Genomic DNA, 57671 nt, shown 5'->3' on the forward strand with positions numbered 1-57671 from the left:
CGACAGTGCTCACCGGCCGGCGGCTCGGTAATCAGCCTCCCGCTCGAGAACCAAGATCCCCGTCAAGGACACGCTGATCGACTCCCATTAGGCGGCGTGGTCGCTGAGCGTGGCCCACAGGACGTTGATGCGTCGGCGGGCCAGGGCGGAGACGGCCAGGGTGGGGTTTTGCCTTTGGTCCTGTTGCGGTCGTAGTGAGTCCGGGAGCGGAGTCGGCGCCGATTGGCCTGACCCCGGCTGTTCGAGCCGGAGATCTGTACCCGTGTCGTAGGTCCAGGGCTGTGAGAGTTGAGGGCAGAGTGATCATCAGGAGGTGACACGCCCCGTATGTATCCGGCGACGGCGCGACGTATCGGCGAGCACGAAGGCATCGAAGTGGGGTCGTCTTGGTTGCCCGCCGAGCCGTAGCGGCTACGCAGGTTTTCAGCAGGTTCTGGCTGAACACCACTACGGAACCCTTGAGCTACATGGTGATGGCGAGTGCGCACAAGACGACCGCGGGTAGATCTCGACAGAACAGCGAAACCCTCTGCACTTCACCGACTCACCGCATCTCGCTGACTGACGGCGATTTTGGCGTCCAGCGTTCCGATTGTGGCGGCGCTCCGCTGCGCGCAAGCTACTGCCTTCGCTGACGCTTCCGGCCCGAGAAACTCGCGAACTCGTCTGCGGCCGCTCCACGGTCGGTCGCTGGAGGACTTCCGTGCTCGGACCATCGCGCTGTCGCGTCTCTTGCCGACCGGGATATTCGGTCCCACAGGGAAAATACGGCGCGGCGACCACTCTCCGAACGACCCTGCCGATCGGACGAGAACGTAGCCGACAACGTCCCGCTCGATTCGCATTCGTCGCCCGCGTGCGCGAACGCGGTGTCCCGTCCGAACATGCCCCCATACGAGATCGGTGCGCCGAACACTCACTGGCGCAATGTGACTGACGCGAAGTTGATCCAGCGGCTGGTATAGTCGGATGGGTGTCGGCTTCAGCTGCTGTGCGCGTCGTAGCTTCCGCAATGACAACGTTTTTGGTTCTGAGCGGTTGCGGGGGTGAGCCGTCACGAGGCGACTCGGCGCGAGCCGATTCGTCCTGGCCGCCGAACGCTGGGCGCGGGTCATGTGCGGTCAGCAAACAGTCGGATGTGCCAGCGACGATGCGCGACGGCACGATCCTGCGGGCTGACGTCTATCGGCCGCAGATATCCGACTCGGTGCCGGTCATCTTGATGCGGACACAATACGGCAAGTCGGCCGCCCAAGTGCAGCCCGCTCGTTACCAAACACCAGACTGGTTTGCATCGCACTGCTATCTCGTTGTGGTTCAGGATGTTCGGGGCCAAGGTTCATCCGACGGCACCTTTAGCGAGTTCACTCACGATCGCGATGACGGATACGATTCGGTGGAGTGGGCTGCCACGCTGCGTGGTTCAGATGGAAGAGTCGGCATGTATGGCTCGTCATATGTGGGCGCAACGCAGTGGTTGGCGGCGACGGCCGCTCCACCGCACTTAGCGGCAATCGTCCCGGCCAATACTGCCTCCGACTATTACGACGGCTGGACATACGAAGGCGGTGAGTTTCGATTGGCCTTCGTGGAGCCCTGGGCGATCGAAACGATCGCCACCACCGCGGCGGCCAATCGCAAGGACGGCGCGGCGGCGCAGCAGCTCAAGGCTGCGGCCGCTGATCCGACGCGTTGGATCAATTTTCGCCCGTTCGATCAGTTGCCGCCGCTGCGACCTGACAGTCCCGCCGTCGCGCCGTGGTATTTCGACTGGATTCGGCATTCGGCCCGCGATGACTACTGGACGCAGGTGAGCATCAGGGAATGGTACGAATCGGTGAAAGTCCCGGTGTTGGATATCGAGGGTTGGTACGATGCTTTCCTCGCCGGAGGCACTGAGAACTTCGCCGGGATGGTCAGCAGAGGCGCCACGCCGGAAGCGCGCAGCAACCAGCGCCTCGTGATCGGACCGTGGGACCACATCAACTGGGGCCGGCGGAATTCCCAACCCGCTCCGCTGCTGAAATCGATCGGAGTGCAGGCCGACAGCCCGATCAACGAGTTGATGGTTGGCTGGTTCGATCATTTCCTCAAAGACGTAGACAACGGCGTTGCAGGCCAACCTCGAGTGGACTATTTCCTGATGGGCGCAAACGTTTGGAAGTCGGCTGGCAATTGGCCTCTGCCCCAAACCCATTGGACCAAGTACTATCTGTCGGGTAACGGCCAGATGCCGGACCGCGCAGGGGTACTCGGCGGCACGCCACCAGGCGTGGAGCAGCCGGATACCTTTGTCTACCAACCCGATTATCCTGCGCCGAGCCTCGGCGGGCACTCGTGCTGCTCCGCGCAGGCCGGCCCACAGGGCCCCTACGATCAGACACCGGTCGAACAACGTTCTGATGTGTTGATGTACACCACCGCCCCGTTGCCAACTGACACCGAAGTGACCGGGCCTGTATCGGTGAATCTCTGGGCGCAATCGTCTGTTCCGGATACCGATTTCACGGCAAAGCTGGACGTCGTGCGACCAGACGGAGAAGTGCTGAACCTCAACAACGGCATCATCCGGGCGGCATTTCGGGACTCACTGTCCACGCCACAGGCCATTGTCCCCGGCCAGCCGTATGACTACCGGATCAGCATCTGGCCGACGAGTTACCTTTTCGCCGCGGGAGACGAGATTCGTCTCGAAATCTCAAGCAGTGACTACCCTCAGTTCGCACCCAACCCCAACACCGGCGTACCGTTTGGCCGAGGCAACGCTGTGCAGCCAGCAACCCAAACCATCCTGCACGACACGGCGCATCCCTCAAGTGTGGAACTGCCGGTGATCCCCACAGGCGACGCCGGCACGGATCAATTCCCGATGCCCGCGAAAGCCAGCAGGTGAAGTTCACGAAGCCGCGCTCGCCGGCGGCCAGGTCGATCGACAAGCCCCCGACATCCGCTCGATCAGTCGGGCGCTGGCCACCCGCGCAGCACACTCGTCGGAATCTCATCCTCGCGCACCCGCTGCAGACGAGTCTGTTTGCCGGGCCGTGTAACTCGCGCTGACTGCGTTCTGTCGTGGAACTATGTCCATCCCGCAACGATCGGATCCGACAGCGGACTCTTAGCCTTGGTCTAGCCCCGGTCTAGCCCAAGGCTTAGCCGAGGTCCTCGACGGCGAGCAAACCGGTGGCGGAGCGCCACGAACGCGTCAACGGAGGCTGCCAGTCGCCAAATCCGTTGTCACAAACGCCAACCGGGAGGGGCCTTCTAGATCGCTCTCGTTTGTCGTGACACGGTTGTTGGCCAATCGCAGCCGTGCCAGCGTGTCGCCGAACTGTTGTAGCGCGCCGCGGGAGGCCGCCGATTCGAGCCGATCCGCCAGCTCGGCTTCGAAGATTCGGGCCGCGGTGTTGAGCAGGCGCCGGCCCCCAGGAGGGAGCTCGATGATCGACGAACGCCCGTCGTGGGAGTTGGGGCGGCGCCGGCAATGTCCGCGGGCTTCGATCCGATCGACGAGCTTGCTTGTCCCCCAACGGTGATGACCAGTTCCTGGGCGATGTCGTTGATCCGGCAAGCCCCCCGGCGGGCGATCACCTGCATCGATAGGCCAGATGTCTGCGCCGAATCGGGCGGAGTCGATCCAGGCGCGACACCTCCGCGGGCTCGAAACCGCGGGTGTCTCCCGGATCAGGATCCGGGGGACGGCAGTCATGTCTGGGGTGGCTGCATCGCTGGTGTCTCGCAAAGTCTCGCGGACGACGTCGACCCGCCCATACCCCGTCGCATGGGTCTCACCCGTCTGCAGCCACTGTTGACGTGTTGACCGGTCCGGTCTCGGGAACTGCAGGCGTGCGGGCGGAGTCCAGCCGCCCACGGTAGGCTAGTGCGGCCGACGAGAAAGGACGACCGTGACCGCTCACGATCTTGCCGAACTGTGGGAGGCGCACTGCCGCTTCGAGTTCGAGACGCGCGATGTGGACGCCACCATGGCCACCATGGTGGCCGAACCGTACGTCAACCACGTGCCGACGATGACCGGTGGCGTCGGCTTCGAGAACCTACGCGACTTCTATGCCAACCACTTCATCGGCGTGAACCCGCCCGACCTCGAACTCGTGCCCGTCAGCCGGACGGTAGGGCACAGCTCGTTGGTGGACGAGTTCGTGGTCCGCTTCACGCATACGACTCGAATGGACTATATGCTGCCGGGAATCGAGCCCACGGGGCGCGCAGTGGAGATCGCCTCCGTGGCCGTCATTCAGTTCGAGGGAGACAAGCTGGTTCACGAGCACATCTACTGGGATCAGGCCAGCGTGCTCGTCCAACTCGGCCTGCTCGACGCCGGTCGGCTTCCGATCGCCGGGGTCGAGACCGCCCGCAAGGTCCTCGACGCCTCTCTGCCCAGCAACACCCTCATGGCGAACCACTGACACCCGCTTCGCCTTGCGCCACATCGTCCCCACCGAAGCCAACGCCTCGAGCACGGCGGCGAAGTACTGGCGACCCCCAACAGGGCCCCCGAGCATCTTGACGATGAAGGTTTCGGCGGCGGCCAAGCGGCGGTCGGTGGTGCCTGTGAGCGGAAGGCAATGCTGGATGCTCCCGCAATTGCGCGACACTTCCACCGACGTACGAGGGGCGATCTCGCTTTGACCCGCAGTCGTGGATGTCGTCGCGCTCGTCAGCGAGCCTAACCCGCAACGACATCGCCGCTCGGCCGCCGGCTGTCCACCCACAGGCCAAAGCCACCCCACGCAGGTACGGCAGAACGCCATCGGACCCTGGCAGAATTTCTGCACGAGCACCCCCTCGACGACTCTTAAGCTCAGGGCATGACTGCTCGTCGCGACGGCGTCGACGACAAGTTCGACGAGATGCGCCGCGCGTGGATCGCCGCCCATCAGGGGTGGTCGACCATCCAGCGCCGGCGCGCCGAAGTCCTGGGCCGCAGCGTCCGGGGACGTCAGCGGGCGGTGGCCACCCCCCGCTGACCGACCCGCATGACGACACGGTGATCCCGCCGCTGTGGCTGCGCATGGCGAAGTCCGCCGCCGTCCACGTGGAATTGCTCGTCGTGACGGCGTCTGTAGTGGTCGCCCCGCTGGGGTGGCTGGGTGGCCGGATGCTGAAACACGCTCTGGTTTCGGCTGGTCTCTGGACGTTGCGGGCGTACCCGATCGCGGCGCTGTTGTGGGCAGGCGGTCTGCTCGGCGGTGTCGTCCTTGTGTTCTACGATCCCGCGCCAACCTTGGGTCAGGTCGTGCTCATGCCTTGGCTGTGTGTGCAGGTGGCGGCGGTTCCCGCCTCGCAGGGGTGTACGGCATCGCCGAGGGATGGCTGGCGGTGCCGCGACCCGCGCCATCCCCTGGGGCGTGACCAACCGCATGGCCAGCATCAACATTGAGTTGCAGGGCACACGCAATCCCGGCGAGCACCTGGTCCGACGCCTGACGCTCTCTGCCTTGCTCGAGCCGCAGGTAGTACTCCGCACTGATGCAGGCAGCACCGCCACTTCCTCGGGGCGAAGTCCGCGGACGCGCCGACGGTCTCCCACGTACAGACCCGCGTCCGTAGGTCGCACGAGATCGCGCCGGGTGCGAAGAAACACGCCCAACGCATTCGGATTCTGTTCCACCACCGCAACGTAGTTCCGAAATTGCAACAGAGGGTAGGAGCACTGCTCCTATGAGTGAGTCCCGCCGGTGAGACTCGACTGAAGGGACGCGAGCTTTGCGGCGTATTCGGTCCCCGGCTCGGCGTGATAGACGAGCAAATGTTGTCCATCAGAGTCGGGCATGTCAAACCTACTGCGCCACAAATGAAATTCTCCCACTACGGGGTGCCTCATGTGGTTGGGGCCTGCCGATGTCAGGATCCCGTCCGGGATATCCCGTGTGCCAGGTTGCTCAGACCGGTCTCTCCAGCGTGCCAGCTAGTGCAGGTGTGCCTCAACGACCATGATGCACCGACGATCACCAGCGTCATCAACGGTCGGCGGCGCCCTCTATTTTTCCGCGCCGCCAATGCTCACCGGCTCCCACTCTGCGATCTCGGCCAACTGCTTAGTCAACGCACTGCGTATCCCCTGTACCGCGTCGCGGCCGACCGCCAGACGCAGGGGAGGTTTGGGATGTGTGGCAGCCGTCATCACAGCGTCCACTACCAGCGTCGGATCACCCAAGGCGCTTTCGGGCAGAGCCAAGAGCTCGGACAGGAAGGTTCCGACCGTGTTCGCGTACAGCTTGTTCGGCTCGACCATCGGCACAGATGCCCTGAACTCTGTACGAAATATTCCTGGCTGTATCGTTGTCACACTGACGCCGAGTGGCTCCAGCTCCACTGCAAGCGCAGCGGAAATCGCTTCCACCGCAGCCTTGGTGGCCGAATACAGCGCGGCTCCCGGCCACACCACCTGGCCGAGGTACGACGAGATTTGGATGACTCTGCCGTGGGATGCCTGCAACGCGGGTAAGGCGGCCTGCAGAATAGTGAGTCCTGCGAAGAAGTTCGTCTCGAATATGCTCCTTGCCGCTGCGTCATCCGTCTGCTCAACCGGAGCCATCAACCCGTATCCGGCGTTGTTCACCAAAACGTTTAAGCCGTCTGCGTGATCCACGGCGGACTTGACGATCTGGCCTGCCTCCTTGTCGGTGATATCGAGCACCACGGGAGTGATCCGTCCAGGTGCCTTCGCCGCCAAGTCGCCCAGTGGGCCCGATCGCCGTGCCACCGCGATGACGTGATCTCCGGCCGATGCGACTCGTTCGGCAAGCAATCGGCCGAATCCCGAGGACGCTCCTGTGATAAGCCAAGTCCTTGACATCGTCATCCTTTCCTGTAGGCGTTACCGCGTCGCACGAAGAAGCCGAAACATGCTGCTGCTTCAAGGGCCGCGCGACCATGGCTGTGTTCCTTTTCGGGTCACGACAAGCGGTGCAGCGGCACGCCTCCACTCGTCCTGACTATGGTTGCGGCAGTGCCGGATCCGAGCCAGGCCGCAGTTGTACTAGGAGTCGCAGGGCCCCCATTTTCAGCATCCGCCGTCCCTGAATTGCGCGGCGTTCATGCAGATCCGCTGTTGTTACCGACACCACACCCGGGGGTTCGCCATCGACGCCGCATCTGTGCTCGACGACTTGGCACGGCGTCTCGGGCCAGCGAGTCTGTGTCGTCATGTCGCGGATCCCAGTTTGACAGGGCGCTTGAGCCACCCCCCGGAGATGATGGCCTCGGTCCTTCGGACAGCTTGCTGGCTGCCCGCGGTGAAACGGATAGCGCTGCAGGAGCTTGGAGAAGACGATCTCGCCTTCCACGCGCGCGAGCGGAGCGCCCAGGCAGAAGTGGATGCCGTGGATGAAAGCGAGGTGCGGGTTGGCGCCCTTGCACGCAGAACAACTGCCGGGGCTTAAGAATCAGGCCGATTTTCGACCGGATTATCCGGACCGCGGGCACCCTATGGATCCACGGGGACCACCGCAACTTGATTCGTCGATCGCTGGTGATGTTCTGCGAGACCGGCTTGGTGAGCGACGCCGTTGGGTCCCATCCGCAATACGACGTATACGCCGATCAGTTCCTCGATCACGCCAGCAACAATCTCTACAATGCCCACTACGACCGGCCAGCCTGCCTTTCGCTTCTCGGCGATGCCGCAGTACTGACCGTTCTCAACGCGGTGCCCTGGGCTCTACGCCGAAGAGCTAACCGCATGCGGCGCCGACGTGATCGGCTTTGACCAGAGCCCAAGGATGGCTGAGCTATCCCAGCAACGAGTTTCCTCAGGACGTTTCGCCCTCACGATCACGCCAATCCCCTTGACTGGCTGCTCCGACCGCGTCACCAATCGTGGTGGTTGAGCCAGGCGAGGATGCGATCGGCGGTCTCGCGCCAGCGGGGTTCGAGAACGATGTTGTGGGAACGGCCGGCCAAAAACAGATAGTCAGATCCGAAGTGCGCAGCGCTTCGTCGCACTGCTTCGGCTAGCACGACGACGTCGTGCTCCGCCGCGACCATCAGCGAGGGTCCACCGATGCGGATGCGGTCCACACTGGTTTCTGCCAAGGTCGCTTGCTTCATCGCCGTCGGCGACTCCCTGGTCAACAGAGCGTGGTAACACCGGGCGTCCTCCTCGGTGCAACCACCCAAGAACACGTCCCGGGCGAGGTCGAAGGGCGGTGGCTCCACGGGTGCGTCGAGGTCGAAGTGGATCTGCGCATCGATGACACCTACTTCGGCGCAGATCGAGGGAGCCAGTAGCACCTGGGCCAAAGTCGCATGCTGTTCGGCGTATTTCTGGACGACCGTTGCGCCCATGCTGTGGGCGATCATGACGGGGGTCTGTCCGACGTGAGCGACGACGATCTCGAGTTCTTCCACAGTGTCGGCCTGCGTGCGCGCGGCGAACGCGCGGTCAGGCAAATCGCGAGATCCGGTGTGGCCGAACCAACTGAATGAGTAACAGTGCCTACCGGTCGCGGCGAAATAAGGCAGCCACCTGTCCCAGACCCAGCTACCGTGCGCACCGCCGTGGACGAACACGATGGGGGCACCTGTGGGCTGCGCCGGGGATGCGGCGTGCTCGATATATACGCCGTCGAACGTGCCGGATTGCGTTGCCGTCAAGGCACTAGAGTCCTCTCATGCACACTGTCTCAGTTAAGGATTGCGATTTCAGGCAATCAAACGATGGCGGCCGAGCGGACTCGAAGAGGATGGCTTGGGCCGACATTTGTGCTGTGTCGAAGTACAACCTATGTGATAGCAACCGAGCCGCGCCATGCGGCTGACGGTCGACGCGAACGTCAGCTAAAGCCAGCGGTCACCGGCTGCTTTGATTCCTTCCCACGTTGGACCGACGCAATGGCAGCAATCTTGCACGCCGTGTCCAGCAGGATTGCTACTGCCAGAAAGTGCCGATGCCCGGCTTCGGTAGCGGCGCGTAACGCTCCCGAAGCCTACCCTGAGCGGTGAATCTTGTCCTCAACGAAAGCGGGAAACGCTGTGGCGCTCAGCGAAATTGCTTCGAGCTACGACTTCATCATCTGTGGATCCCGGCTCTTCGGGTTCAGCGGTGGCGCGACGCCTCGCCGAAAACCCCGACGTCAGCGTCCTGTTACTGGAGGCCGGCGGTTCTGACGACGTGCCGACGGTCATGGACCCCGCGCAATGGCCACTCAACCTGGGCAGCGAGCGGGACTGGGGCTTCCTGGCCCAGCAACCAATCCCCTGCCGGGGGAGGAGCGCTGTCTGGCGGTGGCCGGGGAAGCGGGTGACGCGGCTGTCCAGATAGCGCTCGAGGACTTCGACCAGCGCCGCTTCGATCGGGACCCGGCGATCTTTGCCGCCCTTGCCGTGCACGTGGATGACAGCACCGTCGTCGCCGCGGCTGCGAGTCTGTCTTAGCTTAGCGGGCTTGGGCCGGCCGACTAGCGGAATCGGGTTGGCCACGATCAGCTCTGAGGTGTACAGGAAGGTGCACAGGACGTTCCACGTCGACCAGCACCGTTGAATCGTTGCGGCATCATGGGTTTCGGCGTATCGCGCGAGCGCCTTGCGCATGGAGTCGGTCGTGATGTCACTCAACGATATTGCCGACGCGTCGCTGGTGTCGGCGCCGGTGATCAGGGTGGCGATCGTGTCGAAGTCCTGGCGGTAGGCCTTCATGGAGTGCGGCGACGGTTTACGGGTGCCGCGGTCGGCCAAGAAGGCAGCGAACCACTCTGGTCGAGAAACCGCGGCGGAGTCGGTCTTCTCACCGGCGTCCACCGTGCGGTCGGTGTTTCGTGATAACCGCAGTCATCCATGAACCGGCAAGTCGCGTCGCCCATACGCGCCGGTTCGACGTATTTTTGACTGTCTTGGACGCGGCGCCTAGAAGGGCCAATGTGGCGGCGGCGACGGGGTGGATCGATACCGTGGAATCCTGGCGCTCCCAACCCCAACCACCGGCGTCACTGATCGGTCTCTCCGCGCCCCTAGCACCGCATACGTCAGCGGCGATTGCTCTCGGTGCGACAACAAGCCGGAATTCATACGCGTCTCAAAGAGGCCGCACCCCTTGGCCATGTCTCGCGCGGTTGGCGCCGGCCAGCGTTGGTTGCGATCCAGTCGATCGCCGCTGCCACATCGGAATCAGCCCAGACTTTCTCGATGTGCACCGACTCACCTTGCATCCAGCAGGCATGCACGGAGACTTCGAGGCCGTGAGACATGTCCACACCGAACGCATCTGGGCGGGCGAAGTTGTCGGTCCGATGCCGAACAGAGCCAGGACTACCAAACCGTCGAGACCGTGTTGGCCCGCTACGGACACGCCATCGTCGCCGGATGGTTGACCCGTCGCACGATTGAGGCCAGATGCCGGGAGAAGAGGCTCCGTCATGTTCCGAGTCTCGAAGAGGTCGATCTGGGCATCAGCGACGTCGATGAGATCGCCGACGAGACGGTGGCTGAGGCACTGTCCTACTTCCGCGATCGTGTCCTGATCCCCAGCAAGTGGAACCCTCGCCGGGGAGCGTCGCTGCGGACATTCTTCGTCGGCCAGTGTCTGATCCGGTTCGTCGCTGTTATGAATCGTTGGCTCACCGAGCAAGGCCGCGACGTCCTCGGAGATGACACCGCTATTCGCGCGCACTCGCAGGCGGCGCTTACCGATGTTGAGAAACGACGTTATACACACTGGGGGCAGAACGTGCCCTACAACAGGTGACCCGAGAGGATGCCCGAGTCGCGCTGACAATGCAGTCGGGTGGATACAGCGTGCGGGAGATCGCCGCAAGACTGGGCAGGACCGAGAAGGCGGTGGAAAACATGATCGCCCACGCCAAGAAACAAATTCGCCACAAGATTGCAGGAAAGGGGGGCGGCCCAGCACTACTGAGACGCCAGCGGCGGCATCGAAGGCCAATTTGGCCCCGTGCGATGGCAGCTTCGTCTCGCCGAGTACCGCATGCTCAGCGGTGACCGCGGCGGCGCCGCAACGTTGCTCAACGAGATCCAGGCCGCCACCGCCGCACGCGGCCAGTACGCCAACAACGTCTGGGCCAGAATCCACTTGGCGGAGCTAGAAGCGGGTGCACGGCTGTCACAAGACTTCCCCGGCGTTGTTCGACGAAGCCGTAAGCGCGACGATGACGCGAGCATGCCGCTACATCATCGCTGGCGGCCAACACGTCAGATGACGAAACATGGTGGACCTCAACCACCTAAGCGGCACCAGCCATCCAAAACGTTCAGTGTCCGTTCAACCAGACAGGAAGCAAGCCATATGACGATCACCACAATCGAAGAGGCGTCCTCGACGTTGGCTGCCTACATCCCGCAAACACCGATGAAGGAGAACTACGCCCTCGACCGGATGCAATCCGTGGTGCAGTGCCTAGGCAACCCCCAAGAGGCGTACCCGAGCATCCACGTCGCAGGCACGTCCGGAAAGACGTCAGTGGCCTACTTCGTGACCGGGCTGTTGCAAGAGGCGGGTTTCAGGACAGGACTGACGATCTCGCCGTTCGTAGAGTCCATCACCGAGCGGGTGCAGATCGGCGGCCCAGTGCCGGAGCAGATGTTCGTCGACTACCTCAACGACTTCCTCCCACGCGTGCGAGCCAGTGGTCTGCAGCCCAGCTACTTCGAGATGCTCGTGGCGTTCGCGTTCGACGTGTTCCGTGCGGAGAACGTCGATTACGCGGTCATAGAAACCGGTCTAGGTGGCCTGCTCGACGGCACGAACGTGATTTCGCGTCCGGACAAGATCGCCGTGATCACCGACATCGGACTCGATCACACCGAAATCCTCGGGGAGACAGTCGAAGATATCGCCGCGCAAAAGGCTGGCATCGTCCAGCCGGGAAACATGGTGATCATCCAGGGCGGACAGGACCCGGCTGTGCTGTCGGTGCTACGGAGTACCGCGCAGGCGCGCCGCGCTTCGCAGATCGTTGTGACCAGCGATCCGCACACCGGCACGAGGTCGCGCGACGACGTGCCACTGTTTCAGCACCGCAACTGGAGCCTGGCGCAAGCAGTGGTCAACCACGTCGCCGCACGAGACGGGTTGCCGCAGATCGACCGCGACCGCCCTCCGCCGATCGCTTTCATGCCCCCGGGGCGGATGGAGGTGCTCGTGCTCAACGAGCAGTACGTCATTCTCGATGGTGCGCACAATCCGCAGAAACTCTCGGCGCTTGCCGAGTCGTTGGCCGGTCTCGGTGTCAAGCAGATACCCGTGCTGGCCGCCCTGGGCCGGTCCACCGAGGCGAAGGTGTCGTCGTGCCTGGATGTCATCGCCACCTTCGCGTCGACCTTGGTGATCACCGACTTCTCCGCGAAGCAAGATCTCGGGCGCCTATCATGGCCGGCAGACGAGCTAATCGACATTGCCCGCCAACGAGACATCGAGAACGTCTCGGCGCAGTCAGACAGCCACCGCGCCCTCCAATGGCTACTCAACCGCGGCGAATCCAGCTTGCTCATTACGGGCTCTTTGTACCTTGTCGCTGAATTGCGCGGTGCGTTGCTGGCGCGCGGAGCCCTGAAGTCGACGCTGGGCGCCACGCGGTCCGCACCGTAACCGTCGCCACACTCAGCAATGATTGCATCACGCTCGTGCTCCGCGCCGTTGACGCCTTGGCCAAGCTTCTCGTTGCGACCCACGTCGTGGGAATCCGGTAGTCGAACTCACCCGGATGCGCGGGCGGCGCTGGTTCAGCCCGTCGCCGACGGCCCTCGTCGCGCGCCGACCACGATGCAGCAAGCCATCCGCAGTGCCGCTCAAGACGCGGTCGTAGGTGTCTCACAACTCGTCCAGGATGCGGGTTCGCCGCTACGCGTACTCGTCTGGGGTTCTGACTCGCGTCGCCCCGGCAGGCCTTCCACGCGCGTGTGGCAAAGCGCGTTGTGAACGCTCGCACACTCGAGACGATGTCCTTGAGCGGACCCGTAGCCGCGAAGAGTACCGCGACTGCGCTGAGGGCCATACCCAAGTCCTTCGTCTCGACCGGCGGTGTGTCCATGGTGTCAGCCAAGCCCGCCACCATGGGTGAAAGCGACGGTGCCCCTGCGTGCCGACACGAATGCCGGCGTCGGCGGCTGCAGCCATGTCGATCGACGTGTTCAACGATCCAGGTGGGGCGAACGTCGCAGCGTGGGAGTCCGTCGATGATGCCGGGCAGCAATGGTGTTCGCTCCCGCGTCAACGAGCACGACATCGAACGGCGACAGCCGGGCCAGGTCGTCGGGACGGAGACGTGGTCGATGCCCACTGTGGCCTCGCCCGTGCTGTCATCGTTTCCTCGATCAGACCGGGGCGCCGCGAGGGAGCAAGCCAACCCAAAGTACATAGATAATGACGAATACCCATGACGATGCATGTGAGTGAATCCCCTTGGGACAGAAGTAATTCGGTGATCAGACCTAGTCCCGCAGCCGGCGGTGGTGTACCAGAAGACTATTCAGATTTGTCACGTGCCGCTGCCGCACGAACGCCGTCGTGCATGGTGACGTCAAGCCGACGAACGTCGTCTTGCGCGGCGGCGACGTCATGCGGCCGGTACTGGTGGACTTCGGTCTCTCGTTCAACAACGCCGAAGAGGACGACGGGACCCGTGTGGGGGAGGAGGTCGGGAGCCGCTTCCTTCGCCTGCCCGAGCACGCGACCGGTGGCCGTGGCGACGCGAGCGATGTCACGCAATTAGCTGAGATACTTCTGTACTGCGTTTCCGGATGTGAGCCGCGGGTGCTGCTTGACGAAGGCAACAAGATGCCGCATCAACGCCTACCGGCGCGCGGCACATTGGAGAATGCCCTTACTCCGCGCGCGTACTTGCGTGTTTTGAGTGTCTTCGACGGAGCGCTCAGCACCACGCTGTCTAGAAGGTACGTAGAGACGCCGGAACTGATTTCGGACTTGGAGGCGGCGATGTGCAGTGACGGAGATGACCTGGAAGATTTGCTCGCTCAAGTCGACGAGTTGGCGCGAAGTCGCGGACTGATCGCACAGGTCGGAGACCGTCAGTCTCTGCAGCGATTCATGGATTCGATCAGGCAGGCCCTGGATGACTTTTCGTTCCCGCGAGGTTTCCGACGCTCACAGACTAGGTACAAAGAGTGCCTGGACGACGATGAGCCCTGGATGGAAATACGTTATTCGGTCCATGTGCTCGACAGCGTCCCGTGGGGTGGTGTAGTTCGGATCGGTGAACCATCTGATTCGTGATCAACGAGTTATGTTGTATGTTAAGCGCTTTCGAATTCGGGTGTCAACGATGACACGCTTGTCTGGGCTGCGGCTGCTCGTTCCTTGGCGGCGATGATCACCCGTAGTTCGTCCATGCTGACGTCGGAGACGTAGCGGCGGGTGACCTCCCACTCGTCGTGCGCTTCGATCACCACCGCCGTCGCCAATCGCAGGAACGCCGCCGGGTTGGGGAAGATCTGCACGACGTCGGCGCGGCGCTTGATCTCCTTGTTCAATCGTTCGATCGGGTTGTTCGACCAGATCTTCTGCCAATGCGCTTTCGGGAACGCCCGAAACGCGAGCACGTCCTCCTTGGCCTCACGCATCATCGTCGTGACTTTCGGGAATGACTTCTGCAGGGTGTCGGTGACCTGATCCCATTGCCCCCAACAGCATCGGGCTCGGTGTGCGCGAATATCGTCTTGATCGCCGCCATCACCGGAGGCACATGTTTCGACGACACCGCCGAGCCGACGTTGCGCATGAAATGCACCCGGCAACGCTGCCAGGACGCACCAGTGAACTGCTGGACCACCGCCGCCTTCAACCCGGCGTGGGCATCGCAGATCACCAGATGCACCCCGGCCAGGCCACGCGCCCGCAACCCAGCCAGGAACTCACGCCAGAAATCGAAGGACTCGCTGTCGCCGACCGCGGTCCCCAAGACTTCCCGGGTGCCCTCGATCGACACGCCGGTGGCCACGACGAGTGCGTGGGAGACCACATGCGCCCCGATCCGGACCCTGCAGTACGTCGCGTCGAGGAAGACGTAGGGAAACGTGGTGTGGGTCAACGTCCGTCCCCGGAATCTCGCGATCTCGGTATCACGGCCCGAGCAGATCTGCGAGACCCGCGACTTGGAGATCCCCGATCCCACGCCCAGCGCGGTGACGAGGTCATCGACGTTGCGGGTGGACACACCATGGACGCAGGCCTCCATGATCACCGCACGAAGGGCCTGGTCGATGCGCCGGCGGCGCTCCAGCAGACTGGGGAAGAACGAACTCGACCGCAGCTTCGGGATCGCCACCTCGACATCCCCGCTGGTGGTGGCCACAGCCTTGGGCCTGGTTCCGTTGCGGTAGTTCGTGCGTTCACCGGTGCGTTCGTAGCGGCCTGGCGCCGAGCACCTCGGCCGCCTCGGCGTCGATCAACGCCTGCAGCCCGGCGCGGATCAGTTCAGCGAACACGCTCGCTGGATCAGCGCCCTTGAGGGCATCGAGCTGGGCGATCAGGGCAGAATGGTCATGGGTCATCGCGTGGATTCCTTTTGGTCGAGTCACTTTGGTCGGTAACTCGCTCATCACTACGCGATGGCCCACCCACAGAACCGGCGCGACACGCCCGAGCTGCGGCTACGCCGCGTCCCCGAATTCACACCACGCCAAGGAACTTACCCAACCGAGCCGTTAGGACCGGTTGATGATGGCCGGTTGAAACGAACAAAACGCCGTCCCATCGATCCGATCTCAACGCGTGATCGATCACCAGCTAGCCGTCGAACACGCCCCTCCGGCAGTTCCAGAGCCCGTTTCTTGGTGCACTGGCAGCGGGGCCGCCCTCGCGCAAACCGCGGATCGATGTAGTGCCAGAGTCTCGACGCTGATCTCTGCAGACCCATTCATGGTGAGATTCGCCCGCGCGATGGGCTACCGCGCGATCCGCTGGTGACAGTTCGGCGGGCCTGACACCGCGGGCGTCAGTCCCCCGGTAGGGGAGAGGCGGTGCAGCCCGGCCGATACCGCGATGATCGGACGGCAGAAACTGAGAAGGGGAAGATGGTGGCCGCACACCCAGGGGCAGAGTCGATTGAGGAGCACGGTGTGTCGAGCCATGCTGCACCGTAGCCCAACCCATTATCGCACTGATGCCGCCTAGACCGATCATGATCGAATTATGTTGTGGTACCACATTATAGAGAATGCGCAGTGGTTTACCTGGCGTACTCTCCGTTGTCACTAAATCCGTTGTAGCACAATACTATTCATAGTAAGGCCCTTAACTCTTTGCCAGAGTCGCATGTTCGTTGTCATTGATGTTGGGGCATTCTTATTCAATCTGGGGCACAGGCTAAGCGTAGATCCGTCGCCGGGCAGACGCGGCCCCGTCGGCGTTGAACTGATTCAGCCGCATGAATCACAGTGGCGCGCGGAAGGTCGTCGAGCGGACCCGGCGGATCATCGAATTATATTGAGTAACAACGATATAGAAAATGCGGCTCGCATCTGTCGCGAATCTATAGCGGGCTCCGACGCGCGAACCCAGACAGACTGCCGGTGAACGATCATGAGCGAGCGGCCGACGACCACACCGCTCATATGTTTCCCGGCCACGACACGTCTCGACGCATATCCGGAACCTTGGGAAAATCCGGGCGCGGCAGGCGACTGTGGCTGACTATCGTTACGTGACGAAACGACTCAAGTAGACCGCGTACGCCTTGAGGATTCAGCAGCGGCACACCGTCGAGATGAATTTTAGGACGACCGTACGGTTCTAGGGTCCGCCATGAAGAGCGGAAAAGTGCATCCGCCATTTCGATCGGAATTCTGCAAACGCCCTGGTAGAGACATCGCCGTCCGCCTAGGAGTTACGGAACCTACAGGAAGTTGCGATTTGAATTCGGTATTGGGCCCGATCGCTGGTCGGAGCCGGCTCGCCGCGGACAACTCGTCGCTCCGCGCGTGCCTCCCGGGCGTCGGCTCTGCGGCTAGGGCGTGAAAGTGCGCGTGGCGCACACCGTGAGCACAGAGTCGACCGGTAGTCGGGCAGCACTTCATCGCTTGGGGGTCGCCGCCGATACCGCCCCGCTGACCGAAAAACACACCGCGGACCAGGCGGTCGGCGGATTCCCAGCGGATGCACAGGCCCATCACCAGCGAACTCACAGCGAACTGTGCTTAAAGTCTTGCGCGGTCAATTGTATGTAGTATACCGTCAGCTGTGACACGGACCACTCTTCGTATCAGTCAGAGGAGCCGGTCACATCTGCTTTCCGAACCCCGACGTAGATGCGTCGGGAACCGCAAACCAGACGTCGAATGAGTAAGGGGAATGCCGTGGCAAAGGCGCTCGAAGGGGTGCGTGTCCTGGACATGACACATGTCCAATCAGGACCGTCATGCACACAGATTTTGGCGTGGTTGGGCGCCGACGTGGTCAAGCTGGAGGCCCCCGGCGGCGATATCACCCGCAAGCAACTGCGGGACATCCCCGGGGTCGATAGCCTCTACTTCACGATGCTCAACTGCAACAAGCGGAGCATCACGCTCAACATGAAGTCAGCGGAGGGCAAGCGGATCTTCACCGATCTGTTGCCCCGGTTCGACATCCTCGCCGAGAACTTCGCCCCTGGCGCGATCGAGCGCATGGGCTTCGGGTGGGACACGCTGCAGGAGATCAATCCGCGGCTCATCTTCGCCTCCATCAAGGGCTTCGGCGACGGCCCCTATACCCATTACAAGGCCTACGAGGTGGTCGCCCAGGCCATGGGCGGGTCGATGAGTACGACCGGGTTCGAAGACGGTCCTCCGATGGCCACCGGCGCGCAGATCGGCGACTCGGGTACGGGCGTCCACGCCGTGGCAGGCATCCTCGCCGCGCTGTATCAGCGGGAGCACACCGGCCGCGGGCAGCGCGTGACCGTCGCCATGCAGCACGCGGTGCTGAACATGTGCCGGGTCAAGCTGCGCGATCAGCAGCGGCTGCAGAACGGGCCACTGGCCGAGTACCCCAACGACGAGTTCGGCGACACCGTGCCGCGCTCGGGCAACGCCTCCGGCGGAGGCCAGCCGGGCTGGGCCGTGAAGTGCGCCCCCGGCGGACCCAACGACTACGTCTACATCGTCATCCAGCCCGTGTGCTGGGCGCCGATCGCGAACCTGATCGGCCGTCCCGAGCTGGTGACCGACCCCGAGTGGAGCACACCAGAAGCGCGACTGGACAAGCTGGACAAGATGTTCCAGCTGATCGAGGAATGGACCATGGGCATCGACAAGTGGAAGGTGCTCGAGACGCTCACCGAGCATCACATCCCGTGCGGCCCGATCCTGTCCACGAAGGAAATCATCGAGGACGAGTCGCTGGCGGCGAACGAGATGGTGGTCCGCGTCGACCACCCCGAGCGCGGCGAGTTCAGCACGGTCGGCTGCCCGATCAAGCTGTCCGACTCCCCGGTCGACGTGCACCGCCCACCTTTACTTGGCGAGCACAATGAGGACGTCTACGGCCGGGAACTCGGTCTCGGCGACCAGTTGGTCACCCTGAAGGCGAAGGGTGTCCTGTGATGCACACATCGCCAATGATCTTCACCAAACGCACCTCGCACGTCGTCGAGGACGTTCGGTCAGGAGGAGACGCCCGGTCGCGGCGCTCGGTTCGGAAATCAATTGGGCCAGGACCGCGGGTATTGCGGTAGCAAAACCTGGCGAAATTCCTGCCCGGTCGGCGACGATGTCCCCAACCGGTTGCAGGGGAACCGGAAGGAGCCGTAGCACAATGATTTCAACAGCGTCGCCAAGCTATAGAGAAGTAGTAGACAAGAACGGCAGGGTGTACCGGATCGGCGAGACCGACCGCGACCTCCTTGGACGTTCACGGGCATGGATGGTGTGGCTGCCGTGGATTGCCATGATGGCCATCAGCTCGTCCGAATACGCGTTCACCTCGGCCGAGGACACCCTCGTCGAAGCGCACGGCTGGGGCCACGGCCACATCTTCTGGTTGCTCGGCGTATGGGTGTTCTTCCAGGCCGCAGTGGCATTCCCGGCAGGCCGGCTGCGGGAGAGCGGCAAGTTGTCGGCCAAGGCGGCGATGATGCTCGGCGCCGGAGGGGCGCTGCTGGGCTACATATCGCTGGCGTTCGCCCCGAACGTCTTCTTCGCGTACCTGGGCTTCGGCTTCTTCGGTGGAACCGCTGCCGGTTTCGTCTACGCCACCTGCGTCAACATGGTGGGCAAGTGGTACCCGGAACGGAAGGGCGGCAAGACCGGTTTCGTCAACGGCGGGTTCGCTTACGGTTCGGTGCCCTTCATCTTCCTGTTCACCTCGTACCTGTCTGTCAGCAACTACGAGGGAATCCTGTTCGCGGTCGGCGTCTTCCTTGCGGCATTGGTGGCCATCAGCGGGTTCTTCTTCAAGGACCCCCCGAAGAACTGGTGGCCCGCGCACGTCGACCCGCTGGTGGCCAGTGAAGACCCGCGAATCCGGCGGGCCCTGCTGAAGAATCCGCCCGCGGTGAAGCAGTACACGCCGATGGAGGCCATCAAGACCGGCATCCTTCCGCTGATGTGGTTCGTCCTGCTCTGCACCGCAGGCATCAACATCTTCGGCATTGCGATGCAGGTGCCCTTCGGCAAGGAGATGGGCTTCGCCGGTGGCATCGTGGCGCTGGCGATGAGCCTCAAGGCCATCATCAACGGCACCGGGCGCGGCGTGATCGGCTGGATCTCCGACCTGTTCGGGCGGCGGAACACACTGATCATCGTCTGCGCGGTACTGGGAGTGTCCCAGTACGCGGTGTACCTGTCCGGCTCCATCGGCAGCATGCCACTGTTCCTTCTGGCGTCGATGGTCTCGGGCTTCGGTGGCGGCGCGATCTTCCCGCTGTTCGCGGCCATGACCGCCGACTACTTCGGTGAGAACAACAACGCGACCAACTACGGCCTGGTCTACAGCTCGAAGGTGATCTCGGGCCTGGTCGGCGCCGGTATGGGTTCGGTCGTGGTGGACAACTGGGGTTACGGCACGGCGTTCGTGATCGCCGGTACGGTCGGCGTCGTCTGCGCCTTCATCACGATCCTCCTCAAGCAACCCAAGCTGCCCGCCGAGCAGCAACGGACGCCGACGAAGGACGACACGCAGGCCGCGCTGGTGCTCGACTAGCGTCCGCCTCGCAGTCAGCGCCCCGGGTGTGGGCCACGTCCTGCCAAGGACTTGCCCGCACCTGGGGCGTCCCCAGTTTTGGATGTCGCACGAATGGGAAATCGTGACATGGCAAGACAGTTCATTGCATACGAAAACCTGTACCCTAAGAACCGTCCTCTAGGCGAAGGAGCACGCCATGTCACTTCCCCTCCAGAGCCGGCGCCCCCCTGGCCAGGCGTCGGGTAACGGGCTTTCCGACGCAGCCGCTCGCCGGGTGCAGCGCCCGGCTCCGTTGCGTGAGGCCGTCTACGACGCCATCGTGGAACTGATCGTGAACGAGACCCTCAAGCAGGGTCAGCACCTCGTCGAGAACGAACTGGCCGAGTATCTGGGCGTCAGCCGTCAGCCGGTGCGTGAAGCGTTGCAGCGCTTGCAGACCGACGGCTGGGTAGATCTGCGTCCCGCACAGGGCGCCTTCGTGCACAGCCCCACCGAAGAGGAGGCCGACCAGCTTCTCGGCGTCCGCTCGGTCCTGGAGACCTACTCGGCCCGGCTCGCCGCCACCCACGCCACGCCAGAGGACGTCAACCGGCTGTGGGAACTGCAGCAGGACGGGCTGAACGCGTTGTCGGACAACGACGTCGAGGGTTTGGTGGCGGCCAACGCGGCCCTGCACGCGAGCATCAGAGCGCTCGGGGGCAACGCCGTACTCGCCGAGCACATCGGGCTCGTCGAGCGCCGGTGGCGCTGGTACTACCACCTGATCGCGCAACCGCGCGGCCATGACGCCTGGTCGGAGCACGCCGACCTGATCAAGGCCATCGCGGCCGGGGACGCCGACCGGGCCAGCGAGGTCATGAACCTGCACACGGAGCGGACCCGGCAGCTCTACCACGACCAGCGGGCTGCCAAGTCCTGAGCGGCATTACACGAGTGCGGGACTGCTCGGCTCCGCCGAGGTGATCCGCTCGTCTCCGGAGTAGACGTTCATCGATGATCCACGCAGGAAACCGATCAACGTCAACCCCATCTCCCGTGCCAGATCCACGGCGAGTGACGACGGCGCCGATACCGCGGCCAGCGCGGGGATCCCGGCCATCACGGCCTTCTGCACCAGTTCGAAGGACGCCCGGCCACTGACCATCAGCGTGGTGCCGCGCAACGGCAGACGGCCTGCGGAGAACGCCCAGCCGATGACCTTGTCCACCGCGTTGTGCCTGCCGATGTCCTCGCGCACGCACAGTGGGTCGCCGTTCGCGCCGAACAGTGCGGCCCCGTGCAGTCCGCCCGTCCTGTCGAAGACGCGCTGCGCCGTCCTGAGTTTCTCCGGCATGGTCGCGATCGTCTCGGGGGTCAGGCGCAAGGGATCCCGATCGACGTGCCACTTGCTGGTGGTGCGCACGGCCTCGAGGCTGGCCTTGCCGCACAAGCCGCACGACGACGTCGTGTAGAAGTTGCGCTCCACGGACGGATCGGGGAGGGGAACGCCGTCGGCGAGGAGCACGTCGAGCACGTTGTAGGTATTGCCGCCGTCGGCGGTCGCACCCGCGCAATACCGGATTGCGGCGATGTCCGACTCGGCCGCCACGACGCTCTCACTGACCAGAAAGCCCCGGGCCAGGTCGAAGTCGTCTCCAGGGGTCCGCATCGTCACCGACAGCGGGCGGCCGGCCACCCGGATCTCCAGGGGTTCCTCCGCGGCAAGGGTGTCTGGGCGGGCGGTCGTCACTCCGTCGGCCACGCGCAGAACCCGGTATCTGCTGGTCACGCGTCCCATGGGACTCCTAATTGGCTTTGGTGTAATTGGCTTTGGTGGGGATTGGGCTCAACTGAGTTCACGAAGCTCACCCGTCGTCTCGTCGAAGAAGTATCCGCGAATATCGTTGGTACGGTGCAGAACCGGGGCGTTACGCAGGCGTGCCACGCCCCGGCGTGCCTCTGCCGCCACGTCGCGGGTGGCATCGCGAACCCCGCAGGCGGCGTGCGTGATGAGCATGACGTCGGAGCTCTCGAGCAGGCGTTGACTGATGGCGAGTGAGCGGATCACGTCGTCGGTCACGACGCCGCCCGCATTGCGAAGGACGTGCCCGTCGCATTCGTTGAGGCCGAGCAACGCGTGGACATTGAACAGGGCGTCCATGCACGTCACCACGGCCACGCCGGGCTGGACCTTGGCCTCGTAGCGGCCGGCATTGGCCAGCAGCACGTTCGTTCTCGCGCAGAACGCGTCCCTGACATCTGGATGCATTTGCTGACGTCTCCTCTTGCCAGTCGGTCGGCGAAAGCTCTTCGCAAAAACTCGTCTCTAACCCCTCGACAAGAGTTGTTACGTAGGCCACACTATGAAACAGACTATTGCCTACCTCATACCGTATGCAATGTTGTGACGGAGTTCTCTTCCACGGGTCCGTGGGGTCTCGCCGCCGAGTCGATCGCGTCGGAGTGCGGAATCCCCCGCCAGAAGATCAAGGGAGTCGAGGCCATGGAACACGTCGCGGCAGGTGGACGACGGGCACGCCAAACGGCCGGTCGGGCGCCGCCCGGTCTTCGGCAGCCGACGTATCCCAAAACTCCCACCAATGCGAGAAAGAAAGGCGACGATGTCTTCAACAATGACAAGTCGTGAAGTAACCGACGCGAACGGTCGCGTGTACCGGGTCGGGGAGACCGACCGCGAACTCCTCGGCAGATCCAGGGCCTGGATGGTCTGGCTGCCGTGGGCCGCCATGATGGCGATCAGTGTCTACGAGTACGGCTATGGCGCCGCCGCGAAGTCGCTGCGCGACGCGCACCACTGGACCATGTCCGAGACGTTCTGGCTGCTGTCCATCTGGGCCTTCTTCCAAGCGCTCATCGCGTTTCCCGCAGGAAAGCTCCGGGAGAAGGACATCGTGTCGGCCAGGACGGCCATGTTGGTAGGCGCGGTCCTTTCTGCGGTTGGCTTCTTCAGTATCGCCAACAGCGACAACCTGGTGATCGCCTACCTCGGGTTCTCGGTATGCGGCGGCATCGGCGCGGGCCTGGTCTACGCGACGTGCATCAACCTCGTCGGCAAGTGGTATCCAGAGCGGCGAGGCGGCAAGACCGGCTTCGTCAACGGTGGATTCGCCTACGGCGCCGTGCCATTCATCTTCATCTTCAGCTACGCACTGCACCCGAACACCTATGTCTGGGTGCTCGACCTGGTCGCCGTCTACATGCTGATCGTCGTCGCCGCGTGCGGACTGCTGTTCCGGGATCCGCCGAAGAACTGGTGGCCGTCCGATGTCGACCCGATCAAGTGGGCGTCCAGCAAGAAGGGCGCGGAGAGCCTTCGCAAGAACCCGCCCGCCGTCCGGCAGTACACACCGATGGAGGCGATCAAGACCGGCATGCTGCCGCTGATGTGGCTGTCGCTCGGAATCAGCGCAGGCGTCTCGCTGTTCGGCATCAGCTACATGGTGCCGTTCGCCAAGGAGCTCGGCTTCGGCCCGTTGATCGCGGCGTCGTCCGCTGGCGTGCTGTCGATCGTCAACGGCACCGGTCGCACGCTGACCGGCTACCTGTCGGACCGCTTCGGGCGCAAGCAGACCCTGCTGGCCGTGCTGCTGGTATCGGCCGTGGCACTGGTCGGTCTGCTGTACGCGGGCAAGGCGCAGAACGAGATTGCGTTCCTGTCGTTTGCGTTCCTGGTGGGATTCGGCGGCGGCGCCTTCTACCCGATGTTCGCCTCGCTGACCCCGGACTACTTCGGCGAGAACAACAACGCCAGCAACTACGGCCTGATCTACAGCTCCAAGCTGCTCGGGTCAGTCGTCGGGATTGGCGTCGGCGCCAGCGTCATCGACGCTTGGGGTTACACCGGTGCCTACTGGATCGCTGCGGTGAGTGCGCTTGTCTCAGCGGGAATCGCGCTCTTCCTGCGGCAACCGGGAAGGCGGACCACGGCGGAGCCTCGAGTAGCCACGGCGGCGCCTCGAGTAGAGGCATTGTCGGAGCCCAGCCTGGCCGATCTCAAGGCCGACTAGCGGACGCGTGCACCGGCGGCGGCCAAGGGAAAGTGCCTGTTAGGCAACGCCCTTGGCCGTCGCTTGGCGTTCGTGGTAGATCTCCCTCGTGCGCTCGGTGTGCAGCTGCATGAGCTCGCCGGCCCGGCCCCTGTCGTGCCGGGCGATCGCGTCGATGAGCTCGGCGTGCTCGTCCCAGGCGTCCTTCCCGCGGGTGCGCGCGATGGGCAGGTAGTACCACCGCACCCGTCGATCGACGGACGCGATGAGATCGGCAAGCACGGAATTGCCGGACATGGCAACAACATTGGCGTGCAGTGCGGCGTTGGCGGTGACGAGACCTTCCTGGTCGTCAGCGGCCAGGGCCTCCTCCCCGGAGCGCTGGACGTCCCAGAGTTGATCCACCTGCTCGGGTGTCGCGTTCTGGGCAGCCAGCCTGGCGGACTCCGCCTCGAGCAGCGTGCGGACGGCGAGCAGTTGATCCGCCTCGGCGTCGGTGGGTACGTGCACGAACGCACCGAGCGCAGGGCGCAGGTCCACCCAACCCTCGGTCTGCAAGCGCTGCAACGCTTCTCGAACAGGTTGCCGGCTCACACCGAGTTGAGTTGCCAGCTCGCTCTCGACCAGATGGGTGCCCGGTTGCAGTTCGCGACTGATGATCATTTCGGTGAGGGCGTCGTAGACCGCCTCCCGCAGCGGTGCCGGGCGTGCAAGGGGTGACCGCATGGGCCGTGAATCCCCCGAGGTGTGAGTTGGCGCAAGGTCCTGTTGGGTCACCGGAGCCCTCCGCTCTCGTCGTGGCTGCTGGCTGATCGAGGCTACGACCGGTATTTACCATACAGTCGCCAACATTCAGCTCATGCCCTGAACACGGTGAGATCTTCGGCACATTGCCGAGCTTTGCCCTCGCTCAGCGGATTGCGGGCGTCGCCAGTCGTTCCCGCGCGATCCGCGCGCCGAGTTGCCCGAGCAGGGGCCCGGCGCAGGCGATGGAGCGCACCAGGTCGGGCTCGAGTTCGCTGAGCGGGTACACCTCATCGATGCCCGCCGCGGCGAGATCGGCTGGCGTCAAGGTGGATCGGCCCGCCACTGCCACGACGGGGACGCCGGCGGAATGTGCAGCTGCGCTGACCCCAGCCGGTGCCTTGCCCGCGAGCGTCTGCTCGTCGAGCGCGCCCTCACCCGTGATCACCAGACTGCAGTCTGCGAGGTGTTCGGTGAAACCGACCAAGTCCAAGACGATCTCGATGCCTGGCCGCAACACCCCGTCGAGCACCGCGAGCGCGGCAAAACCCACACCACCCGCCGCCCCGGCGCCGGGTGCGTCGGCCCAATCGGTGCCGGTCGTCGACGCAACCGCCTCGGCCCAGCGTCGAAGCGCGGCGTCGAGTAGCGACACGTCCTGGGGCGACGCCCCCTTCTGCGGTCCGTACACCGCCGCCGCGCCCTGGCCTCCGAAGAGCGGGTTGTCGACGTCGCACGCGACGACGATCTCGACGTCGCGCAGTAGCGGATCGAGTCCGGCCAGCTCAAGCGTGTAGGACGTGTCGCGCAGCGGTAGCCGCCGCGGCGGGAGCTCACGGCCCCGCTCGTCGAGAAGGCGCGCGCCGAGGGCCTGCAGCATGCCTGCGCCGCCGTCGGTGCTCGCGCTTCCTCCGATGCCGAGCACGATGCGGCGGCACCCCGCGGCCGCCGCCGAGCTCACCACCTCGCCGAGCCCGAAACTACTGGCGTGCAGCGGGTCTCGCCGACCCACCGGCAACCTGAGCAGCCCGCACACCGTTGCCATCTCGATGACCGCAAGATCGTCGCGCCGGGCGTAGCTGGCGTCGACCGGGACGCCGGTGGGACCCGACGCGCGCACCCTTACCCGAGTGAAGCCGGCCTGAACCGCCGCATCGACGGTCCCGTCACCGCCGTCGGCGACGGGGAGTTCGCGAACGACGAGGTCCGGCAGCACCGATCGCAGCCCGGCAGCGACGTGTGCCGCTACCTGGGCCGCGGTCAGTGAGCCCTTGAACTTGTCGGGCGCGACCAGCACGTGCACGGCAGGGCGTCAGTCCAGCAGCGCCATGGAGGTCGGGGCGTCCTCGGGAAGCACGGCGAGGTCCTCGAACTCCATGATGTTGTCGATCTCGAGGCCCATCGCGATGTTGGTGACTCGCTCGAGCATGATCTCGACGATGACGGGCACGCGGAACTCGGCCATCAGCTTCTTGGCGAGTTCGAATGCAGGCAGGATCTCGTCGGGCTCGGACACGCGCAGCGCCTTGCACCCAAGACCCTCGGCAACCGCGACGTGGTCGACGCCGTAGCCGTTGACGTCGGGTGCGTTGATGTTGTCGAAGGCCAGCTGCACGCAGTAGTCCATGTCGAACGCGCGCTGCGCCTGCCTGATCAGACCCAGGTACGCATTGTTCACCAGCACGTGAATGTAGGGCAGGTTGAACTGCGCACCCACCGCCAGCTCTTCGATCATGAACTGGAAGTCGTAGTCGCCGGAGAGTGCGACGACGGTCGCATCGGGATCGGCGACGCACACGCCCAGCGCGGCGGGCAGCGTCCACCCGAGCGGTCCGGCCTGACCGGCGTTGATCCAATGCCGGGGCTGGTAGACGTGCAGGAATTGCGCAGCCGCGATCTGCGAAAGCCCAATCGTCGTGACGTACCGGGTTTCCGGGCCGAACGTGCGGTTCATCTCCTCGTACACCCGTTGCGGTTTGACCGGCACGTTGTCGAAGTGCGTCTTGCGATGCAACGTCCGCTTCCGCTCGGCGCACTCCTCGGCCCAAACGCTCCGATCGGGCAGCGTGCCCGCTGCCTTGCGCTGACGGGCCACGTCGACGAACAACGCGAGCGCGGCCTTTGCGTCGGACACGATGCCGTAGTCGGGCGCGAAGACCCTGCCGATCTGTGTCGGCTCGATGTCGACGTGCACGAACTTGCGGCCGGCGCGGTAGGTGTCGAGACCGCCGGTGTGCCGGTTGGCCCACCGATTGCCGATCCCGAGCACGAAGTCCGATGCCAGGACGGTCGCGTTGCCGTAGCGGTGCGCGGTCTGCAGTCCGGCCATCCCCGCCATTAGCGGATGATCGTCGGGGATCGTGCCCCAGCCCATCAAGGTCGGGATGACGGGAACGCCGATGATCTCGGCGAACTCGACGAGCAACTCGGCCGCGTCGGCGTTCACGATGCCGCCGCCCGCGACAATGAGTGGCCGCTCCGAGGCGACCAGCATGTCGAGCGCCTTCTCGATCTGGGCGCGGCTGGCGGCCGGCTTGTACACCGGCAGCGGTTGATAGGTGTCGGGGTCGAATTCGATCTCGGCCTGCTGCACGTCGACCGGAAGGTCGATCAGCACGGGTCCTGGTCGCCCCGACCGCATCAGGTGGAATGCCTGCTGGAACGTCCCAGGCACCTGCGCGGGCTCCATCACCGTCACGGCCATCTTCGTCAGCGACTGGGCGATCGTGGCGATGTCGACGGCCTGGAAGTCCTCCTTGTGCAGCCTGGCAACCGGGGCCTGCCCGGTGATGCACAGGATCGGGATGGAGTCGGCCGCAGCCGAATACAGGCCGGTGATCATGTCGGTGCCCGCAGGTCCGGACGTGCCGATGCAGACCCCGATGTTGCCTGCCTTGGCGCGGGTGTAGCCCTCGGCCATGTGCGAGGCGCCCTCGACGTGCCGAGCCAGCGTGTGGTGGATGGTGCCGTTGTTCTTGAGGGCTGAGTAGAAGGGGTTGATGGCGGCGCCGGGCAGCCCGAAGACGTCGGTGACGCCTTCGGCCTGCAGGATCGCGACGGCCGCGTCGACTGCACGCATACGGGGCATGGCTGGTTCTCCCTAGTTCTTTCGACTACTTGCTACGGCCGGAGAGCTGCTCGACGAGCTTGAGCAGCGCGCTGTGGTCGAGACCGCCGTCGCCTTGGGCCTTCAATGAGGCGATCAACTGGGCGACCACCGCACCGAGCGGGATCACGACGCCCGCCTGCCGAGCGGCGGCGGTGACGATGCCCATGTCCTTGTCGTGCAGCGCGATCCGGAAGCCTGGGGTGAAGTCGCGAGCCAGCATGCCTGCCGCCTTGCGCTGCAGGATGGTGTTGCCCGCGAGCCCGCCTGCCAGCACCTTGATCGCGGCCTCGGTGTCGACGCCGTATGCCTCGAGGAACACGATGGCCTCGGCGACGAGCTCGATGGTGCCCGCCACGATGAGCTGGTTGGCCGCCTTGACGGTCTGCCCGGATCCGGCGGGACCGACGAGGGCCACGGTCTTGCCGACGGCCTTGAAGACTTCGCCGGCTGCGGCGAAGTCCTCGGCGTTGCCGCCCACCATGATCGAGAGGATGCCGTCGATCGCACCCTGCTCGCCGCCGGACACCGGGGCGTCCAGCACGCGGAAGCCGCGCTGCTGACCTTCGGCCGCCAGCCGCGCCGACACGTCCGGCCGGATCGACGAGAAGTCGATGATCAGGGCGTTCTCCCTGGCGGTGGCGAACACCCCGTCGGGCCCGGTGAGCACCTCTTCCACGTCGGGGGAGTCGGGCACCATGATGGCGACCACGTCGGCGTCCTTGACGGCTTCGCCGATGCTGGCAGCGCCGCGACCGCCCGCCGCGACGAGTGCGTCGATCGCAGGCTGGGCGAGGTTGTATCCGACGACGTCGAAACCGACGTTGACGAGGTTGATCGCCATGGGCTTGCCCATGATGCCCAGTCCGATGAAGGCAATGGTGGTGGTCATGTGTTTGGGTCCTTTCGTCAGCGCGGTGCGGTGGTCGCGCCGCGGCGCTCGCGCGGTAGCCACGCGAGGCTCTCGGTGGTGGTGGGGGTTGTCGGCTTGTACTCGAGGCCAACCCAGCCGCGGTAGCCTGCGGCCTCGATGCGGGTGAGATATCCGTCGATGTCGAGCGCGCCGGTGCCCGGCTCGCCACGGCCGGGTGCGTCCGCGATCTGTACGTGGGCGATGCCCGCCGCGTACTGATCGATGACGGTGTCGAGAGCCTCGCCGTTCGCGGCCAGATGGTAGAGGTCGCACAGGAATCCGACGTTGTCGTGACCGGCGGCTTTGACCCGACCTATCACCGCGGCGACGTCCGCGGCGGTGCGCAGTGGGTAGGGCTTCGGCCCGCTGATCGGCTCGATCAGCACCGTCGCGCCGATGCCTGCCGCCGCCTTCGCCGCGAAATCGAGGTTCTCGACGGCCAAGTCATCCTGCTGTTGCGGTACCACGCCGTCGACGCGGTTGCCGTACAGCGCGTTGAAGGCTTGCACGCCAAGGCGGGTGCCGATCTCGATGGCGACGTCGATGTTGTCGCGGAACTCCGTCGATCGCGCGGGGATGGACAGCACCCCGCAGTCCGGACCTGCCAGGTCACCGGCGAAGAAGTTCAGGCCGATCAGTGCGACGCCGGCGTCGGCAACCGCGTGCGTGAACGCATCGACCTCGGCGTCGGTCGGGACCGCGGTGGGGAACGGCCACCAGAACTCCACCGCGTCGAACCCGGCAGCCTTCGCGGCGGCCGGGCGCTGTAGCAGCGGTAGTTCGGGGAACAGGATCGAGCAGTTCGCCAGATAGCGGAGACGGTGCGTCATCGGAGGTCTTCTTTCGCATTGTGGAATTTCTTTCTTGCGATACGACAACTATAGGACGTATTCTGTATGCAGTCAACGAGAAGTTGCCGTGAGGGGAGGACCGGAATGGCCCAGCAACGTGACCCCGCCGGACGCCCGACCGGTGGTGTGCAGTCGATCGCGCGGGTCTTCGACCTATTGGAGGCGATGGCCGATCTTGGCGGCATCGCGACGCTGTCCGAACTCGCGCACCGCTCGGGCCTGCCCGTGCCCACCATCCACCGGCTGGTGCGCACGCTCGTCGACCTCGGGTACGTGCGCCAGGAGCCGTCGAGGGCGTACGCACTCGCCCCTCGACTGGTGCGACTCGGCGAGGGCGCCAGCCGACTGATCGGCACGTGGGCGACGCCCTACCTGCGGCGGCTCGTCGATGCGGTGGGCGAGAGTGCGAACCTCGCGCTGCTCGACGGTGAGGAGGTCGTCTACGCGGCCCAGGTCCCCGGACGGCACTCCATGCGGATGTTCACCGAAGTAGGGCGCCGCGCAGGCATGCATTGCACAGCAGTCGGCAAGGCGATGCTCGCCGCGATGCCGCCCGACCGCGCCTTCGAGATCCTGCGCCGCTCGGAGTTATCCGCTCAGACCGCGCACACGCTCACGACGATGGATGCCATGCAGGACGAACTCGGCCGGATACGCGAAAACGGTTACGCCATGGACGAAGAGGAGCAGGAGATCGGCGTGCGATGCGTCGCCGTGGCCATCCCCGGTGAGCGGGCCAGGGCTGCCATCTCCGTCTCGGGCCCGTCGACACGCATGACGGAGTCGCTTGTCGGCGCCGCGGTTCCGGCCTTGCTGGAAACGGCGCGCGCGTTTGGCAAGGAGCTCGATCTCGCAGGGGTCGTGGCCCCCGGCCGGTGAGCGTCGCTATCTCAGTGGGCGCAGCGTGGTCTTCGAGGACTTGACGCGGCGGCTTGGCTGCCATGTCGAATGAGCCAGGGCCGCAAGCGCATCGGCGGTCTGGTCGCAGAATCGTTCGTGCTCGGTCAGGCCCTGCGTCAGCGCGCGAACCATGGTGGTGGCAACCAGGAAGTCGAACACCGCCTCCGCGCGCGCGCTGAGTTGCCGTGCGGTGAGGTCGGTTAGGTAGCCGGCCAAGAGCCGGGTCAGCAGTGCCCGGACGTCGCGTTCGGCTCGGTTGACCAGTCGCTCGTAGAGACCGTCCTCGTGCTGATAGGCAAGCAGCAGTCCGGGGATGGCCGCCCTGGTCACCGGGTCGGCGAGCTGGTTGAGGAAGGTGAGCACCCACGCGCCGAGGTCCGTGCGGAGGTCGCCGCTGGACTCGGGTACGGCTGCCGGTTCGGTGTGGCCGAACGCCGCGTCCTCGATGAGGGCCTCTCTGCTGGGCCACCGGCGATAGATGGTGGGTGCTCCGACGCCCGCCCGTCGGGCGATGGCGACGATCGTCGTCCCCTGATAGCCGTGCTCGACCAGAAGGTCGCGCGCGGCCTGCAGCACGTCGACGTCCTTCTGCGGATCCCGCGGGCGACCGGGCATCGGCTGGGGTGCGGTGGTCATCTCTGAAAAAGTACCTCAAAGCGCTAGTTTTATTACGTGTGACGCTATAACGTAATGCGCCATCGACCCCGAGAGGAGACGCGTTGCCATGCTGACGCCCCACGACGAGATGCTCGCCCATCAACTGCCCACCACGTTCGATCACGTCTCGCAGAGCGACCTGCGCTGGGTGGAGCGCATCGTGATGTACGGCTTCGACAAGTCCGGGGACGTCAACGTGATGACCGGGATGGCGCGCTACCCGAACCGCAACGTCACCGACGCCTACGCGATGGTCACCAAGCGGGGCGGTGAAACCAAGGTGGTCCGGATGTCGACCGAACTCAATCCGGAGTCGGGTGCCCTCGGCGTCTACGAAGTTGGGCCGTACACCTACCGCATCGAGGAGCCGCTGCGTCGGGTCCGATCCACGATCGCGCCCAACGAACAGGGGTTGAGCCTGGACCTGAGCCTGTCCGGAAGGTTCGAGACCTACGAACAGACACCGGCCTTTCACCGCAGCCGCGGCCGGGTCAGCGAGGACGCCAGACGGTTCTATCAGAACGGTCGGCTCGAGGGCTGGATCGACGTCGACGGTGAACGCATCGAGATCGATCCGGATCGTTGGTGGTTCGGAAGGGACCACTCGTGGGGTGTGCGCAACGGGCCCGGCGGTGGCAGCCTGCCGGACGGTACCGAGAAGCAGCCTCCCGAGATTCCCGAAGGCGTCCTGTACTACATGGGAATCTTCGAATTCGACGACGAGCTGGTGCATTTCGCGCAGCGCGAGTACAGCGACGGCACACGGTGGCAGTTCGAGGGCGAAGTACTTCATCCTCTCGAGTCGGGACGTTCGCACGACACGATCATCGACGTCGAGCACGACCTGAAGTTCCGCGCCGAGCAGCGGGTGATCAGCGGTGGCACGTTCATCGTTCATCGCGGCGATCGCTCGACGAGCACCATCGACGTGAACCCGCTGACTGATTTCTGGCCCGGTCTGGCCGGCTATGACGAGTTCAACGGTTACGCGTCAGGGCTTTGGCGGGGAAGGGATTTCATCGACGGTTTCACGGTGAACTCCGCCGATCCGGAGGTGGTCCGACCGGTGAGCCTGGTCAGCGAGACGTTGTGCGAGGTCCGGATGGACGGCAAGGTCGGGCACGGGCTTGTCGAGATGGTGTGCATGGGCGCCTACCCACGTTACGGCTACCAGGGATGGTAGCAACGAGTCCGTCGACGGCGCGTCTGGCCGCCGACGACTTGCCGGCGGCGCTGGAACCCATTCTGCGGTCACGCATCCCGGGTGCCGGGGGCGCGACCATCGCCAACTGGGCGCCGACCGAACGTGGCTTCTCCACCGAGACGTTCCTGTTCGACGTCACCGGTATCGAGGGTGAGCCGTCGTCCATCGGGCTGGTGTTTCGCAGGCCGCCGGAATTCGCGATCCTGCCCGACTACGATCTACGCAGGCAGTTCCTGACCATGCAGCGCCTGGAACCGTCACCGATCCCGGTACCGCGGGTGCGGTGGATCGACGCAGGGCCGGATGCGCTGGGGACGCCGTACTTCATCATGGATCGCGTCGACGATGCGGTCAGCGTGAGTGACTTTCCGCCGTATCACCAGGCCGGCATCTTTGCCGACACCGATGACGCCGGACGCGCCATGCTGTGGAACGGATGTCTCGACATCGTCGCCGCCGTCCACCGACTCGATCCGGCCGAGTACCGGCTGGGTTTCCTCGATTTGGCGGCCTACGGCGATACCGCGCCGCAGGGGCTGGCGAACTTCCTGCGTTACGCGATCACCTGGGCCACTGGCGACGGTCCGATGAAGCCCGCCTTCGCGCGCGCGCTGGACTGGCTGGACTCCCACCTCTACGTCCCGGAGCGGGTGACGCTGTGCTGGGGGGACGCCCGCATGTCGAACGTCCTCTATCGGCCCGACCTTCGCGCCGCGGCGGCGCTCGACTGGGAGGTCGCCTATCTCGGGGACCCAGAAGCCGACCTGGCCTGGATGTTCATGACCGACTGGGTCAGCAGCCCGCTGGAGAACCGCGGGCTGGCGCCGGGGACGCCGAGTCGCGAGGAGAGCATCGAGCGCTATGAGCGACTGACGGGGCACCGGGTGCGCAACATGCGGTTCAACGACGTCACCGCTGCCTTGCTGCTCGCCGTCGCGCTGATCCGGCTCAACGAAAGGCTGAATCTCGATGGCGTCGACGTGGCGGAGATCTGCGCCGAGCGGGTGGATCTGGTGCTCACCGGCGGCTGATCGCTAAGGCGCTCGTCGATTCGCCACGATGAGGCTCAAGAGGTCGAAGACCACGGTGGCGGCTGCCACACAGGTGATTTCGGCGTGATCGTAGGCAGGCGCTACCTCGACGACGTCGGCGCCGACGATGTTGATACCCGTGAGTTGTCGCAGCATGCGCAGCAGCTCCCGCGAGGTCAGCCCGCCTGCCTCGGGCGTTCCGGTGCCTGGAGCGAAGGCCGGGTCGAGGACGTCAATGTCGACCGACAGGTACACGGGCACGTCGGCGACTCGCCGCCGGACGACGTCCACCGCGGCCTCGACTCCCATCACGTCGAGGTCGCCTGCCCGGATGATCCGGAAGCCCATCCGGGCATCGTCGTTGAGGTCCATCTGGTCATAGATCGGGCCGCGGATGCCGATGTGGATCGAGTGGTCCTCCACCAGCAGGCCCTCTTCGAACGCCCTCCGGAAGATCGTGCCGTGCGTCACCGGCGCGCCGAAGTACGTGTCCCAGGTGTCGAGGTGCGCGTCGAAGTGAACGAGGGCAACGGGTCCGTAAATGGAGTGCAGCGCACGAAGATTCGGCAGTGCGATGGTGTGGTCGCCACCGATCGACACCACCTTGCGCTGTCGGTCTCCGATGACCTCCCGCACGTGGTTCTCGATCTGCGCGCACGCTTCGGTGATGTCGTACGGCGTCACCGTCACGTCGCCGGCATCAACGATCTGGACCTCCTCGAGCGGGGCAACCCCGAGCTCGACGTGGAAGCCGGGACGCAGGGTACGCGCGGCCTGTCGCACGCCCATCGGGCCGAATCTCGCCCCCGGCCGATAGGACGTGCCACCGTCGAAAGGCACTCCCAGAACGGCGATTTCGTAGTCGCTTACTTCGTGGATGTCCGCGATCCGCGCGAACGTGCCCTTGCCGGCGTATCGGGGCACTTGTCCCGATGGCGTGGCACCGATGATCGGGTCGTCACTGGTAGACATCATGGCCCTTCTGGCTCGATGGCAAAGACGCGTCCGCACCAGCGTCGCGCATGAACTCGACGAAGGCGCGTCGCGTCGCGAGCGTGTATCGATCCGCCTCGACCGAAAGCTCGTACTGCTCGCGATCGAACGGCACCTCCAGCGGGTCGAGGGTGTTCAAGGTCGGCAGGTCCTCGTGCAGCACAGCCATCTCGGTGGCCAGCGTCGCGGCCGGGTCGTACGCCGTGTAGCCCGCCGCGGTGCCGGAGACGAGGAAGATCCGGCACCCGGTCGGGCCGGCCGGGGTGAATGCCTCCATGACGACCCGCTTGCCGCCCGCACCGTGATCGAGCTGCACGGTAGCGATGCCCGGCGCCACCGCGTGGTAGTCGAACGTCAGATCCTCGACGTCACGGAACAGTTCGGATTCGCCGTTGGCGGCGGAGTAGCGGCGCGTCATCCAGGTCTCGTATCCCGCGCGGCGCACCTCGAACTTCGAAACCCGGTGCGGCACATCGCCCATTGTCCCGCGGTGCACGAACGGGAAGTGGGCGACGTCGCGGAAGTTCTCCATTGCGGCGAGAATCCCGGCCTCGACGTCGACCGGCTCGCCTGCGGCGTATGTCATTCCGAGCGTTTCGAGTTCGGGCAGGTCGGGCGGGCCGGTCAGCGGATCGCCGACGCATGTCCAGACCAGGCCGTAGCGCTCGACGGCAGGGAAGGCGCCGATGACGGCGGCCTTCGGAATCGGTGCCGACGGTCCGTTGGACGGGATGTACACACACTGCCCATCTGCACCGCGCCACTGCCACCCGTGGTACGGGCACTCGATCGAGTCGTCGACGACCCCGCCGAGATGCAGTGCCCCGCCGCGGTGCAGGCACCTGTCGGGCAGAACCCGAGGTTGCCCGTCGGCGGTGCGGAAAGCGACAAGGCGACGGCCGAGCAACACCGCCATCTGAGGGCGGTCGAGGTCGACGGCGCGGGCGACCGGGTACCAGCCGCGGCGCAGTGCGGCCGTGCGCATCTCGGAAATCATCCGTCGGTCGGCGCCGATGACCCGGCCGGTGCGTGGTCGTCGTGGGTTGCCGCGGCCTCGGTGAGCTTCGGCAACGTCGCGGGATCGCGGAGCAACCCCCGCACCATGATGGCCGCGAGCTCTCCTGCGACATGCTCGCGCGAGTAGTCCTGGTGTCGGAACGGGCTAGTGCCGCCGGGCGCGTGCGCGGCCGAGTTGCGGTACCGACGCTGCACGCCCTCTTCGGCGGCGCAGATGTTCAGCGCGGCGAACTCGGGATCGCACTCGATGAACTCGCCGCACGCGATGCCGTCGCTGATCAGCGTGGCGATGTGCTGGTGCAGCTCGGCGGTGTCGGCCCAGAACCCGACGAATACATCGGGCTGCTGCTCGGCAAGCACCTCGACCTCGCAGATGTCGACCGACGACGAGCACAGCTCGCGGATGTCGAGGCGCAGCAGCCGCAGAAGCCGGACGGCAGGCGAGCCGGTTTCCGAAACGACCTTTCTGGCGAAGTCGAGCGAGACGGTGTTCAACTCGAGAAGACCGAGGAGGATGTCCTCCTTCTGGCGGAACCAGTAGTACAGCGATGACTGGCCCAGCCCGCTCTGGCGCGCGATCTCGGTCATGGTCGTGTTGAGGTAGCCGCGCTCGCGGAAGAGACGGGCGGCGACGACCAGGATGTGACCGCGGCGATCGGAGTCGACGCCGAGTACCGCCTCGTCCTCGAGGCTGGCTTGATCAGTGTTGTGGTGTGTCATCGACATCCTGTCCGCCCCATAGCCGCCGGCATCGGGCGCCGCCGTTCCCTTGCCGCGATCGTCTCACGACATCAACATCCCGCCGTTGATCTGCACGCACTCTCCGGTGAAAGATTTGGCGCCGGCTAGGAATACGACCACGTCGGCCACTTCGGCGGGCTGCACCAGCCGGCCGGTCGGCATGCCCGTCGTGTAGTCGCGATGCAGCTCGTCGAGTCCCACGCCGCGGAACTCGGCGTCGCGGTTGAGCTGCTCGGTCTCTGTCGGTCCTGGGGCGATCGCGTTCACCCGGATCGCCGGAGCGAGCTCGCGGGCCAGCGACCGGGTCATCCCGAGCAGCCCGGCCTTGCTCGCCGCATAGGCACTGAAGCCGGCCTCGCCGCGTAGCGCCGAGATGCTGCAGAGGTTGATGACCTGACCGGCGCTCTCCCGCAGCGGCGCGGCCGCCGCCTGGGTAAGCCACAGGGGAGCGGTCAGGTTGACCTCGATGTCACGCCACCACAAGGGCATCGTATCGACGGTCGGTTCGACGACCGTCATCGTCGCGGCGTTGTTGACCAGCAGGTCCAGCCGCCCGAACCGGGCCAGGACGTCATCGATGATCGCCCGACAGTTGTCCCGCCCGCGCAGGTCCGCCGGGATCGTCAGCTCGGCGCCTGCAACCTCGCCCGCCGCAGCGAGATCGGTCGCGGCGACCGTCCAGCCCGCCTTCGAAAGCGCGCCAACGATCTCGCGCCCGATGCCACCGGCCGCTCCCGTCACGAGGGCGACTCCGGCGCTCACTGGATCACCACCCCGCCGTTGGGCGAGATCACCTGGCCGGTCAGCCACGTCCACTCGGCGACGTCGACGATCGCCCTTGCCAGTTCCTCCGGGGTGCCGAACCGGTCGAGGGGGATGCTGTGCCGGTAGTCCTCGCCGCGCCACCGCGGCGTGAGCATCTCGGTGTCCGTAGGGCCGGGGCAGATGATGTTGAGGCGCACCTGGTCGGGGCCGTACTCGCGGGCAACCGAGCGGACCAGGCCGAGCATGGCGGACTTCGCGGTCACGTACGGCACGTGATCCTCGTCGCCGAGCAGGGCCAGTTCCGACGAGATGCCAACGATCGAGCCGCGTCGTCGTGCCCGCATCCGAGGGCCGACCGCGGCGATCACATTCACGCAGCCGCCGAGGATGACGCCCAGGCTGCTGTGCCACAGCTCTGGCGTCACCTCCTCGAGCGGCAGGTCGACGTCGAAGCCCGCACAGGCCACCGCGACTTCGATTGGGCCAAGGTCGGATTCGACGGCGGCGACCAGCTGATCGACCGCCGCCACGTCCGAGACGTCGGCTTCGTACGCGATCCCGCCGATGTCGCTGGCCACCTGCTTGGCCTCGGCCTCGCGACCGAGGTGATCGACCGCGACTTGGTAGCCGCGGGCCGCAAGCGCGTAAGCCGTGGCACGGCCGATGCCGCTTGCGCCTCCGGTCACCAGAGCAGCGCCAGCCATCTAGCGCCCCTCCTCTGCGGTCATCAGCATCTCCAATGCCGGAGTGCGGTCGGTCATTTCAAACTCCGTGTCCAGGATCGAGATGATGTGCTCGACGATCCGCTCGGTCAGCAGTTCACCCTTGGCCACGCTGGCCTGGGTCGCCGACGCCAGCACGCCGGTGGGGGTCGACATCGTCGGGTCGATCGGGAGCACGTCCCAGGGCACGTTGCGTGCGGGGGCGTCGTCCACGATGCGGTCCATGCGGACCGTGGCGGGCCGCAAATACTCGAAGAGCGAGGTCTCGATGACCGCGGCGTGCTCGAGGGCCAGGCCCGGGAAGCCGTCCGGGAACAGCACGTCCAGGTCGGCGCTCTCGAAGTCGGGCATACCGTTCTCGATGACGACGATCTTCACCTCGGGGTTTCGCCCGGACACCAGGTACGCCGGTTCGTACACGAAGTTTTGATTCTCGAAGTGCCAGCTGTACAGCACGATCCGGCGGAATCCGGTGCGGATCAGTTCCTCGAGCAGGTCCTCCAACATGGCGATGAACGTCGTCGCGCGCAGCGAGAGGGTGCCGGGAAACTGCTGGCCGCCACCGCTGGCCGGGCGCGAGCGGTACCCGAGCCGCACCGGCGGACCCACGATGAATGGGCGTCGGCCCGCGGCCAGCCGCAGCAGTGCCTGGGGGACCACCCAATCGGCGCTGACCGGCAGATGCGGGCCGTGCTGTTCGGTCGAACCGACCGCGATCACGACCGGGGCGTCTGCGGCGGCCGCGGCAGCGATCTCGGGCCAGGTCATCCACTCGTACTCGACGGTGCCCGCGCCGAGCGCCGGGGTCATCAGGTCGTCGCTCACAGCTGCCTCCATGTTGTTTACCAGCCAAATCGATACTGCATCGATTTGTAATCCCGCCGTCCCGTCAATTGATACTACGGACGGGTGCCAACGTCCAATTCGATACGTTATCGACACGGGTAATTATTGTGCACGCAACAACTGGCTCCTACGTTCGCTTCTGTCCGACGATCCGACCCGCTGCCTTTGGAGGCGCCCACCGTGCGCATGTACTTCTGCACCGACATCCATGGGAGCGAGCGGTGCTGGAAGAAGTTCCTCGCCACGCCCAAGCACTACGAGTGCGACACGATCGTGATCGGCGGGGACATCACCGGGAAGTTCATCGTGCCCGTGATCGAGACCAAGCGCGGCAAGTACAAGGCCCGCTTCGCAGGCATCGAGCGCAAGGCCAGTTCGGGCGCGCAGCTTGACAACCTGCTCGCCATGATCGGCGACGCCGGTGAGTACGCGTGGCTGACCACGCCCGATGAGTTCGAGTCCTATGCCGGTGACCAGGACAGGATCGATGACCTCTTCCGCACGCTGATCCTCAAGCGCGTCGAGCGCTGGATCGACATGGCCGAGGACCGCCTCGGCGGAACCGGCGTCCGGGTGCTGATCAGCGGCGCCAACGACGACTACTTCGACGTCGACGACATGCTCAGCCGCTCGAGTGTGATCGAGGACCCGAACGGCACGGTGATCGATCTCGACGGCGGCTTCCAGATGATGGGCATGGGCTACGGCAACATCACGCCGTGGGCGTGCCCGCGTGACGTGTCCGAGGAGGACCTCGGCCGCCGGATCGACGAGGTGATGGCCAAGGCCGTTGACCCGGGCAAGACGATCATGAGCCTGCACGTCCCGCCGTACGCCTCGGGGCTGGACTACGCGCCCAAGCTCGACGAGGACCTGCGCGCGGTCGTCACGTCCGGCGGCCCACAGATGGTGCCGGTCGGCAGCACCGCCACCCGCGACGCCATCGCCACCTATCAGCCGATGCTCGGCCTGCACGGACACATCCACGAATCCCGGGGAGTCCGTGAGCTGGCGGGCGTGCCGATCGGCAACCCCGGCAGTGAGTACAGCGAGGGGATCTTGGGCGGCCTGCTCATCGATCTCGATGAACGACACGGCCTTGTCAACACGAGCCTGGTAAGGGGCTGATCGCCATGACTGCTGCACCGACCCTCAAATCCGGGGTCCCGACCACAGCCGGGGTCTTCACCCGGGCCAGCTCTGGGCTGGTCAGGCAGGTCCGTACCGACGACGTGATGTTCTACGGGTGGCAGCAAATCGCCCTTGGCTACATCATCTTCATCGTTGCGGCCTGGCAGTTCTACCCAGGTGCATCGATGGAGCTGGCCACCCTGATCGCCACCGTCGCAGGGCTCTTCATCGCCGGTTGTTACGGGCTGCTGAGCATGGTCTACCCGCGTTCCGGTGGCGACTACGTGTTCATGTCGAGGATCCTGCATCCGGTCGCAGGCATCGCGTTGAGCATGTCCCTGGTCTTCTGGCAGCTCTTCTACACCGGGGTCAACGGGGCGTTCCTGTCCAAGTTCGGGATCGCGCCCATGCTCAGTTCATTGGGCGTCCAGGAACACAACGCGGCCCTGATCAGCGCGGGCAACTGGTTCGCAGGCAAGTGGGGTCTGTTCCTCGGCGGCGTGCTCGTGGTCGGCATCTTCTCGATCGTGCAATACCGCGGCGCCGGGGTGTACTTCAAGGTCCAGCGGTGGGCCAGCTACGTCACGGCGGCGAGCCTGCTGGTCACGTTCATCACCCTCGCGCTGGCGGCGACCGGCGTGCTCGACTTCCACCACAGCTTCGACGCCGCCGCAGGGGCAGGCGCGTACGACAACGTGATCGCGGCGGCGGGCGACTCGCACCACCCGTTCAGCCTCTCGGAAACCGCGTTCTTCGCCGCGTGGCCGGCGTTCTCACTATGGTTCGCGGTTCTCTCGGTCAGCTTCGGCGGCGAGGTGAAGGACGGCCAGCGCAGTCAGCTGCGAGGTATGACGCTCGCCATCGTCACCATGGGCGGGGCGATGATGCTGCTGATGTTCCTGTACCGCATGGCGTTCGGCAGTTCGTTCATGCTCGCGTCGACCGAGGTGACGCCGGACAAGTTCCCGCTCGATGCGGCACCGTACGTCAATCTGTACACCGGTATTGCCGGCGGCAATCCGGTGCTCACGGTGGTGAACAGTCTGTGGGTGCTCTCGCTTTTGTTCTTCGTCGGGGCGAGTTCGTTGATCGTTGCAACGCGCAGCATGCTCGCATGGTCGCTCGACGGGTTGGCCCCGAAGTGGTTCTCGGCGGTGTCGGCCAAGTTCCACACTCCGACCTGGGCCCTGGCGCTGTCGGCAGCGATCGCGTTCGTCTGGGTCTGCCTCTACGCATTCACCAGTTCGGTCCTGGTGCTCGGTGGCTTTCTCGGCCAGTGCATTCCGTTCATGGGCGTCTGCCTGGCCGCGATCATCTTCCCGTTCCGGCGCAAACGGGAGTTCGAGTCCTCGCCGATCGCATATCGGCTGGGGAAGGTGCCGGTCATATCGGTGATCGGCGTCGTCGCGCTCACCTGCGTGGTGTTCGTCTTCTACCGGTTGCTGATAGATGCCGCCTACGGGGCCAACAACCACCTCTCCGAGGTGATGACGGTCGCCGTCACGGTGTTCGCACTGACCTGGTACGCGGCGTTCCGGATCTACCGGGCCAGGCAGGGGGCCGACCTCAAGGGACAGTTCAGCGAGATCCCGGTCGAGTGATGGACGGGATGGACGCCGCGACTCAGGCTCAATTCGCCGCTGCCGCGACGGTGTCACGGCATGAGCGGATCCCCGGCGAGGCCGCGCGCCTCGTCGGGGCCGCCGCCGAGCAGTCGCTACTGCTGCGGATCACGGGCTCGGTGGCCGTGCATCTGCACTGCTCCCAACACAACGGGTTGATGCGAGAGCTCGGGCGACGACCGTTCTACGACATCGACTTCTGGGGTCGCGATCGTGATCACCAGCGGATCGATGCGTTCTTCCAGGCCGAGGGCTACCTCGCCGACCCGGCGGCGCGCGGGCTGCGGGAGTGGGGCATCAAGCGGCAGATCTTCGGCCACCCCGAAACGGGCATCAAGATCGACGTCTTCATGGACGCCCTGGTGATGGCCCATTCGATCAAGTTCGCCGACCGGCTCGAACTGGCCGACCCGTGCATCTCGCTTGCCGACCTGGTGCTGTCGAAGCTGCAGATCCACGAGATGACCGCCAACGACCTGATCGACCTCACGGTGCTGCTCGGCGAGCATCGCATCGGGGCCGAGGCCGCCGGGCAGATCGACCTCAACCGCATCCGCGACGTGCTGTGCGACGACTGGGGGTTCTGGTACTCGGCAGACCTGAACCTGTCCCTGCTGCACGAGTCGGTGCAGCGACCCGGACTTGACCCGGAGCTGGCAGCGCGGGTCCGGATGCAGATCGAGACGTTGCGGGCACACCTGGCCGCGGCACCCAAATCGCGGCGCTGGAAGCTGCGGGCCAAGGTCGGTACCCGCAAACGGTGGTACGAGCAGGTCGAGGAGGTCAGCTGATGGGGCTGCCGGTACGGCGCTTCGGAGCTACGGGCTGGGAGCTGACGACGGTTGGCCTCGGCACCTGGGCGCTCGGCGGTGGAGACTGGGCCTTCGGCTGGGGCCCGCAGGACGACGCCGAGTCGGTCGCCACCATCCACCACGCCGTCGACGCCGGCATCAACTGGCTCGACACCGCGCCGGAGTACGGCCTGGGCCACTCCGAGGAGATCGTCGGACGGGCCCTGGCCGAGATGTCGGAGACGGACCGGCCGCTGGTCTTCACCAAGTGCGCAATGGTATGGGATCCCGACAATCGACACGCCGAGGCGACCGCCGTCGGGGACGCCGCGTCGCTGCGGGCCGAGTGCGAGGCGTCGCTGCGGCGACTGGGCGTGGACCGCATCGACCTGTACCAGGTGCACTGGCCGCCGACCGACGGCACGGCACTGGAGGACTACTGGGCGACGCTGGTCGACCTGCGCGCCAGTGGCAAGGTGCGGGCGATCGGCCTGTCCAACCACTCCGTCGACCAGCTCACTCGGGCCGAGGTGGTCGGGCATGTCGACTCGCTGCAGCCGCCGCTATCGGCGATCAACCGCGCCGCGGCCGCCGACGTCATCCCGTGGTGCGAGGTCAACGACACCGGTGTGATCGTCTACAGCCCGATCCACTCAGGCCTCCTGTCTGGCACGTTCGACCCGTCGCGATTGGCGCCTGGCGACTGGCGCCGCGGCGAATCCGACTTCACCTCCGACCTGCCGGCCAACCTGGCGGTCGCCGCGGCCATCGCCGACGTGGCGGCCTGCCACTCGACGAGCGCGGCGAGCGTCGCGATCGCCTGGACGTTGCTCTGGCCCGGGGTCACCGCGGCGATCGTGGGGGCGCGGCGACCGGCGCAGATCGATGGCTGGCTGGACGCGGCGGGCCTGCAGTTGAGCGACGACGACCTGGACGCCATCTCCGCCGCGATCGCACGCAGCGGTGCAGGCAGCGGGCCGTCGCGTCCGGCGATTGTGGGGGTCTCGTGACGGGCACGTTGGGGCTGTGCGCGCTCAGCGCGGCACGTAGCCGACGGCCGGGTCGACGACGTTGTGCAACGGCTTGTCGCGCAGCCACCGATCGAGGTTGTCGGTGAAGACGGACATCATGTCGATCTCGAACCCGACGTAGTCGCCGGACATGTGCGGCGACACCAGGATGTTCGGCATCGACCACATCGGTGAGTCAGCGGGCAGCGGCTCGACCTCGAACACGTCCAGCGCGGCGCCTGCGATCGTCTCGGATCGAAGCGCGTCGATGAGATCGGATTCGACGACGGTAGGTCCCCGCCCGACGTTGACGACGAACCCGCGTGGTCCCAGCGCGACCAATACTTCGGCTCCGACGAGCGCGGTGGTGGCCGGCGTCAGCGGCACCGCGAGGACGAGCAGGTCGACGCCCGCGGCGACGGCGACCAGGTCGTCCGAGCCGCGGATCGTGCCGAACTGCGGGTCGTCGCCCGAGGTGCGACCGACCAGGGTGACGTTGACGTCGAGGCGGGCGAGGCGGTCGGCGATGGCCCGGCCGATCGAACCCGTACCCACCACCGCGGCACGGGTTCCGGCCAGCCGCCCGGTGGTGCGGTACCGCCAGGCGCCCTCTCGCTGGGATCCCCAGGTGTTACTCATCCCCTTGACGTGCGCGAGCACCGCGGCGAGTACCCACTCGGCGATCGACGTGTCGAACACACCGCGCGAGTTGGTGAGCGTGACTTGGCCCAGCTCTGGGCAGATCAGCCGATTGACCCCGACCGACGCGGCGTGCACCCACCGCAGCTCGTCGGTTCGGCGCAGGATCGGGGCAAGGTCGGCGAAGCGGTGGTCCCAGACGTACAGCACCGACGCCCCGGCCAGCTCCTCGTCGGTGGGAGCCGAGCCGACGGGGACAACCTCGACGTCACCGGGGATCATGTGCAGTGGCGGAAGCGCCACGTCCGGGTCGGGCTCGGCGAGCACGAGCACGCGGGGAGGATTCGGCACGGGTGCTCCGTTCGGTGGTTGGCAATTCCTTTTCGATATTGTATCTAAAAGGCAAGAGAAGGGCAGACGAGAGGCAATTATGTCAGTTTCCCGTGAATTCGTCGGCTCCTGGCGACAGGTGGGACTCGATGAATGACGCGACGAACGACGGGCCATTCCTCGACCCGGCAGCCTACGAGCCGGACATCGCCGATCCCGTCGAGCTGCGCGCACACCGCAAACGCCGGCTCGCCCTGGCGTACCGGGTGTTCGGCGCGATGGGCTGGGGCTCGCTCGGCGACGGGCACATCTCGGCCCGTGACCCCGAGCGACCGGACTGCTTCTGGTTGGGGCGGTACGGCGTGCCGTTCCGGTCCATGACCACCGACGACCTCGTCCTGGTTCGTCCGGACGGCACCATCGAGGGCGGCGGGCACATCAACATCGCTGCGTACTACATCCACGCCCCGGTGCACGAGGCCCGGCCCGAGATCGTCTCGGCAGCCCATTGCCACACGCCTTACGGCACGCCGTTCTCGGCGACCGTCACCCTGCTCGAGCCGATCTCACAGGAGTCGTGCGCGTTCTTCGGAGACCACGAGATCTTCGACGACGAAGAGGTCAACATCGGATCGACCGACGGCGGCAAGCGCATCGCGGCGGCGATCGGCGGCACCCGCGCGGTGATCCTGCGCAACCATGGGCTGCTGACCGTCGGGGCCACGATCGACGCGGCAGTCGGCTACTTCCTGATGATGGAACGTTGCGCCGAGGTTCAGGTGAAGGCCCGTGGCGCCCGACCGATCGGGGCCGAGTCGGCGCGGCGCGTCCACGACGAGTTCGACGAGCTCGCCGCGTGGCAGGTGTATCAGTGGGCGCAGCGCAGCTACGTGCCCGACGTGAGCGTGGTGGGGGAGTAGCGGCTGCCTCGAAAGCGGCAGTCGCCCTGGCTCGCACGACTTCGCAACCGACCGTCAGGCGCTGTCAAGCGATTCCGAAGTCCTTGACCTTGCGGTAGATCGTCGCCCTCGACATCCCGAGCGCGTTGGCGGCGTCGGTCTTGTTGCCCCCATTCTCTCGAAGACTGCGCACGATCGCGTCTCGTTCAAGAGCCTCGATCTGGGTCAGCTTGCGTCTGGCCAGGGATCGGCACTCGGGAGGAAGTTTCTCTGGTTGGATGACACCTGAGCGCTGCTGGGCAACGGTTTCGACTAGTACCTGCCGTAGCTGTGCGACGTTCCCTGGCCACGGCAGCTTGCCGAGTTGGCGCATCCCCTCGGGGGCGAGTTGGACGTCGGCCCCGCGGGTGATTTCGCGCAACAAGAACGGAACCAGCGCTTCAAGGTCTTCGATCCGGTGCCTCAGCGCGGGCACGGTGACCGTGTGAGTGAAGAACGGCAGCAGCAACATCTCGACCAGCGCCGAGTGGTTGGTCGAGTTCATCGTCGCCGCGATCCACCCCCGCCCGGCGCACGGTGGCAGGACAGCGGCGAGCGTCTCCAGCACCTCGTCGGGTAGGCAGTCCACGTCGGCCAGAACCACGGCGAAGTCGTCGTCGTCGGTCGAGGCGACCAGCTCACTGATGAATTCCTCAGCGCCCGAGAAGTTTTCGATTCGTAGGACGCGAACCATCTTGTCCGCGTTCACATGCTGTGCCACTGCCTGGGCGATCTTCGCTCGCCCGGAGCCCGGCTCGCCGTCCAAGGCGACCCAGTCCTGGTCACGGCAGCACCGCTCGATCTGCTGGCAAGAGCGGTGCCACGAGCTGCTTCGGCCGGCCAGACCCGGAATGCCCGGGTGGATCGGTGGCCCAATGCCGAACCGACGCGCCGTCTCCTCGACGGCGAGCCGGATCTGGAAGACAACGTAGCTTCCGTGGCCCCGAATCGGAATGCGCTCCGCGGCAGTGATCTTGGCTGTACCACCACTGGGCAGCTCGACGAGTGCCGTGCTCACGGCATCGGAGCCGCGCATGTCGGATGCATGCTCCAGCAGGGCGATTTGGTCGCCGGCATCCAGCCCCCGGCGAAGGTACGGGTTCATCAGCACCACGTCACCCCCGATCGCCAACACCCCGAGCGGGAATCTGTGACTTTGCCGCAGGTAGGTCTCCAGCAGGGCCGTCTCGTTCTCGCTGGTAAGCGCGTTCATTCGATCCTCGATCTGGCTGCGGGCACTGTTGGCCAGAGCGAACAGGAGCGGATTTGCCTGGCTGGCCCAACAGGTGAGGTCGATGACACCGACCACCTTGCCGGTGATGGCGTCTCGAATGGGAGCGCCTGCGCAGGCGAGGCGGCCCAGCGTCCCCATGTAATGCTCGGCACCGCGGATGTAGGTGGCCCGCCCTGTCTCCAGGCTCGTCCCGATCCCGTTCGTGCCGACGAACTCCTCGGCATAGCTGTATCCGCGCGAAAGTCGAACACCGTCCAGTGCCCGCATCATCGTCGCGTCGGTGCACACCCGTTCCAGCACCACACCGTCGGCCGACGTCAGGATCACGCTGACGGCCTGCGCCGCCAAGTCGTCGGCCACCCGCCGCAGGACAGGGGCGGCCGCATGCACCAACGGCGAGTCGGTATTCGGTTCGCGGACGAACGGCAGGTCGACCCGATCTAGATGAACATGCAGGTCACGCGACCGGCGCCACGAATCCAGGACGCCGGGACCCAGGTTGACGGCATCCAGGGACCCGACCGTGAGGAACTGCTCCCGCGCTCGGCGGAGGTTCGTGGAGACGTCCGCGCTGGAATCCATTCGATGTACTCACCTCGGTGTTGAGCGGCTGCACTCAGAGGCTAGAGCCGTCTCAATATGTGACCGGTCTCACATTGAGACGCCCAGCCTACGCGCAAACCTGTGCCATTGGTTACAGCAGTACATCCGGCCCAACCAGGAGAAGAGACGTTGAGCAGACAAAGTCTGAGCAAGGCTCACAAGAAAATCACCGAACTGTCGTGGGAACCCACATTCGCCACTCCGGCGACGCGATTCGGCACCGACTACAGCTTCGAGAAGGCGCCCAAGAAGGACCCGCTGAAGCAGATCCTGCGGTCCTACTTCCCGATGGAGGAGGAGAAGGACAACCGCGTCTTCGGCGCGATGGACGGTGCGATCCGCGGGAACATGTTCCGCCAGGTCCAGCAGCGCTGGATGGAGTGGCAGAAGCTCTTCTTGTCGATCATTCCGTTCCCGGAGATCTCCGCGGCTCGGGCGATGCCGATGGCCATTGACGCTGTCCCCAATCCCGAGATTCACAACGGGTTGGCCGTCCAGATGATCGACGAGGTCCGGCACTCGACGATCCAGATGAACCTCAAGCGCCTCTACATGAACCACTACATCGATCCCGCCGGCTTCGACATCAGTGAGAAGGCGTTCGCCAACAACTACGCCGGCACCATCGGTCGACAGTTCGGCGAGGGTTTCATCACCGGTGACGCGATCACCGCGGCCAACATCTACCTGACCGTCGTCGCCGAAACCGCCTTCACCAACACCCTGTTCGTGGCCATGCCGTCGGAGGCCGCCGCCAACGGCGACTATCTTCTGCCGACGGTGTTCCACTCGGTGCAATCAGACGAGTCGCGACACATCTCCAATGGCTACTCGATCCTGTTGATGGCGCTCGCCGACGAGGACAATCGCCAGTTGTTGGAACGGGACCTGCGCTACGCCTGGTGGAACAACCACTGCGTGGTCGACGCCGCCATCGGCACATTCATCGAGTACGGGACCAAGGACCGCCGCAAGGACCGCGACAGCTACGCCGAGATGTGGCGCCGCTGGATCTACGACGACTACTACCGCAGCTACCTCATCCCGCTGGAGAAGTACGGACTCAAGATCCCGCACGACCTCGTCGAGGAGTCGTGGAACCGGATCGTCAACAAGGGCTACGTGCACGAGGTCGCCCAGTTCTTCGCTACCGGCTGGCCGGTCAACTACTGGCGGATCGACCCCATGACCGACCAGGACTTCGAATGGTTCGAAGACAAGTACCCCGGTTGGTACAACAAGTACGGGAAGTGGTGGGAGAACTACAACCGGCTGAAGTACCCGGGCCGCAATAAGCCGATCGCCTTCGAAGACGTCGACTACCAGTACCCGCACCGGTGCTGGACGTGCATGGTGCCGTGCCTCATCCGCGAGGACATGGTCACCGAGAAGGTCGACGGCCAGTGGCGCACGTACTGCTCGGAGACCTGCGCGTGGACCGACATCAAAGCGTTCCGCCCCGAGTACGAGGGCAGGCCGACGCCGAACATGGGCCGGCTCACCGGGCATCGCGAATGGGAGACCCTGCATCACAACCAGGATCTCGCCGACATCGTCACCGGGCTCGGCTATGTCCGCGACGACGGCAAGACGCTCATCCCGCAGCCCCACCTCGATCTCGACGACGCGAAGAAGTTGTGGACGGTCGAGGATCTGCGCGGCATCACCTTCCAGAGTCCAAATGTGCTGCTGAACGAGATGTCCGACGCCGAACGGGAAGCGCACCTCGCCGAATACACGGCGGGTGGACCGGCCGGCCGCCCCGCCAAGGCTGCGGTACCGGCCTGATCCCGGTCCGGGTGGCGCGGCGCGACCAAACCCGCCGCGCCACCAGGGCCTCCAACGGGACTTTCCAAAGACTAGGAGACCGTCCGATGGGTGATACCCACAAGATCAGGTTCGAGCCGGTTGACCTCGAGATCGAGGTCGACGAGAGCGAGACCGTTCTCGATGCGGCGTTCCGTCAGGGTGTTTCGCTGATGCACGGCTGCCGGGAAGGCCAGTGCTCGGCATGCAAGTCGTTTTTGCTCGACGGTGACATCCAGATGGACCGCTACTCGACATTCGCCCTGGCCGATTACGAAAGTGAGGAAGGGTACGTACTGCTGTGCAAGGCCCACGCCTACAGCGACTGCGAGATCGAGCTGATCAACTTCGACGAGGACGAGCTGCGCAACGCGGTTCCGCTGCAACAGCTTCAGACCCGGATCGTCGAACTCACCGACCTAACCCAGGACATCGTGTCGCTCAAGCTGGAGCTGATCGAACCCGAGGGCTACGAGTTCAAGCCCGGTCAGTACTCCGATCTGATGATCCCGGGCACCGAGGAACACCGCTGTTTCTCCATGGCGACCACCCCCAGCACTCCGGGCCGGCTGGAGTTCATCATCAAACGCTACCCGGGCGGGCATTTCTCAGGGTTGCTGGAGACGCAGCTCCAAGTCGGCGACGAGTTGGCGCTGCGTGGCCCGTACGGCTCGTTCACCATCAAACACGACTCCGAACGTGACATCGTCTGCATTGGCGGCGGTGCCGGTATGGCACCCATCCTGTCTTTGCTCAAGCATCTGGTCGAGTCCGGCAGCGACCGCCAGGTTCACTTCTACTACGGCGCCCGCACTGCCCAGGATCTGTTCTACCTCCACGAGATCAAGGAGCTCGGCAACCAGCTGGTCAATTTCACGTTCGTGCCGGTGTTGTCGGAGGAGACGGGAGCGGACTGGACGTCGCTCGGTGTCACTGGCGGGGATTTCGGGTTCGTCACCGACGCCGTGGACCGTCGTGAATCCGACCTCAGCGAGGCGGAGGTCTACGTCTGCGGGCCGCCGCCGATGGTAGACGCCGCTATGGCGATGCTCGAGGGCAAAACGGTTGCCCGGGAACATATTTACTTCGACAAGTTCACCACCACGGTTCACCAAGCGTAGTCCACCAGAAAGGGAGAGTACCCACATGAGCGCACCCACCGCCGAGCGCGCCGCGCCTGACCCCGAGCCGGCCACGCCGGTCCGCAGCTTCCCCAAGCCGCAATTCACCGACGCCGAAGCCGGCGCTTTGGAGTTCCCCAGTTCAAAAAGCCGCAGCTTCAGCTATTTCGAGCCGGCCAAGCTGCGGGCCACCACGTATGAAGACGTCACCTTCGACGTGCAGCCCGATCCCGATCGCCACCTCACCCAGGGCTGGATCTACGGGTTCGGTAACGGCCCCGGCGGCTACCCGCAGGACTGGACCGAGCTGAAGTCCTCCGACTGGCACAAGTTCCGCGATCCCAACGAGGAGTGGGAGCAGACGATTTACCGCAATAACGCGAACGTGGTGCGGCAGATCCAGCAGAACCTCGCCAATGCCAAACTCGCCGACGCCTACGCGTCGTGGACTCCGACGTGGAGGAAGTTCATCGAGCGCAATCTGGGTGCGTGGATGCACGCCGAGAACGGCATCGGGCTGCACGTGTTCATCGCGGTGCAGCGCTCGGGCCCGACCAACATGATCAACACCGCCGTCGCGGTCAACAGTGCGCACAAGATCCGGTTCGCCCAGGACCTCGCGTTGTTCAATCTGGACCTGAGCGAATCGCTGGACGGGTTCGACGGCTCGGCGCACCGCGACGTCTGGCACAACGACCCGGTCTGGCAGGGCGTGCGCAAGAATGTCGAGTTGCTCACCGCGGCGGCCGACTGGGCTGAGGCTGTCTTCGCCACGAACATCGTCTTCGAGCAGTTGGTGGGGGTGCTGTTCCGCAGCCACCTCGTCATGCAGATCTCGGCGCGCAACGGAGACTACGTCACGCCCAGCCTGGTCGGCTCCGGCGAAAACGACTACAACCGCGACCTCGGCTACACCCGAGCGCTTTTCAACATGCTCACCAACGACCCGGAGCACCGCGACCACAATCGAGAACTGCTGTCGCGCTGGCTCGAGAAATGGGTGCCGCTGAGCATCGCGGCGGCGCGTGAGCTGCAGCCCATCTGGTCGCAGCCCCAGGAACGCACCGTGCCGTTCGCCGAGTCCTTCGAGGCAGCCAAAGCCGGGCTGCGCAGTGTGTTGTCCGATCTCGACCTCGACCAGCCCAAGGAGCTCTCCTGATGAGTACGGAAATGCAGTTCGGCGCCTCGGTCGGGTCGTCGAACATGTGCGGCGTCACCCTGATGAACAACCAGAACGGCTACGTCGTCGCCGAAGTGATGGGGCGCAAGCCCGACGTCACGATCACCGAGTTCCCGTCGATGATCCGCGTGGACGGGCACAACGTCCTGACCTTCGATTTCGGCGAAATCACCGATGCACTCGGCGCCGAGTTCGACTTGTACGACTTCGAGGAGATCATGTCCACCCATTACGGGCGGATGGTGCATTTCGATGACCACACGATGTTGTTCGCCAACCCCGAGGACGCGGCGGAGTACATCGGCTTCGACTTGAAGGTCGTCGAATGAATCCCCCCATTCTCAGCACAGCCCGCACCCCAACCACCTGATAACGGAGCACACCATGTACGAGAAGGATGGCGAGAAGTACTTCATCGTCGACGCCCACATCGCTCTCTGGGACGCCCGTCCGGAGAACCAGCGCAACATCCACGGCAAGCAGTTCATCGACTGCTTCTACGACTATCACCGCAATCTGTCGCCCGAATCCGAGGTGTGGAGCTACGAGGAGTACCTCTACCAGGGTGGCGAGCGACTGATGAAGGACCTGTTCACCGACGGCTATGTCGACCATGCGATCTTCCAGCCGGCGTACCTTGGCGAGTTCTACTACCGCGGCTTCGGGCAGACCGATGAGGCGTCCGCGTTGGCGGCGGCGCATCCCGACAAGCTGACCTACAACCACCATTTCGACCCCCGAAACGGTGAGTCCGGCCTCGATCAGCTACGCGCCGACGCCGAGAGGTTCAACCTCAAGGGCGTCAAGCTGTACACCGCCGAATGGCATGGCGAGTCGCGCGGCTACAAGCTCGACGATCCGTGGGCGCATCGTTATCTCGAAGCCTGCCAGGAGCTCGGGATCCGCAACATTCACGTCCACAAGGGCCCCACCATCAGGCCGTTGGATCGGGATGCCTTCGACGTCGCCGACATCGATCACGTCGCCTCCGACTACACCGATCTGAACTTCGTCGTCGAGCACTGCGGACTGCCCCGCCTGGAGGACTTCTGCTGGATCGCCACCCAGGAGCCCAACGTGCACGCCGGACTTGCGGTCGCGATGCCGTTCATTCACACCCGGCCGAAATACTTCGCGCAGATCATGGGCGAACTGCTCTACTGGGTCGGCGAGGACCGCATCCAATTTTCCTCTGACTACGCACTGTGGACACCGCGCTGGCTCGTCGAAGCGTTCGTTGATTTCCAGATTCCCGACGATCTCGGCGAGTACCCGGCGATCACCACCGAGCAGAAGAAGAAGATCCTCGGCCTCAACGCGGCGAAGATGTACGACATCGCGGTCCCGGCCGAGTCGCGGCTGCCGGCTGCAGACGAACCCGCGGTCGGCCCGCGCGGCGCCGACAACGTCACCGAAGCGGCGGACCATCTGGTCGGGGCCTGATGTGAACCTGCACGACGAGGCGTACGCGGCGCTGGGGGCGGTAGTTGATCCCGAGCTCGACGAGCCGATCACCGATCTGGGGTTCGTCCGCTCGCTCGTGACGACTGGCGGCGACGTCGAAGTCCATCTTCGGCTGCCGACGTCGTTCTGCGCGCCGAACTTCGCGTACCTGATGGCGTCCGACGCCAAAGATGCTCTCACGAAGCTTGATTGGACCGAGCGGGTGGTGGTCGAGCTCGACGACCATCATGACTCGGACATCATCAATGCGGGGCTCGCCACGGACGCCGGGTACCGGGGCACGTTCGGTCAAGAGGCAGACAGCGACCTCGACGACCTGAGGCTCACATTCCAACGCAAGGCGCACACGGCCGCGATGGAACGCTGCCTGACACAGCTGCTGCGGTCTGACCCCGATCGGCCCGAGGCATCGCTTGGGCAGGTAAGACTGCACGACCTGCCGGACAACCCGATCACAAACGCGTTGCTCCGGCGCCGGGCCGTCCTCGGCCTGTCGCTCGCGCCGCAGTCCGTGGTGATGGTCGATCACCACGGCCGCGGTTATGTCCCCGACGATGTGCCGGTCGGGTTGCGCCGCGCCAGGTCCACCCGCATCTCCATCGACGGCAATGCCCACTTCTGCCGTGGGCTGCTGAGCACTCGATATCCCGCCGAATCATCCGCCGCACTGCGTGATCCGACCTTCGTACCGCTGGCCACGCTGACGATCCCCGATTGAGGAAAGGAACTCCACCCATGAGCACCATGCGAGCCGTCCAGGTAGTGGGCTACCACCAGAACCTCGAGATGACGGAGGTACCGGTCCCCACTCCGACCGGACCCTTCGACGTCATCGTGAAGATCGGCGGAGCGGGAGTGTGCCGAACCGATCTGCACATCCTCGAAGGCCAATGGGCCGAAAAATCCCAGGTCCAGCTGCCCTACACGATCGGGCACGAAAACGCCGGCTGGGTCGACGCGGTCGGGTCCGCGGTGACCAATGTCCGCGAAGGGGACAAGGTGATCGTGCACCCGTTGATCACCTGCGGGCTGTGCCGTGCCTGTCGCTCCGGCGACGACGTGCACTGCGAGGCCAACGCCTTTCCCGGCATCGACACCAACGGGGGCTACGCGGACTACCTCAAGACGTCGGCCCGCAGCGTCGTGAAGATCGACGACGCACTGGAACCCGCTGATGTCGCGGCACTCGCCGATGCCGGCCTTACCGCCTACCACGCAGCCGCGAAGGCCGCGCGTCGCCTCACACCTCGGGATCGCTGCGTGGTGATCGGCGCAGGAGGGTTGGGGCACATCGGTATTCAGGTGCTCAAAGCACTCACGCCAGCCGAGATCATCGTGGTGGATCGCAACGCCGACGCCGTCAAGCTCGCATTGTCCATTGGCGCCGACCACGCGGTCGTCGCCGACGGATCACAGGTGGCGCAGGTCCTGGAACTCACCGGCGGCAACGGCGCGGAGGCCGTTATCGACTTCGTCGGCGAGGGCGGCGCGACCAGCGAAGGGGTACAAATGCTCCGCGGCGCAGGGGATTACCACGTCGTCGGTTACGGCGAGAACATCGACGTCCCGACGATCGACATCATCTCCAACGAGATCAACTTCATCGGCAACCTCGTCGGGTCGTACAACGATCTGTGCGACCTGATGGTGCTCGCCGCCCGCGGAGCCGTCCATCTGCACACCGTGAAGTACCGGCTCGACGACTTCCAGTCCGCCATCGACGACCTGGACGCCGGAAAGATCCGTGGCAGGGCGATCCTCGTGCCCTGATCGGACCCAGAACGCTTTCGTTGACTTCAAAAACTTCAAGACAAAGGTGCGTACGACATGGCTAAAGATCTCAGATTCAGCAAGGACGCTCGAGCGCTGCTCGAAGTGGGCGTGAACGCTCTAGCTGACGCGGTCAAGGTGACGTTGGGGCCCAAAGGCCGTAACGCGGTGTTGGAGAAGCTCACCGGAGCACCGACGATCACCAACGACGGCGTCACCATCGCGAAGGAGATTCAACTGCGTGATCCCTTCGCGAACATGGGCGCTCAGCTCGTCAAGGAGGTGGCCACCAAGACCAACGGCGTCGCCGGTGACGGAACGACAACCGCGACGGTGCTCGCGCAGGCGATGGTGCGTGAAGGCCTGAGGGCGGTCGAGGCCGGCGCCAACCCCATCCAACTCAAACGTGGCATCGAAAGGGCCACCGCCGCCGTGGTCGACACCCTGCGCCAACGCAGCCGCAACACCACCGGCGAGGCCGACCTGCGCCACGTCGCGACCCTCTCGGCGAACAATGACAGCGACATCGGTGACGTCATCGCCGCGGCACTGACCAGGGTCGGCGCCGACGGAGTCGTGACCGTGGAGGAATGGCCACAATTCGGTCTTGGGCTCAGCTACGTCGACGGCGTTGAGTTCGACCACGGCTACGTCTCGCCGTACTTCGTGACCGACAAGGACCGGATGGAGGCTGTGCTGGAGGACGCCTATGTGTTGCTGACCAACCAGAAGATCTCCACCGTGCAGACCCTGATGCCGGTTCTCGAGCAGGTACAACGCGCCAAGAAGCCGCTGCTGATCCTGTGCGAGAACATCGACGGACCGGCATTGAGCATGCTCGTGACCAACAACGTGCACGACACCTTCCGCTCAGTCGTGGTGCGAGCACCTGGCTTCGGCCACCGCAGGGTCGCCGAACTCGAAGACCTGGCAACCCTGCTGGGCGGTACGGTGGTCAGCCCCGAGTCCGGGCTGGCACTGGAGAACGTGCGCATCGAACACCTGGGAAGAGCGGCGAAGGTGACCGTCACCGAGCGCTTCACCACCCTCGTCGGCGGCGCGGGCTCCACGGCCGACGTGGAAGCACGGATCGGCCAGATCGAACGCGAGCTGAACCGCGCCCAAAATGAGCACGACCAGGACAACCTGCAATTGCGGGTCGCTCGGCTGTCCGGCCGGGTCGCGGTTATCCACGTCGGCGCCGCGACCGACGTCGAACTCAAGGAAAAGCTCCACCGGGTGGAGGACTCGTTGTCGGCGACGCGCGCCGCCCTCGAGGAGGGCGTCGTCGCGGGCGGCGGATCCGCGCTGCTGCAGGCACAGCCCGCGCTGGACCTGCTCGAGCTCACCGGAGATGTGGCCGAAGGACGTGAGATCGTGCGCCGTGCGGTCGAGGAACCACTGAGATGGATCGCGATCAACGCCGGCTTCGACGGCGACGAAGTGGTCGCAAGGGTCGCGAAACTGCCTGTCGGACAGGGCTTCAACGCCGTCACCGACAGTTACGGGGACATGTCCGAGGCCGGTGTCATCGATCCACTGAAGGTGACGCGATCCGCATTGCAAAGCGCGGCGTCGATCGCTGCACTGCTCCTCACCACCGAGACGCTCGTCGTCGAGGAGATCCTGGTCAACCCAGGCGCGATCATCGCCCCCGGATTCGGTGATCTCGCCGAAGGCATGGTCCGCCCGTCCAACATCTACTGACGCCGTCCACGACACTGGTTAGGAGGTCGAGATGTGCTCGTATCCAACGGCTTTGCGGCGTTTCGCCCTGATATCGGATGATGTCGGCGACGGCAGCATATTCGATGCGCCCCAACTCAGCGGTGTACTCGGGGCCGATGGTGACGACATCTCACCACACCTGCGGTGGCAGGGTGCGCCCACTCCCACGCTCAGCTACGTCGTCACGATGTTCGACGAGCAAGGGCTGGGCGGCTCCGGGTTCTGGCACTGGATCGTCGTCGACATCCCACCCGGCATGACCGAACTCAGATCTGACGCGGGACACCCGAGCGGGCGTGGATTGCCGAACTGTGCCCGCCAGCTCCCCAACGATCTCAAGCTCACCCGGTACATCGGAGCCTCCCCGCCGCTAGGCGACCGACCACATACCTACCGCATCTCGGTTCATGCTCTCGACGTGGCGCGCCTGGACATTTCCGATGACGGCACGCCCGCTTGGCTGCTGTCACAGCTGTATCGGCATGCCATCGGACGGGCCAGTATCAGTGTGATCGGCGAGTATCCACAACTCGCATCCTCGAAGGCAGGAGGCCGCATGACGGTGAAGGCGTACCGGTGATTTTCATCGTCGTTCGTTTCGAAACGAAGCCGGAGTGGTCGGACCGCTGGCCGGAGCTGGTGGCCGGGTTCACTCGGGCCACCCGGGCCGAGGAAGGAAATCTGTGGTTCGACTGGTCGCGCAGCCTTGAGGACCCGGCTGAATACGTTCTCGTCGAGGCGTTCCGTGATCCCACAGCCGGCTCCGCGCACGTCAGCAGTGATCACTTCGCGTCCGCGATGCGCGAACTCCCACAGGCGCTCGCCTCAACGCCACGAATCATCAGCCAGACCCTCGACGCGTCGGGTTGGTCAGCGATGGCGGAGATGTCGGTTCACTGACTGCTGCGTCGGTACTCGGCTAACGCCATTCGCGCTGATCTTCGAGCCGGCGATCGGCCGCTGGACGATGAGCGGTAGACATCGATTCCAGTTGGTGGGGGGCATGGATGGGGGTCAGCGGCGACGACAGGGCTTCTGTGGGGCGCAACTCTGGAAAGGGCAAGCACAGACAGTCTTTCGAATGGATACCAATATGCGCACTGGAATGAAGTACCTGACATCGGCGTTGGCAGCCGGCGCTGCCGCGGCAGCCATCGCCGTCGCTCCCGCGGCGATGGCCGATCCCGCTCCGGCTCAGCCGGCAGTGGTGGCCACCGCGTCGAGCGCCATGGCCGGCGGACACATCGTCCAGGCCGGTCACGGCGGCGGCGGCGGTTTTCACGGCGGCGGCGGCGGCGGTTTTCACGGCGGCGGCTGGGGCGGTGACCGCGGCGGCTGGCACGGCGACCGCGGCTGGGGCGGTCCCTGGTTCCCTTGGGGCTGGCGGTAACGGTCAAGAATCACCCACCTCAGACAGGCCCGCACCGGTGACCCCTCGCCGGTGCGGGCCGTCGGGCTTCCGAGCCGTCGACCACCATCGGCCTGTCCGACGCCGCGAGTTCCGGGCTCCCTAGGATTGCACCGATGACCCCACCGTTCTCCTGGGAGCTGCCCTACGCATGGCCGCGCAAACCCGTGCTGGCGCGCAACGTGGTCTGCACGTCCCAACCGCTGGCCGCACAAGCCGGTCTGGCGATGCTCGCCGACGGCGGCAGCGCGGTCGACGCGGCACTGGCGGCCGCGATCACCCTGACGCTGGTCGAGCCGGTGTCCAACGGCATCGGCTCCGACGCCTT

Annotated in this window: 51 protein-coding genes and 3 pseudogenes (1 of these 54 running past the window's edge); 33 read left to right on the forward strand and 21 right to left on the reverse strand. The window is 65.0% G+C overall.

Annotated elements, in window-relative coordinates:
• Positions 1-1012: 1012 nt before the first annotated feature.
• Complete coding sequence (locus HNP02_RS37295) at positions 1013-2893, forward strand: CocE/NonD family hydrolase (protein ID WP_184445790.1); 1881 nt, start codon at positions 1013-1015, stop codon at positions 2891-2893.
• Between the two features lie 701 nt (positions 2894-3594).
• Here the strand turns inward: HNP02_RS37295 and HNP02_RS43355 are convergent.
• Positions 3595-3695: pseudogene (locus tag HNP02_RS43355) on the reverse strand (DUF6480 family protein); the annotation flags it as partial.
• Positions 3696-3902: 207 nt separating this feature from the next.
• Between HNP02_RS43355 and HNP02_RS37300 the strand changes: the two are divergent.
• From HNP02_RS37300 to HNP02_RS37310, 3 genes are all read left to right on the forward strand, one after another.
• Positions 3903-4424 carry an ester cyclase gene (locus HNP02_RS37300; protein ID WP_184445691.1) on the forward strand — a complete coding sequence of 174 codons (522 nt, stop codon included), beginning with the start codon at positions 3903-3905 and terminating at the stop codon, positions 4422-4424.
• A gap of 402 nt (positions 4425-4826) precedes the next feature.
• Positions 4827-4985: a hypothetical protein gene (locus tag HNP02_RS37305; protein WP_184445692.1), complete on the forward strand. Its 159-nt coding sequence runs from the start codon at positions 4827-4829 to the stop codon at positions 4983-4985.
• Between the two features lie 20 nt (positions 4986-5005).
• Positions 5006-5398, forward strand: coding sequence for a hypothetical protein (locus HNP02_RS37310; protein WP_184445693.1), 393 nt, complete (start codon positions 5006-5008; stop codon positions 5396-5398).
• A gap of 279 nt (positions 5399-5677) precedes the next feature.
• Here HNP02_RS37310 and HNP02_RS44220 read toward each other — a convergent pair whose 3' ends face one another.
• The 3 genes from HNP02_RS44220 to HNP02_RS37325 all read right to left on the reverse strand — a co-directional run bounded on the left by HNP02_RS44220 (position 5678) and on the right by HNP02_RS37325 (position 8616).
• The gene (locus HNP02_RS44220; RefSeq protein ID WP_375373757.1) at positions 5678-5926 is read right to left on the reverse strand and encodes a hypothetical protein; all 249 of its coding nucleotides are present in this window, start codon (positions 5924-5926) and stop codon (positions 5678-5680) included.
• A 72-nt stretch (positions 5927-5998) separates the two neighbouring features.
• Entirely contained in the window at positions 5999-6823 is an 825-nt protein-coding gene (locus HNP02_RS37320; RefSeq protein WP_309241834.1) for an SDR family NAD(P)-dependent oxidoreductase, read from the reverse strand.
• A gap of 1007 nt (positions 6824-7830) precedes the next feature.
• Positions 7831-8616, reverse strand: a complete 786-nt coding sequence (locus tag HNP02_RS37325) for an alpha/beta hydrolase (RefSeq protein ID WP_184445696.1) — start codon at positions 8614-8616, stop codon at positions 7831-7833.
• A gap of 378 nt (positions 8617-8994) precedes the next feature.
• On the opposite strand from HNP02_RS37325, the pseudogene HNP02_RS42350 reads away from it, so the two are divergent.
• The 5 genes and pseudogenes from HNP02_RS42350 to HNP02_RS37350 form a co-directional block, all read left to right on the forward strand.
• Positions 8995-9235: pseudogene (locus HNP02_RS42350) on the forward strand (GMC family oxidoreductase); the annotation flags it as partial.
• Between the two features lie 1050 nt (positions 9236-10285).
• Positions 10286-10702 (forward strand): hypothetical protein, encoded by a 417-nt coding sequence (locus HNP02_RS37335; RefSeq protein WP_184445697.1) that lies wholly within the window; start codon positions 10286-10288, stop codon positions 10700-10702.
• On the forward strand, positions 10699-10956 hold the full coding sequence (locus tag HNP02_RS44225) for a sigma factor-like helix-turn-helix DNA-binding protein (RefSeq protein ID WP_184445698.1): 258 nt from the start codon (positions 10699-10701) through the stop codon (positions 10954-10956). The genes HNP02_RS37335 and HNP02_RS44225 overlap by 4 nt, the downstream gene beginning before the upstream one ends.
• 304 nt (positions 10957-11260) lie before the next feature.
• Complete coding sequence (locus HNP02_RS37345; protein WP_184445699.1) at positions 11261-12562, forward strand: folylpolyglutamate synthase/dihydrofolate synthase family protein; 1302 nt, start codon at positions 11261-11263, stop codon at positions 12560-12562.
• A gap of 918 nt (positions 12563-13480) precedes the next feature.
• Positions 13481-14206, forward strand: a complete 726-nt coding sequence (locus HNP02_RS37350) for a hypothetical protein (RefSeq protein WP_184445700.1) — start codon at positions 13481-13483, stop codon at positions 14204-14206.
• Positions 14207-14226: 20 nt separating this feature from the next.
• Here the strand turns inward: HNP02_RS37350 and HNP02_RS37355 are convergent.
• Positions 14227-15483, reverse strand: a pseudogene (locus HNP02_RS37355) (IS256 family transposase).
• Between the two features lie 1803 nt (positions 15484-17286).
• Here HNP02_RS37355 and frc point away from each other — a divergent pair.
• The 3 genes from frc (at position 17287) to HNP02_RS37370 (ending at position 21011) form a co-directional block, all read left to right on the forward strand.
• Positions 17287-18513 (forward strand): formyl-CoA transferase, encoded by a 1227-nt coding sequence (gene frc / locus HNP02_RS37360; RefSeq protein WP_309241835.1) that lies wholly within the window; start codon positions 17287-17289, stop codon positions 18511-18513.
• A 265-nt stretch (positions 18514-18778) separates the two neighbouring features.
• A complete protein-coding gene (locus tag HNP02_RS37365) occupies positions 18779-20110 on the forward strand; it encodes an OFA family MFS transporter (protein WP_309241836.1) in 1332 nt (443 codons plus the stop codon).
• Positions 20111-20288: 178 nt separating this feature from the next.
• Positions 20289-21011: a GntR family transcriptional regulator gene (locus HNP02_RS37370; RefSeq protein ID WP_184445703.1), complete on the forward strand. Its 723-nt coding sequence runs from the start codon at positions 20289-20291 to the stop codon at positions 21009-21011.
• Positions 21012-21017: 6 nt separating this feature from the next.
• Here the strand turns inward: HNP02_RS37370 and fdhD are convergent, their stop codons facing one another.
• Together fdhD and HNP02_RS37380 are read right to left on the reverse strand one after the other, a co-directional pair.
• Positions 21018-21869, reverse strand: a complete 852-nt coding sequence (gene fdhD, locus HNP02_RS37375; RefSeq protein ID WP_184445704.1) for a formate dehydrogenase accessory sulfurtransferase FdhD — start codon at positions 21867-21869, stop codon at positions 21018-21020.
• Positions 21870-21917: 48 nt separating this feature from the next.
• Positions 21918-22340, reverse strand: a complete 423-nt coding sequence (locus tag HNP02_RS37380) for a carbonic anhydrase (RefSeq protein WP_184445705.1) — start codon at positions 22338-22340, stop codon at positions 21918-21920.
• A gap of 364 nt (positions 22341-22704) precedes the next feature.
• On the opposite strand from HNP02_RS37380, the gene HNP02_RS37385 reads away from it, so the two are divergent.
• Positions 22705-24099 (forward strand): OFA family MFS transporter, encoded by a 1395-nt coding sequence (locus HNP02_RS37385; RefSeq protein ID WP_255507429.1) that lies wholly within the window; start codon positions 22705-22707, stop codon positions 24097-24099.
• 39 nt (positions 24100-24138) lie between these two features.
• Here HNP02_RS37385 and HNP02_RS37390 read toward each other — a convergent pair whose 3' ends face one another.
• The 5 genes from HNP02_RS37390 to HNP02_RS37410 form a co-directional block, all read right to left on the reverse strand.
• Complete coding sequence (locus tag HNP02_RS37390; protein WP_184445707.1) at positions 24139-24804, reverse strand: GntR family transcriptional regulator; 666 nt, start codon at positions 24802-24804, stop codon at positions 24139-24141.
• Between the two features lie 184 nt (positions 24805-24988).
• Positions 24989-26125 carry a glycerate kinase gene (locus HNP02_RS37395; protein WP_184445708.1) on the reverse strand — a complete coding sequence of 379 codons (1137 nt, stop codon included), beginning with the start codon at positions 26123-26125 and terminating at the stop codon, positions 24989-24991.
• A 9-nt stretch (positions 26126-26134) separates the two neighbouring features.
• On the reverse strand, positions 26135-27910 hold the full coding sequence (gcl, locus tag HNP02_RS37400; RefSeq protein WP_184445709.1) for a glyoxylate carboligase: 1776 nt from the start codon (positions 27908-27910) through the stop codon (positions 26135-26137).
• 25 nt (positions 27911-27935) lie between these two features.
• Positions 27936-28820, reverse strand: coding sequence for a 2-hydroxy-3-oxopropionate reductase (locus HNP02_RS37405; RefSeq protein ID WP_184445710.1), 885 nt, complete (start codon positions 28818-28820; stop codon positions 27936-27938).
• 17 nt (positions 28821-28837) lie between these two features.
• A complete protein-coding gene (locus tag HNP02_RS37410; RefSeq protein WP_184445711.1) occupies positions 28838-29671 on the reverse strand; it encodes a hydroxypyruvate isomerase family protein in 834 nt (277 codons plus the stop codon).
• Between the two features lie 105 nt (positions 29672-29776).
• Here HNP02_RS37410 and HNP02_RS37415 point away from each other — a divergent pair, with 105 nt between their 5' ends.
• Complete coding sequence (locus HNP02_RS37415) at positions 29777-30571, forward strand: IclR family transcriptional regulator (RefSeq protein WP_184445712.1); 795 nt, start codon at positions 29777-29779, stop codon at positions 30569-30571.
• 6 nt (positions 30572-30577) lie between these two features.
• Here HNP02_RS37415 and HNP02_RS37420 read toward each other — a convergent pair whose 3' ends face one another.
• Entirely contained in the window at positions 30578-31228 is a 651-nt protein-coding gene (locus tag HNP02_RS37420) for a TetR/AcrR family transcriptional regulator (RefSeq protein WP_255507430.1), read from the reverse strand.
• 88 nt (positions 31229-31316) lie between these two features.
• Here HNP02_RS37420 and HNP02_RS37425 point away from each other — a divergent pair, with 88 nt between their 5' ends.
• Both HNP02_RS37425 and HNP02_RS37430 read left to right on the forward strand, forming a co-directional pair.
• On the forward strand, positions 31317-32432 hold the full coding sequence (locus tag HNP02_RS37425) for a hypothetical protein (protein WP_184445713.1): 1116 nt from the start codon (positions 31317-31319) through the stop codon (positions 32430-32432).
• Positions 32426-33484, forward strand: coding sequence for a phosphotransferase family protein (locus tag HNP02_RS37430; protein WP_184445714.1), 1059 nt, complete (start codon positions 32426-32428; stop codon positions 33482-33484). Before HNP02_RS37425 ends, HNP02_RS37430 begins: the two co-directional genes overlap by 7 nt.
• A gap of 3 nt (positions 33485-33487) precedes the next feature.
• On the opposite strand, the gene speB is transcribed toward HNP02_RS37430, so the two are convergent.
• From speB to HNP02_RS37460, 6 genes are all read right to left on the reverse strand, one after another.
• Entirely contained in the window at positions 33488-34456 is a 969-nt protein-coding gene (gene speB, locus HNP02_RS37435) for an agmatinase (RefSeq protein ID WP_184445792.1), read from the reverse strand.
• Entirely contained in the window at positions 34443-35462 is a 1020-nt protein-coding gene (locus tag HNP02_RS37440) for an aromatic ring-hydroxylating dioxygenase subunit alpha (protein ID WP_184445715.1), read from the reverse strand. The genes speB and HNP02_RS37440 overlap by 14 nt, the downstream gene beginning before the upstream one ends.
• An 8-nt stretch (positions 35463-35470) precedes the next feature.
• Complete coding sequence (locus tag HNP02_RS37445) at positions 35471-36214, reverse strand: TetR/AcrR family transcriptional regulator (RefSeq protein WP_184445716.1); 744 nt, start codon at positions 36212-36214, stop codon at positions 35471-35473.
• A gap of 63 nt (positions 36215-36277) precedes the next feature.
• Entirely contained in the window at positions 36278-36997 is a 720-nt protein-coding gene (locus tag HNP02_RS37450; RefSeq protein WP_184445717.1) for an SDR family NAD(P)-dependent oxidoreductase, read from the reverse strand.
• Entirely contained in the window at positions 36994-37704 is a 711-nt protein-coding gene (locus tag HNP02_RS37455; protein WP_184445718.1) for an SDR family NAD(P)-dependent oxidoreductase, read from the reverse strand. Before HNP02_RS37455 ends, HNP02_RS37450 begins: the two co-directional genes overlap by 4 nt.
• The gene (locus tag HNP02_RS37460; RefSeq protein ID WP_309241837.1) at positions 37705-38547 is read right to left on the reverse strand and encodes a creatininase; all 843 of its coding nucleotides are present in this window, start codon (positions 38545-38547) and stop codon (positions 37705-37707) included.
• Positions 38548-38748: 201 nt separating this feature from the next.
• Between HNP02_RS37460 and HNP02_RS37465 the strand changes: the two genes are divergently transcribed.
• The 4 genes from HNP02_RS37465 to HNP02_RS37480 are packed head-to-tail and all read left to right on the forward strand — an operon-like array spanning position 38749 to position 43122.
• Positions 38749-39696 carry a metallophosphoesterase gene (locus tag HNP02_RS37465; protein WP_184445719.1) on the forward strand — a complete coding sequence of 316 codons (948 nt, stop codon included), beginning with the start codon at positions 38749-38751 and terminating at the stop codon, positions 39694-39696.
• A gap of 5 nt (positions 39697-39701) precedes the next feature.
• On the forward strand, positions 39702-41300 hold the full coding sequence (locus tag HNP02_RS37470) for an APC family permease (RefSeq protein WP_184445720.1): 1599 nt from the start codon (positions 39702-39704) through the stop codon (positions 41298-41300).
• The gene (locus tag HNP02_RS37475) at positions 41300-42112 is read left to right on the forward strand and encodes a hypothetical protein (RefSeq protein WP_184445721.1); all 813 of its coding nucleotides are present in this window, start codon (positions 41300-41302) and stop codon (positions 42110-42112) included. The genes HNP02_RS37470 and HNP02_RS37475 overlap by 1 nt, the downstream gene beginning before the upstream one ends.
• A complete protein-coding gene (locus HNP02_RS37480; protein ID WP_184445722.1) occupies positions 42112-43122 on the forward strand; it encodes an aldo/keto reductase in 1011 nt (336 codons plus the stop codon). Before HNP02_RS37475 ends, HNP02_RS37480 begins: the two co-directional genes overlap by 1 nt.
• 24 nt (positions 43123-43146) lie before the next feature.
• On the opposite strand, the gene HNP02_RS37485 is transcribed toward HNP02_RS37480, so the two are convergent.
• Complete coding sequence (locus HNP02_RS37485) at positions 43147-44112, reverse strand: D-2-hydroxyacid dehydrogenase (protein WP_184445723.1); 966 nt, start codon at positions 44110-44112, stop codon at positions 43147-43149.
• A gap of 128 nt (positions 44113-44240) precedes the next feature.
• On the opposite strand from HNP02_RS37485, the gene HNP02_RS37490 reads away from it, so the two are divergent.
• Positions 44241-45011, forward strand: a complete 771-nt coding sequence (locus HNP02_RS37490; protein ID WP_184445724.1) for a class II aldolase/adducin family protein — start codon at positions 44241-44243, stop codon at positions 45009-45011.
• Positions 45012-45075: 64 nt separating this feature from the next.
• Here HNP02_RS37490 and HNP02_RS37495 read toward each other — a convergent pair whose 3' ends face one another.
• Positions 45076-46845 carry a sigma-54-dependent Fis family transcriptional regulator gene (locus HNP02_RS37495; RefSeq protein WP_184445725.1) on the reverse strand — a complete coding sequence of 590 codons (1770 nt, stop codon included), beginning with the start codon at positions 46843-46845 and terminating at the stop codon, positions 45076-45078.
• A 150-nt stretch (positions 46846-46995) separates the two neighbouring features.
• Here HNP02_RS37495 and HNP02_RS37500 point away from each other — a divergent pair, with 150 nt between their 5' ends.
• The 12 genes from HNP02_RS37500 to HNP02_RS37555 all read left to right on the forward strand — a co-directional run.
• The gene (locus HNP02_RS37500; RefSeq protein WP_184445726.1) at positions 46996-48654 is read left to right on the forward strand and encodes a methane monooxygenase; all 1659 of its coding nucleotides are present in this window, start codon (positions 46996-46998) and stop codon (positions 48652-48654) included.
• Between the two features lie 86 nt (positions 48655-48740).
• The gene (locus HNP02_RS37505; RefSeq protein ID WP_184445727.1) at positions 48741-49793 is read left to right on the forward strand and encodes an FAD-binding oxidoreductase; all 1053 of its coding nucleotides are present in this window, start codon (positions 48741-48743) and stop codon (positions 49791-49793) included.
• A gap of 25 nt (positions 49794-49818) precedes the next feature.
• Positions 49819-50952 (forward strand): aromatic/alkene monooxygenase hydroxylase subunit beta, encoded by a 1134-nt coding sequence (locus tag HNP02_RS37510; protein ID WP_184445728.1) that lies wholly within the window; start codon positions 49819-49821, stop codon positions 50950-50952.
• A complete protein-coding gene (mimD, locus tag HNP02_RS37515) occupies positions 50952-51302 on the forward strand; it encodes a propane 2-monooxygenase effector subunit MimD (RefSeq protein WP_184445729.1) in 351 nt (116 codons plus the stop codon). The genes HNP02_RS37510 and mimD overlap by 1 nt, the downstream gene beginning before the upstream one ends.
• A 55-nt stretch (positions 51303-51357) precedes the next feature.
• Entirely contained in the window at positions 51358-52416 is a 1059-nt protein-coding gene (locus HNP02_RS37520; RefSeq protein WP_184445730.1) for an amidohydrolase family protein, read from the forward strand.
• A gap of 1 nt (position 52417) precedes the next feature.
• Entirely contained in the window at positions 52418-53155 is a 738-nt protein-coding gene (locus HNP02_RS37525; RefSeq protein WP_184445731.1) for an iron-sulfur cluster assembly protein, read from the forward strand.
• Between the two features lie 26 nt (positions 53156-53181).
• Positions 53182-54207 (forward strand): NAD(P)-dependent alcohol dehydrogenase, encoded by a 1026-nt coding sequence (locus HNP02_RS37530; RefSeq protein WP_184445794.1) that lies wholly within the window; start codon positions 53182-53184, stop codon positions 54205-54207.
• A 57-nt stretch (positions 54208-54264) separates the two neighbouring features.
• The gene (gene groL / locus HNP02_RS37535; protein WP_184445732.1) at positions 54265-55914 is read left to right on the forward strand and encodes a chaperonin GroEL; all 1650 of its coding nucleotides are present in this window, start codon (positions 54265-54267) and stop codon (positions 55912-55914) included.
• A gap of 31 nt (positions 55915-55945) precedes the next feature.
• Positions 55946-56515, forward strand: coding sequence for a YbhB/YbcL family Raf kinase inhibitor-like protein (locus tag HNP02_RS37540; RefSeq protein ID WP_184445733.1), 570 nt, complete (start codon positions 55946-55948; stop codon positions 56513-56515).
• Entirely contained in the window at positions 56512-56835 is a 324-nt protein-coding gene (locus tag HNP02_RS37545; RefSeq protein ID WP_184445734.1) for a putative quinol monooxygenase, read from the forward strand. The genes HNP02_RS37540 and HNP02_RS37545 overlap by 4 nt, the downstream gene beginning before the upstream one ends.
• A gap of 181 nt (positions 56836-57016) precedes the next feature.
• Complete coding sequence (locus HNP02_RS37550; RefSeq protein WP_184445735.1) at positions 57017-57325, forward strand: hypothetical protein; 309 nt, start codon at positions 57017-57019, stop codon at positions 57323-57325.
• Positions 57326-57459: 134 nt separating this feature from the next.
• On the forward strand, positions 57460-57671 hold the 5' portion of the coding sequence (locus HNP02_RS37555) for a gamma-glutamyltransferase family protein (protein WP_184445736.1). Its footprint extends 1375 nt past the window's final position; the window shows 212 of its 1587 coding nt (coding positions 1-212); the start codon lies at positions 57460-57462; its stop codon lies beyond the right edge, outside the window.

The organism is Mycobacterium sp. AZCC_0083 (assembly GCF_014202335.1).
GTDB lineage: Bacteria > Actinomycetota > Actinomycetes > Mycobacteriales > Mycobacteriaceae > Mycobacterium.

What these genes read in the sequence shown, in the direction of transcription:
- HNP02_RS37295 (WP_184445790.1), top strand. Translation starts at nt 1,013, where the DNA reads ATGACAACGTTTTTGGTTCTGAGCGGTTGCGGGGGTGAGCCGTCACGA.
- HNP02_RS37305 (WP_184445692.1), top strand. Translation starts at nt 4,827, where the DNA reads ATGACTGCTCGTCGCGACGGCGTCGACGACAAGTTCGACGAGATGCGC.
- HNP02_RS37320 (WP_309241834.1), bottom strand. Translation starts at nt 6,823, where the DNA reads ATGACGATGTCAAGGACTTGGCTTATCACAGGAGCGTCCTCGGGATTC.
- HNP02_RS37345 (WP_184445699.1), top strand. Translation starts at nt 11,261, where the DNA reads ATGACGATCACCACAATCGAAGAGGCGTCCTCGACGTTGGCTGCCTAC.
- HNP02_RS37370 (WP_184445703.1), top strand. Translation starts at nt 20,289, where the DNA reads ATGTCACTTCCCCTCCAGAGCCGGCGCCCCCCTGGCCAGGCGTCGGGT.
- fdhD (WP_184445704.1), bottom strand. Translation starts at nt 21,869, where the DNA reads ATGGGACGCGTGACCAGCAGATACCGGGTTCTGCGCGTGGCCGACGGA.
- HNP02_RS37380 (WP_184445705.1), bottom strand. Translation starts at nt 22,340, where the DNA reads ATGCATCCAGATGTCAGGGACGCGTTCTGCGCGAGAACGAACGTGCTG.
- HNP02_RS37385 (WP_255507429.1), top strand. Translation starts at nt 22,705, where the DNA reads ATGACAAGTCGTGAAGTAACCGACGCGAACGGTCGCGTGTACCGGGTC.
- HNP02_RS37390 (WP_184445707.1), bottom strand. Translation starts at nt 24,804, where the DNA reads ATGCGGTCACCCCTTGCACGCCCGGCACCGCTGCGGGAGGCGGTCTAC.
- gcl (WP_184445709.1), bottom strand. Translation starts at nt 27,910, where the DNA reads ATGCCCCGTATGCGTGCAGTCGACGCGGCCGTCGCGATCCTGCAGGCC.
- HNP02_RS37405 (WP_184445710.1), bottom strand. Translation starts at nt 28,820, where the DNA reads ATGACCACCACCATTGCCTTCATCGGACTGGGCATCATGGGCAAGCCC.
- HNP02_RS37410 (WP_184445711.1), bottom strand. Translation starts at nt 29,671, where the DNA reads ATGACGCACCGTCTCCGCTATCTGGCGAACTGCTCGATCCTGTTCCCC.
- HNP02_RS37415 (WP_184445712.1), top strand. Translation starts at nt 29,777, where the DNA reads ATGGCCCAGCAACGTGACCCCGCCGGACGCCCGACCGGTGGTGTGCAG.
- HNP02_RS37420 (WP_255507430.1), bottom strand. Translation starts at nt 31,228, where the DNA reads ATGACCACCGCACCCCAGCCGATGCCCGGTCGCCCGCGGGATCCGCAG.
- HNP02_RS37425 (WP_184445713.1), top strand. Translation starts at nt 31,317, where the DNA reads ATGCTGACGCCCCACGACGAGATGCTCGCCCATCAACTGCCCACCACG.
- HNP02_RS37430 (WP_184445714.1), top strand. Translation starts at nt 32,426, where the DNA reads ATGGTAGCAACGAGTCCGTCGACGGCGCGTCTGGCCGCCGACGACTTG.
- speB (WP_184445792.1), bottom strand. Translation starts at nt 34,456, where the DNA reads ATGTCTACCAGTGACGACCCGATCATCGGTGCCACGCCATCGGGACAA.
- HNP02_RS37440 (WP_184445715.1), bottom strand. Translation starts at nt 35,462, where the DNA reads ATGCGCACGGCCGCACTGCGCCGCGGCTGGTACCCGGTCGCCCGCGCC.
- HNP02_RS37445 (WP_184445716.1), bottom strand. Translation starts at nt 36,214, where the DNA reads ATGACACACCACAACACTGATCAAGCCAGCCTCGAGGACGAGGCGGTA.
- HNP02_RS37455 (WP_184445718.1), bottom strand. Translation starts at nt 37,704, where the DNA reads ATGGCTGGCGCTGCTCTGGTGACCGGAGGCGCAAGCGGCATCGGCCGT.
- HNP02_RS37470 (WP_184445720.1), top strand. Translation starts at nt 39,702, where the DNA reads ATGACTGCTGCACCGACCCTCAAATCCGGGGTCCCGACCACAGCCGGG.
- HNP02_RS37475 (WP_184445721.1), top strand. Translation starts at nt 41,300, where the DNA reads ATGGACGGGATGGACGCCGCGACTCAGGCTCAATTCGCCGCTGCCGCG.
- HNP02_RS37480 (WP_184445722.1), top strand. Translation starts at nt 42,112, where the DNA reads ATGGGGCTGCCGGTACGGCGCTTCGGAGCTACGGGCTGGGAGCTGACG.
- HNP02_RS37490 (WP_184445724.1), top strand. Translation starts at nt 44,241, where the DNA reads ATGAATGACGCGACGAACGACGGGCCATTCCTCGACCCGGCAGCCTAC.
- HNP02_RS37495 (WP_184445725.1), bottom strand. Translation starts at nt 46,845, where the DNA reads ATGGATTCCAGCGCGGACGTCTCCACGAACCTCCGCCGAGCGCGGGAG.
- HNP02_RS37505 (WP_184445727.1), top strand. Translation starts at nt 48,741, where the DNA reads ATGGGTGATACCCACAAGATCAGGTTCGAGCCGGTTGACCTCGAGATC.
- HNP02_RS37510 (WP_184445728.1), top strand. Translation starts at nt 49,819, where the DNA reads ATGAGCGCACCCACCGCCGAGCGCGCCGCGCCTGACCCCGAGCCGGCC.
- mimD (WP_184445729.1), top strand. Translation starts at nt 50,952, where the DNA reads ATGAGTACGGAAATGCAGTTCGGCGCCTCGGTCGGGTCGTCGAACATG.
- HNP02_RS37520 (WP_184445730.1), top strand. Translation starts at nt 51,358, where the DNA reads ATGTACGAGAAGGATGGCGAGAAGTACTTCATCGTCGACGCCCACATC.
- HNP02_RS37530 (WP_184445794.1), top strand. Translation starts at nt 53,182, where the DNA reads ATGCGAGCCGTCCAGGTAGTGGGCTACCACCAGAACCTCGAGATGACG.
- groL (WP_184445732.1), top strand. Translation starts at nt 54,265, where the DNA reads ATGGCTAAAGATCTCAGATTCAGCAAGGACGCTCGAGCGCTGCTCGAA.
- HNP02_RS37540 (WP_184445733.1), top strand. Translation starts at nt 55,946, where the DNA reads ATGTGCTCGTATCCAACGGCTTTGCGGCGTTTCGCCCTGATATCGGAT.
- HNP02_RS37550 (WP_184445735.1), top strand. Translation starts at nt 57,017, where the DNA reads ATGGATACCAATATGCGCACTGGAATGAAGTACCTGACATCGGCGTTG.